49 protein-coding genes and 1 tRNA gene (1 of these 50 only partly in view) are annotated in these 57,671 nt (G+C 45.4%); 21 read left to right on the forward strand and 29 right to left on the reverse strand.

Annotation, left to right across the window (positions count from 1 at the left end; genetic code table 11):
- The first annotated feature begins 66 nt into the window (after positions 1-66).
- Positions 67-672 carry an alpha-ketoglutarate-dependent dioxygenase AlkB family protein gene (locus tag R7Q46_RS12450; RefSeq protein ID WP_005374161.1) on the forward strand — a complete coding sequence of 202 codons (606 nt, stop codon included), beginning with the start codon at positions 67-69 and terminating at the stop codon, positions 670-672.
- A gap of 69 nt (positions 673-741) precedes the next feature.
- A complete protein-coding gene (locus R7Q46_RS12455) occupies positions 742-1,830 on the forward strand; it encodes a DUF3541 domain-containing protein (RefSeq protein ID WP_005384167.1) in 1,089 nt (362 codons plus the stop codon).
- A 54-nt stretch (positions 1,831-1,884) separates the two neighbouring features.
- Here the strand turns inward: R7Q46_RS12455 and R7Q46_RS12460 are convergent, their stop codons facing one another.
- The gene (locus R7Q46_RS12460; RefSeq protein WP_017635515.1) at positions 1,885-3,093 is read right to left on the reverse strand and encodes a NupC/NupG family nucleoside CNT transporter; all 1,209 of its coding nucleotides are present in this window, start codon (positions 3,091-3,093) and stop codon (positions 1,885-1,887) included.
- 559 nt (positions 3,094-3,652) lie between these two features.
- Between R7Q46_RS12460 and R7Q46_RS12465 the strand changes: the two genes are divergently transcribed.
- A tRNA-Leu gene (locus R7Q46_RS12465) sits at positions 3,653-3,736 on the forward strand.
- Positions 3,737-3,768: 32 nt separating this feature from the next.
- Positions 3,769-4,380 carry a DUF2913 family protein gene (locus R7Q46_RS12470; protein WP_005384170.1) on the forward strand — a complete coding sequence of 204 codons (612 nt, stop codon included), beginning with the start codon at positions 3,769-3,771 and terminating at the stop codon, positions 4,378-4,380.
- Positions 4,381-4,458: 78 nt separating this feature from the next.
- On the opposite strand, the gene R7Q46_RS12475 is transcribed toward R7Q46_RS12470, so the two are convergent.
- Positions 4,459-5,859, reverse strand: a complete 1,401-nt coding sequence (locus tag R7Q46_RS12475) for a tryptophanase (protein WP_005384172.1) — start codon at positions 5,857-5,859, stop codon at positions 4,459-4,461.
- A gap of 298 nt (positions 5,860-6,157) precedes the next feature.
- Positions 6,158-7,402, reverse strand: coding sequence for an NADH:ubiquinone reductase (Na(+)-transporting) subunit B (locus R7Q46_RS12480; RefSeq protein WP_213871491.1), 1,245 nt, complete (start codon positions 7,400-7,402; stop codon positions 6,158-6,160).
- A gap of 159 nt (positions 7,403-7,561) precedes the next feature.
- Here R7Q46_RS12480 and R7Q46_RS12485 point away from each other — a divergent pair, with 159 nt between their 5' ends.
- From R7Q46_RS12485 to R7Q46_RS12495, 3 genes are all read left to right on the forward strand, one after another.
- Positions 7,562-8,950, forward strand: coding sequence for a cytochrome ubiquinol oxidase subunit I (locus tag R7Q46_RS12485; RefSeq protein WP_017635517.1), 1,389 nt, complete (start codon positions 7,562-7,564; stop codon positions 8,948-8,950).
- 10 nt (positions 8,951-8,960) lie between these two features.
- Positions 8,961-9,959, forward strand: a complete 999-nt coding sequence (gene cydB, locus R7Q46_RS12490; protein ID WP_054574502.1) for a cytochrome d ubiquinol oxidase subunit II — start codon at positions 8,961-8,963, stop codon at positions 9,957-9,959.
- Between the two features lie 174 nt (positions 9,960-10,133).
- Positions 10,134-10,538 carry a hypothetical protein gene (locus R7Q46_RS12495; protein WP_054574501.1) on the forward strand — a complete coding sequence of 135 codons (405 nt, stop codon included), beginning with the start codon at positions 10,134-10,136 and terminating at the stop codon, positions 10,536-10,538.
- Positions 10,539-10,585: 47 nt separating this feature from the next.
- Here the strand turns inward: R7Q46_RS12495 and lhgO are convergent, their stop codons facing one another.
- The 3 genes from lhgO to R7Q46_RS12510 all read right to left on the reverse strand — a co-directional run bounded on the left by lhgO (position 10,586) and on the right by R7Q46_RS12510 (position 15,043).
- A complete protein-coding gene (gene lhgO / locus R7Q46_RS12500) occupies positions 10,586-11,812 on the reverse strand; it encodes an L-2-hydroxyglutarate oxidase (RefSeq protein ID WP_213871493.1) in 1,227 nt (408 codons plus the stop codon).
- 8 nt (positions 11,813-11,820) lie between these two features.
- Complete coding sequence (locus R7Q46_RS12505) at positions 11,821-13,944, reverse strand: TRAP transporter permease (RefSeq protein ID WP_009705104.1); 2,124 nt, start codon at positions 13,942-13,944, stop codon at positions 11,821-11,823.
- 88 nt (positions 13,945-14,032) lie between these two features.
- Positions 14,033-15,043, reverse strand: coding sequence for a TAXI family TRAP transporter solute-binding subunit (locus tag R7Q46_RS12510; RefSeq protein WP_005374185.1), 1,011 nt, complete (start codon positions 15,041-15,043; stop codon positions 14,033-14,035).
- Between the two features lie 836 nt (positions 15,044-15,879).
- Between R7Q46_RS12510 and brnQ the strand changes: the two genes are divergently transcribed.
- Together brnQ and R7Q46_RS12520 are read left to right on the forward strand one after the other, a co-directional pair.
- Positions 15,880-17,187: a branched-chain amino acid transport system II carrier protein gene (gene brnQ / locus R7Q46_RS12515; protein WP_318077532.1), complete on the forward strand. Its 1,308-nt coding sequence runs from the start codon at positions 15,880-15,882 to the stop codon at positions 17,185-17,187.
- 164 nt (positions 17,188-17,351) lie between these two features.
- Entirely contained in the window at positions 17,352-18,557 is a 1,206-nt protein-coding gene (locus R7Q46_RS12520; protein WP_318077533.1) for a GGDEF domain-containing protein, read from the forward strand.
- A 23-nt stretch (positions 18,558-18,580) separates the two neighbouring features.
- Here the strand turns inward: R7Q46_RS12520 and R7Q46_RS12525 are convergent, their stop codons facing one another.
- On the reverse strand, positions 18,581-19,930 hold the full coding sequence (locus tag R7Q46_RS12525) for a sigma-54 dependent transcriptional regulator (RefSeq protein WP_318077534.1): 1,350 nt from the start codon (positions 19,928-19,930) through the stop codon (positions 18,581-18,583).
- Positions 19,931-20,108: 178 nt separating this feature from the next.
- On the opposite strand from R7Q46_RS12525, the gene R7Q46_RS12530 reads away from it, so the two are divergent.
- Together R7Q46_RS12530 and R7Q46_RS12535 are read left to right on the forward strand one after the other, a co-directional pair.
- A complete protein-coding gene (locus tag R7Q46_RS12530; protein ID WP_318077535.1) occupies positions 20,109-22,169 on the forward strand; it encodes a sensor histidine kinase in 2,061 nt (686 codons plus the stop codon).
- A 147-nt stretch (positions 22,170-22,316) separates the two neighbouring features.
- Positions 22,317-23,708, forward strand: coding sequence for a 6-phospho-beta-glucosidase (locus tag R7Q46_RS12535; protein ID WP_318077536.1), 1,392 nt, complete (start codon positions 22,317-22,319; stop codon positions 23,706-23,708).
- A gap of 99 nt (positions 23,709-23,807) precedes the next feature.
- Here the strand turns inward: R7Q46_RS12535 and R7Q46_RS12540 are convergent, their stop codons facing one another.
- Positions 23,808-25,844: a PhoX family protein gene (locus R7Q46_RS12540; RefSeq protein ID WP_213893597.1), complete on the reverse strand. Its 2,037-nt coding sequence runs from the start codon at positions 25,842-25,844 to the stop codon at positions 23,808-23,810.
- Between the two features lie 266 nt (positions 25,845-26,110).
- Here R7Q46_RS12540 and R7Q46_RS12545 point away from each other — a divergent pair, with 266 nt between their 5' ends.
- The gene (locus tag R7Q46_RS12545; RefSeq protein WP_005374208.1) at positions 26,111-26,449 is read left to right on the forward strand and encodes a YggL family protein; all 339 of its coding nucleotides are present in this window, start codon (positions 26,111-26,113) and stop codon (positions 26,447-26,449) included.
- Between the two features lie 1,336 nt (positions 26,450-27,785).
- Positions 27,786-28,685 (forward strand): LysR family transcriptional regulator, encoded by a 900-nt coding sequence (locus R7Q46_RS12550; protein WP_005384184.1) that lies wholly within the window; start codon positions 27,786-27,788, stop codon positions 28,683-28,685.
- Here the strand turns inward: R7Q46_RS12550 and R7Q46_RS12555 are convergent.
- Positions 28,653-28,997 (reverse strand): DUF5329 family protein, encoded by a 345-nt coding sequence (locus tag R7Q46_RS12555; RefSeq protein WP_318077537.1) that lies wholly within the window; start codon positions 28,995-28,997, stop codon positions 28,653-28,655. The genes R7Q46_RS12550 and R7Q46_RS12555 overlap by 33 nt on opposite strands.
- Before the next feature lie 82 nt (positions 28,998-29,079).
- Positions 29,080-30,093 carry an MBL fold metallo-hydrolase gene (locus R7Q46_RS12560; protein ID WP_031780877.1) on the reverse strand — a complete coding sequence of 338 codons (1,014 nt, stop codon included), beginning with the start codon at positions 30,091-30,093 and terminating at the stop codon, positions 29,080-29,082.
- 155 nt (positions 30,094-30,248) lie between these two features.
- Here R7Q46_RS12560 and R7Q46_RS12565 point away from each other — a divergent pair, with 155 nt between their 5' ends.
- From R7Q46_RS12565 to R7Q46_RS12575, 3 genes are all read left to right on the forward strand, one after another.
- Positions 30,249-30,863, forward strand: a complete 615-nt coding sequence (locus R7Q46_RS12565; protein ID WP_005374222.1) for a TetR/AcrR family transcriptional regulator — start codon at positions 30,249-30,251, stop codon at positions 30,861-30,863.
- 329 nt (positions 30,864-31,192) lie between these two features.
- The gene (rimK, locus tag R7Q46_RS12570; protein ID WP_318077538.1) at positions 31,193-32,098 is read left to right on the forward strand and encodes a 30S ribosomal protein S6--L-glutamate ligase; all 906 of its coding nucleotides are present in this window, start codon (positions 31,193-31,195) and stop codon (positions 32,096-32,098) included.
- A 65-nt stretch (positions 32,099-32,163) separates the two neighbouring features.
- Positions 32,164-32,592 (forward strand): ATP-dependent zinc protease, encoded by a 429-nt coding sequence (locus R7Q46_RS12575; RefSeq protein ID WP_005384193.1) that lies wholly within the window; start codon positions 32,164-32,166, stop codon positions 32,590-32,592.
- A gap of 66 nt (positions 32,593-32,658) precedes the next feature.
- Here the strand turns inward: R7Q46_RS12575 and R7Q46_RS12580 are convergent, their stop codons facing one another.
- Positions 32,659-33,384, reverse strand: a complete 726-nt coding sequence (locus R7Q46_RS12580) for an MBL fold metallo-hydrolase (RefSeq protein WP_318077542.1) — start codon at positions 33,382-33,384, stop codon at positions 32,659-32,661.
- A gap of 323 nt (positions 33,385-33,707) precedes the next feature.
- Here R7Q46_RS12580 and speA point away from each other — a divergent pair, with 323 nt between their 5' ends.
- From speA to R7Q46_RS12600, 4 genes are all read left to right on the forward strand, one after another.
- Entirely contained in the window at positions 33,708-35,618 is a 1,911-nt protein-coding gene (speA, locus tag R7Q46_RS12585; protein WP_033906546.1) for an arginine decarboxylase, read from the forward strand.
- A gap of 1 nt (position 35,619) precedes the next feature.
- Positions 35,620-36,540 (forward strand): agmatinase, encoded by a 921-nt coding sequence (speB, locus tag R7Q46_RS12590; RefSeq protein WP_017635531.1) that lies wholly within the window; start codon positions 35,620-35,622, stop codon positions 36,538-36,540.
- A 409-nt stretch (positions 36,541-36,949) separates the two neighbouring features.
- Positions 36,950-38,155, forward strand: coding sequence for a multidrug efflux MFS transporter EmrD (emrD, locus tag R7Q46_RS12595; RefSeq protein ID WP_005374234.1), 1,206 nt, complete (start codon positions 36,950-36,952; stop codon positions 38,153-38,155).
- Between the two features lie 311 nt (positions 38,156-38,466).
- Positions 38,467-40,632 carry a S9 family peptidase gene (locus R7Q46_RS12600; RefSeq protein ID WP_151515839.1) on the forward strand — a complete coding sequence of 722 codons (2,166 nt, stop codon included), beginning with the start codon at positions 38,467-38,469 and terminating at the stop codon, positions 40,630-40,632.
- Between the two features lie 218 nt (positions 40,633-40,850).
- On the opposite strand, the gene R7Q46_RS12605 is transcribed toward R7Q46_RS12600, so the two are convergent.
- The 10 genes from R7Q46_RS12605 to R7Q46_RS12650 all read right to left on the reverse strand — a co-directional run bounded on the left by R7Q46_RS12605 (position 40,851) and on the right by R7Q46_RS12650 (position 48,507).
- Positions 40,851-41,900 carry a porin gene (locus R7Q46_RS12605; protein ID WP_005374238.1) on the reverse strand — a complete coding sequence of 350 codons (1,050 nt, stop codon included), beginning with the start codon at positions 41,898-41,900 and terminating at the stop codon, positions 40,851-40,853.
- A 215-nt stretch (positions 41,901-42,115) separates the two neighbouring features.
- The gene (locus R7Q46_RS12610) at positions 42,116-42,985 is read right to left on the reverse strand and encodes a metal ABC transporter solute-binding protein, Zn/Mn family (RefSeq protein WP_318077539.1); all 870 of its coding nucleotides are present in this window, start codon (positions 42,983-42,985) and stop codon (positions 42,116-42,118) included.
- A gap of 22 nt (positions 42,986-43,007) precedes the next feature.
- Entirely contained in the window at positions 43,008-43,883 is an 876-nt protein-coding gene (locus tag R7Q46_RS12615; protein WP_258624727.1) for a metal ABC transporter permease, read from the reverse strand.
- Positions 43,883-44,611, reverse strand: a complete 729-nt coding sequence (locus tag R7Q46_RS12620; protein WP_151515841.1) for a metal ABC transporter ATP-binding protein — start codon at positions 44,609-44,611, stop codon at positions 43,883-43,885. The genes R7Q46_RS12615 and R7Q46_RS12620 overlap by 1 nt, the downstream gene beginning before the upstream one ends.
- Positions 44,611-45,537, reverse strand: a complete 927-nt coding sequence (locus R7Q46_RS12625; protein ID WP_005385991.1) for a metal ABC transporter solute-binding protein, Zn/Mn family — start codon at positions 45,535-45,537, stop codon at positions 44,611-44,613. The genes R7Q46_RS12620 and R7Q46_RS12625 overlap by 1 nt, the downstream gene beginning before the upstream one ends.
- Before the next feature lie 22 nt (positions 45,538-45,559).
- Positions 45,560-46,111: a DUF6162 family protein gene (locus R7Q46_RS12630; protein ID WP_151515842.1), complete on the reverse strand. Its 552-nt coding sequence runs from the start codon at positions 46,109-46,111 to the stop codon at positions 45,560-45,562.
- Positions 46,108-46,428, reverse strand: coding sequence for a hypothetical protein (locus tag R7Q46_RS12635; RefSeq protein ID WP_005374251.1), 321 nt, complete (start codon positions 46,426-46,428; stop codon positions 46,108-46,110). Before R7Q46_RS12635 ends, R7Q46_RS12630 begins: the two co-directional genes overlap by 4 nt.
- 42 nt (positions 46,429-46,470) lie before the next feature.
- Positions 46,471-47,301 (reverse strand): DUF4198 domain-containing protein, encoded by an 831-nt coding sequence (locus tag R7Q46_RS12640; protein WP_203345257.1) that lies wholly within the window; start codon positions 47,299-47,301, stop codon positions 46,471-46,473.
- Between the two features lie 15 nt (positions 47,302-47,316).
- A complete protein-coding gene (locus tag R7Q46_RS12645) occupies positions 47,317-47,856 on the reverse strand; it encodes a DUF2271 domain-containing protein (RefSeq protein WP_053349400.1) in 540 nt (179 codons plus the stop codon).
- 21 nt (positions 47,857-47,877) lie between these two features.
- Entirely contained in the window at positions 47,878-48,507 is a 630-nt protein-coding gene (locus tag R7Q46_RS12650) for a PepSY-associated TM helix domain-containing protein (RefSeq protein ID WP_005374254.1), read from the reverse strand.
- Positions 48,508-48,886: 379 nt separating this feature from the next.
- Between R7Q46_RS12650 and R7Q46_RS12655 the strand changes: the two genes are divergently transcribed.
- Entirely contained in the window at positions 48,887-49,375 is a 489-nt protein-coding gene (locus R7Q46_RS12655; RefSeq protein WP_042523421.1) for a hypothetical protein, read from the forward strand.
- A 67-nt stretch (positions 49,376-49,442) separates the two neighbouring features.
- Here the strand turns inward: R7Q46_RS12655 and R7Q46_RS12660 are convergent, their stop codons facing one another.
- The 8 genes from R7Q46_RS12660 to R7Q46_RS12695 all read right to left on the reverse strand — a co-directional run.
- Positions 49,443-50,615: a tetratricopeptide repeat protein gene (locus R7Q46_RS12660; protein WP_053304673.1), complete on the reverse strand. Its 1,173-nt coding sequence runs from the start codon at positions 50,613-50,615 to the stop codon at positions 49,443-49,445.
- On the reverse strand, positions 50,612-51,232 hold the full coding sequence (locus R7Q46_RS12665; protein WP_318077541.1) for an energy transducer TonB: 621 nt from the start codon (positions 51,230-51,232) through the stop codon (positions 50,612-50,614). Before R7Q46_RS12665 ends, R7Q46_RS12660 begins: the two co-directional genes overlap by 4 nt.
- On the reverse strand, positions 51,232-51,636 hold the full coding sequence (locus R7Q46_RS12670; protein ID WP_005374257.1) for an ExbD/TolR family protein: 405 nt from the start codon (positions 51,634-51,636) through the stop codon (positions 51,232-51,234). Before R7Q46_RS12670 ends, R7Q46_RS12665 begins: the two co-directional genes overlap by 1 nt.
- Positions 51,633-52,187, reverse strand: a complete 555-nt coding sequence (locus R7Q46_RS12675; protein WP_017635540.1) for a MotA/TolQ/ExbB proton channel family protein — start codon at positions 52,185-52,187, stop codon at positions 51,633-51,635. Before R7Q46_RS12675 ends, R7Q46_RS12670 begins: the two co-directional genes overlap by 4 nt.
- Positions 52,187-53,554, reverse strand: coding sequence for a MotA/TolQ/ExbB proton channel family protein (locus tag R7Q46_RS12680; protein ID WP_203345255.1), 1,368 nt, complete (start codon positions 53,552-53,554; stop codon positions 52,187-52,189). The genes R7Q46_RS12675 and R7Q46_RS12680 overlap by 1 nt, the downstream gene beginning before the upstream one ends.
- Positions 53,555-54,322, reverse strand: coding sequence for a DUF3450 domain-containing protein (locus tag R7Q46_RS12685; RefSeq protein ID WP_005374260.1), 768 nt, complete (start codon positions 54,320-54,322; stop codon positions 53,555-53,557).
- A 74-nt stretch (positions 54,323-54,396) separates the two neighbouring features.
- Positions 54,397-56,490: a TonB-dependent siderophore receptor gene (locus R7Q46_RS12690; protein WP_136976328.1), complete on the reverse strand. Its 2,094-nt coding sequence runs from the start codon at positions 56,488-56,490 to the stop codon at positions 54,397-54,399.
- A 207-nt stretch (positions 56,491-56,697) separates the two neighbouring features.
- A protein-coding gene (locus R7Q46_RS12695) for a sensor histidine kinase (RefSeq protein WP_136976329.1) crosses the window boundary here: on the reverse strand, positions 56,698-57,671 show its 3' portion. 400 nt of this gene lie beyond the right edge of the window; 974 of the gene's 1,374 nt are visible here — the last part of the coding sequence; its start codon lies beyond the right edge, outside the window — the gene reads right to left on this strand; its stop codon occupies positions 56,698-56,700.

Here is a 57,671-nt window from a genome sequence, read left to right on the forward strand (position 1 = left end):
AGAATAACCAATCATAATCAGAAAGGTAACAGTGATTGACAACTTTTATGTTTTAGGTGTGAGATGATGCATCAACAAGGCGATTTATTTGGCGGCGATCTATGGCAAGAAGTAGAAAGAGGAAAACTTTATTATGATCCTCATTTTCTTAGCCATCTTGAGGCGGATAATTACTTTGACCAACTTCGAAAAACACTGCCATGGCACCAAGAACACATTACTATGTTCGGCAAGTCAGTACTTCAACCTCGCTTACAAGCGTGGCACGGTGATGCAGCATATACTTACTCAGGCTTAACCATGCAGCCTCACCCTTGGACTCCTGAGTTAACTCAGCTCAAAGTGCGTTGTGAATCAGTTGCTGATGTCACTTTTAATTCTGTTCTCGCTAACTTATATCGACACGGCCAAGACTCAATGGGCTGGCACCAAGATAATGAACCAGAGTTAGGTAGAAACCCTGTTATCGCATCTTTGAACTTAGGTGAAACACGTCGATTTTTGCTTAGAAATTTACATTGTAAAACTGAGATTGAATACGAGCTTTCTCACGGCTCCTTACTGATTATGGCTGGCGAGCTACAGCATCACTGGAAGCACTGCGTACCAAAAACCGCGAAAACCAAAGATGAACGTATCAACCTGACTTTTAGGCAAATTTTTAACTATTGACTCAGCTTTTACATTCTCAATTAATATTGATGGTAGGTTTAGGTTCAGGACTTCATAGGGAATGGATTTATGCGTATTAAACCTCTTAGCTTAGCGGTCTTACTCTCTTGCTCACTTACCTTTGCAGCTCAGGCATCACAGGAAGAGGTACCGCTTCTCGATAATACTCAATCAGCGCAGTTGATTCGTAGTACCTACGAACAGGAACTGTTCACTTTCCCGGCGTTTAAAGAGGGCCATTTTGGCTTACGCATGTACCGCCAAACATTAGATGAGAAATATCACGCTGCCATTTGGACCGACATGGCACAAGTAGCCAGCCGGTTAAACCAATTTGCTAATGAAGTTGTTGAACCAGAAGACATCATTCTCTATTCATCTCAAAGGCTGACCACGTATCAAGAGAAAGAAACCGAACGAGGGCAGCGACGCTATACCGTGACTAAACACCATCCTGAGTACCTTTATCTTGGTGTGGATTTGCTTGGCGCAATGGCAAGAGCAAACGAATACGGCCTAAAGCATAAACAAGACAAAACGCTGAGAAAAATTATTAGGCGCTACGATTTCTCGCGTTACGTTACTGACAAAGAGATGATAGAAGCATGGGCAGCTCAGCTTGCAAACCAAGTCTACTGGCTTCGTCAGTTAGGAGAGCAAGATGTGGTCGAGGAATTCACTCAAACCTTCCGTGACACCTACCCCGACGATAAAGATAAGATGCTTTCAGCTCAGCAGTATTGGAACAAACTCTATGGTATGACGCACATCATCTTTGCCGATTCACAGTATTATCAGGAGCGAGTAAGCGAGAAGAAACACCAATGGATTTATGATTACTTTCGCAACAACATCGACACTATCCTACTGCGCGCCAAAGAAGACGTGATTGCGGAAGTCGGCATTTCGTTTTTGTTAGCAGGCTTGGACCATGATCCGGTCGTAAAGAAAACCCGCCAAGCCATTCGTCACGCAATCAACGCAGAAAAAGGGATGATTCCGTCGGTCGACGGTAACTTTGATCTCAAGTACGGCGAACACCGTAACGTACTAGCCATCATGCTGCTCGATTGGAAAGGGGTACATAAAGCGCCAACTTATCAAGAGCACCCAGAGGCTTTTAAATCGATACCTTACGGCTTAATGCCCAAGCCTTAGAAATAACAAAACCCGCCATTTAGGCGGGTTTTTAGTGTGTATCTTCAATCTAAATTAGAGCGAGATAAAAATGCCCGCTAAGCACGCACTCATCAGGTTAGCGAGTGTACCAGCAGCAACCGCTTTTAGGCCTAGACTTGCAACATCTTTGCGGCGCTCAGGTGCCATCACGCCGATAGAACCCAACTGAATCGCAATTGAGCCAATGTTCGCAAAACCACACAACGCAAAAGTGATAATAATTTGAGTATGCTCAGACAGTGTCGCTTTGTGCTGCACAAAATCGATAAACGCAACAAACTCATTCATCACCACTTTCTGACCAATGTATGAACCCGCAGCTAGAATTTCGTGGCTTGGCACACCAATCAACCATGCGAGAGGTGCAAACAAATAACCAAAAATCGCTTGTAGCGTTACGCCAGAGAAACCAAGTATCTCACCCAAGTTTTCTAGCCCCGTGTTCACCATCGCGATAACACTCACGAAAGCGATAAGCATGGTACCAACAGCAACGGCAACTTTCATACCGCCCATGGCACCGCTTGCTAGCGCATCAATTACGTTGCTTTCTTCTGATTTATCTAGCTCAATATTGTTGTAATCGCTTGGCGTTTGACGCTCAGGAACGATGATTTTTGCCATCATCAAACTACCTGGTGCTGCCATAAAGCTTGCCGCGATCAAGTATTTGAGGTCGACCCCCAAACCAGCATAACCACCAAGCACACTGCCCGCCACTGAAGCCATACCACCAGCCATCACAGCAAACAGTTCAGAGCGAGTCATGTTAGAAAGAAATGGACGAATAAGAAGTGGTGACTCGCCTTGAGATAAGAAAATATTCCCTGTTGCAACCAAAGACTCTGCTTTACTCGTACCCAAGAACTTCTGGATAGCGCCGCCAATAAATTGAATCACTTTTTGCATAATGCCCAAATAGTAAAGGGCGGAGATAAGAGCACTGAAGAAGATGATGATAGGAAGGACACGAATAGCGAAGATAAAGCCAGAAGAAGCGAGGTCACCAAAGAGGAATTTAATCCCTTCATCAGCAAAGCTGAGTAGCCCCGCGACACCATTACTTAAACTCGCCAGCGCCGCTTGACCCAACGGGAAATAGAGCACCAAAGCAGCAAACCCCATTTGTAGCATCAAGGCGCGAGATACAGTTTTCCAATTAATGGAAGAACGACCCTCAGAAAGTAGGAAAGCACAACCTAGCAGTGCAACAATACCAAATAGACTAAATAGAACACTCATGAGCTGGACCTACTAAACGTTGAAAAAGAAAAAAGAGCCAAAGGAATTGGCAGAAGAAAGGGACAACGCAGCGAGTGATAACTCACTTTTAGATCCAGAATGTAGACAGAACGAATAGTTCGACATCTTATTTTTACCTTATACAAGCAATTGAACGTAGCTGGTCCGGTCCGTGGGGTCATTCACTGCTGGCGAGCATGTTGCTTGGCCTGCTCCATGTGACGGCTTGTATGGGTAAGGGTCCTGAACAACTAAACCCTAATTCCCGCTTAAACGGGACGCAAGTATAGCCAACAAAAAGAGATATTCATCACATTTATTTACGCAAACGTTCAAGCGTTCAAAATTTAGGCAAAAGTACTCTTTTGTCGTCATACCATTAATAAAAGTAAGGGCATAAGGATAGGCGTTGATGGTAAAAAACATAAAAGTGACCAATAAATATGCAATCAAACTCGAAAGAGCCAAAATTCGTCATTTTGCTCTCGCCAACAGGTGGATTTTGGTTATAATTCGCGTTGCTTCTTTCGAGGCCTCTGAGTATTCAGAGCATCATGATGCCGAGATGGTGAAATTGGTAGACACGCTAGCATGAGGTGCTAGTGCCTTTGGTGTGAGGGTTCGAGTCCCTCTCTCGGCACCATTATCCTTCTTCCCTAATTTTGTTCGAGTGTAATGCAAAGTTCTAAGCAGGCAAGACAGTCTACAGATGCTAACCAACTTCTGAGTGAGCTTGCGGTTCACGCTTTATTACACCTGCACTTTAAAATTCACGCGTCCTCGCATGGCCTCTCCCTTAAAGAACGTAATGACTTACTTCAGAAATGGCTGAAACCAAAACTGAAGAGTAATCGCTATAAGCTGATTAAAAAGCCGTTAAAATCTTTGACTCAGCAGGCAAAAGGTGAGAACGGAAATCTGGAAGAATTACTCGAGCGCTGCGTCGGTGCAGACAAACCCAGAAATCCTCAACCCGATCTAGATAGCTACTTGCTGCTGATCAACGAGATTGAGAAGAAACTGGGGACTACCGTGTTATTATCGCGACCGGAAGACGTCGACTTATCTCACGACCAACACGGCTGTTTGCTGTGTGTGCTTTCTGAGAACTTAAATCAGCACTTCGATGATAATAACGCCCTAATCGCTCCTATTTCGATGCTGTTCCGCGGACCAATGAGTCAACGCTCACTTTTCCTTGGCAGCATTTACGCCAGTGGTACCTTCAATTATGAAGTGCAGTATCAAGACGACCAGTTCGTTCGCATCACATTAGAGTTAGCGTAACTGTAACGCTAAGAAATAAACGAATCGAAAAAGGCCGTGAAACTCGCGGCCTTTTGCTTATCTAGATTTAAACTTGAGTTAATCGATCTCTTTAAATCGAGCAGTAAAGTGGCGCAGCACTGGTGGCTCGTACTCGAAAGTGAGCCCTTTTAACTCATGTGCACGATTTTTCAGTTCGATAATCGCATCCGCAATGTAATCCATATGATCGTTTGTGTAGACACGACGTGGAATGGTCAAACGCATCAACTCAAGCTCTGACGCTTTTTGTTTACCCGTTTCCGGATCTCGACCAAGCAGCAACGATCCTATCTCTACTGCTCGAATACCCGCTTCCAAGTACAAAGCATTACACAATACCTGCGCAGGAAACTGATCCGCTGGAATATGTGGCAAAATCTTAGCGGCATCCACAAACACCGCATGACCACCCGTTGGGTATTGAATCGGAATACCGCCTTCACGTAAGCGCTCACCTAAGTATTGAACTTGGCTAATTCTATAGTGAAGAAAATCCTCATCCGCGGCTTCATACAAACCGCGAGCGAGCGCTTCCATATCACGCCCAGCCATGCCGCCGTATGTCACAAATCCTTCCATGGGTACGCAGCGCGTCTGCACCGCCTGGAACAACTCCTTATGATCACGAATACAACACATGCCACCAATGTTTACCATCGGGTCTTTCTTAGCTGACATGGTGAGCATATCACCGTACTGGTACATCTCACGGATGATTTCCAGAATCGATTTATTCTCGTAACCCGCTTCACGCTGCTTGATAAAGTAAGCGTTCTCACAGTAACGAGCCGAGTCAATCACCACTGGAATATCGTACTTGGTTGCAATCTCGTACACACTGCGCATGTTTTCCATCGACACAGGCTGACCACCGGAGCTATTACAAGTAATCGTGGTGATAATTGCACAGATGTTATGCGAACCGTGCGCTTCAATTGTTGCCACCAGCTTATCGATATCAAAATTGCCCTTCCAATCATAAGGCGTAGTGGTGTCGAATGCTTCTTCCGTTACCACGTTAATCGCTTTACCGCCATTGAGTTCAATGTGACCCGCTGTGGTATCAAAATGGTAGTTCGAGATAAATACTGGCGTTTCGCCACCACGCACCTGACGCATACGCTCAATCAAAGCGGGGAACAAAATTTGCTCGGCACCACGCCCTTGGTGTGCAGGCACGGTGAGCTTATAACCGAAGAAGTGCTCCACTGCATCACACAGGTTGTAGTAATTTCGACTCCCCGCATAGGATTCATCCCCCATCATGATGCCAGCCCACTGATTATCACTCATGGCACCAGTTCCTGAGTCAGTCAGCAAATCGATATAAACATCATCACTACGAAGAAGAAATGGATTATAGCCCGCTTCTTTTAACGCGACTTCACGGTCTGCCAAAGTCGTCATTTTGATTGGCTCAACCATTTTGATACGGAAAGGTTCTGGAATACGTTTCATTGTTAATTTCCTTATACGCATTGCCCTACGCAGTTTCACGTAAGACTAAAAAACAAATAGATAGAATGCTTTTCAATGCGATTGCATTGAGGAAATCAACGAGAAGAGATTTTACTAAGAAGAGACAAGCAGTAGTCTAGGTTATACCAGAACGACAGCACCAAACGGCTATCGAGAATATCCTTTATTCTCATCGTCTTCGTCCTCCTGATAAAAATAAAAAGTCAGAAACCCCATGTCTCTGACCTTTTCAATATAGTGCAGTTTTCAATCAATTTTCAGTGAGGTCACCCTCATTTTAAGAAGGTCTCGCCCTTTTCATTCTGCGTTTGATAATACTTTCTTTGACTAAGTAATCGAAAAGTGGCGCGAATAAGTTAGCAAATAGAATCGCTAACATGATGCCTTCTGGATAAGCCGGGTTCAGCACTCGGATAAAAATCGTCATCACGCCGATTAATAGTCCGTATGCCCATTTCCCGTTATTGGTAAAAGCTGCCGAGACAGGGTCTGTCGCCATAAAGAAGGTACCAAACGCAACCCCACCAATCACGAAGTGCCAGTAGAACGGCATGGAGAACATGGGGTTAGAGTCTGAACCGATCGCATTCAATAGTAGTGAAGCTCCGATTAAACCGACCAACACGCCCGCAACAATTCTCCACGATGCAATCTTCATAAAGATGAGAACCAAGCCTGTTAGTGCGATCAACAACGTGGAGACTTCACCCATCGAGCCTGGTAAATTACCAACAAAAGCATCTCCCCATGAAATTGTTTGTCCTGTCATATTATTTATCAAAGCACTTTGCCCGCCTTCATACCATTGACTAAGTGGAGTAGCGCCAGAGTAACCATCAGCCGCGACCCACACAGCACCACCGGACATGTTGGCAGGATAGGCAAAGTATAAGAACGCTCGCCCTGCTAAAGCTGGATTTAGGAAGTTTCGTCCAGTACCACCGAAAATCTCCTTCGCCACAACAATACCGAAAGTGATACCTAAAGCCGCTTGCCATAGTGGAATTGTCGGAGGAAGAATCAGCGCAAAGAGTATAGAGCTGACAAAAAAACCTTCATTTACCTCATGCTTTCGCACAATAGCAAACAGAACTTCCCAGAAACCACCAACGATAAACACCGTCGCATAAACCGGGAGAAAGTAAGTAGCACCAAGCCACATTTTACTTCCCCACCCCGCTTGTGAAACCGCATCTAACGAGCCCCATACCCAACTCAGTTGCCATGAAGAAACAAGCGCTTGCTGAGCTGAGGCTTGATCCATTCCATACAACAAGGCATCACTCGCTTGCTGGCCTACGTTGTACATACCCCAGAACATGGCAGGGAAGACCGCCAACCACACCATGATCATAATACGTTTTAAATCGATGCTATCTCGAACGTGAGTCATGCCCTGGTTTACCTTACCAGGCGTGTAAAAAATGGTTTCGACAGCTTCGAAAAGTGGGTAGAACTTGTGATACTTCCCACCTGGACCAAACTTAGGTGTCGCTTTCTCAAAGTAATGTTTAAGGCTCATAACGCTCCTCCTTTATCTAAAAGATGGTACGCACATGTGTAAAAAGCGATCGTTTTTTAATCTCTTCGTCTTCCTTCTTCGTACTTCACCTTGTTCGCCACTCTTCTGTCTCCTCTTTAAATCCGGCGAACAGTTTATCCAACGAAAAAGGGACCGCTCATGGACACACTCGCCATTGACCTAGCTAGATTCCAATTTGCCTTTACTGTCTCTTTCCACATTATTTTTCCAGCTTTTACGATTGGTTTGGCAAGTTATCTCGCTGTATTAGAGGGCTTGTACTTAAAAACGGGCAACAAACAGTACATGCAAATCTATAAGTACTGGCTCAAAATCTTTGCCATCAGTTTTGGTATGGGTGTGGTGAGTGGCATCGTGTTGAGCTATCAATTCGGTACTAACTGGAGCGTGTTTGCCGACAAAACAGGCCCAATCCTAGGCCCGCTAATGGGTTATGAAGTTTTTACTGCGTTTTTCCTCGAAGCTGGGTTTTTAGGCGTGATGCTTTTCGGTATGGATAAGGTAGGTAAGAAGCTTCACTTCGCCGCGACTTGTATTGTTGCATTCGGGACGTTTTTGTCTGCGTTTTGGATACTTTCGGTTAATAGTTGGATGCAAACACCAGCGGGCTATAGTATCAACGAAGCCGGACAGTTTATCCCAGAAGACTGGTGGGCGATTGTCTTCAACCCTTCCTTCCCTTACCGGCTCGTTCATATGTTGCTCGCCGCTTACCTTACTACTGCCTTTGTTGTAGCCGGCGTTGCCGCTTATCACTTGCTAAAAGCAAACCATAACCCTCTAGCCAGAATTATGTTCTCGATGGCAATGTGGATGGCTGCCATCGTGACACCAATTCAAATCGTTGCTGGAGACATGCATGGATTAAACACCCTTGAACATCAACCCGCCAAAGTCGCCGCGATGGAAGGGCACTATGAGTCTCACCAAGGCGCGCCATTGATCCTCTTCGGTATCCCTAACGATGAAGAAAAACGCATGGAATACGCACTGGAAATCCCCAAACTCGGTAGTTTGATTTTAACTCATGACCTCAACGGTGAAGTGAAGGGATTAGATGCTTTTCCAGAGGAGGAGCACCCTCCTGTCTCTATCGTTTTCTGGTCTTTCCGAGTAATGGTCGCGCTTGGTTTTGGCATGCTTGTTATTGGTTTGTGGAGCCTTTGGCTAAGAAAACGTCGCAAACTTTTTGATTCGAGGGCACTTCAACGTATTTGTGTGCTGTTTGCCCCAGCGGGGTTCATTGCAGTTTTAGCAGGCTGGATAACTACCGAAGTCGGTCGACAGCCTTACACCGTATACGGTCTTTTAACCACAGCCAATTCGGCATCGCCTATTGATGCCGCCGCGGTGAGCGTCTCCCTGACGGCGTTCATCGTGGTTTACTTTGTGGTTTTTGGAGCTGGCTTCTTCTATCTCCTACGTTTGATGCGCAAGTCTCCAACTCGATATGAAGAAGGTCTAGATAGCCGACTTCCTGATGGCACGAAAACCGATGCCATCACACATTCTAACCATCTAACCTAGGAGCTTACTCATGGATTACGCATTAATTTGGTACGCTTTGATTGGGCTCGCTGTTCTGATTTATGTCGTGTTAGATGGCTTTGATCTCGGTATTGGTATCCTATTTCTCAGCGCTAATGACGATGAAGAGCGCGACATGATGATGAACAGCATCGCTCCTGTTTGGGATGGGAATGAAACTTGGCTAGTTCTTGGCGGAGGTGGGCTTTTTGCCGTGTTCCCCCTCGCCTACGCGGTCATTATGCCAGCACTCTATGCTCCCCTGATTTTAATGCTGCTCGGGTTAATTCTGCGCGGGGTTTCTTTTGAGTATCGCTTCCGAACACAACGCGGAAAGTTTTTATGGGATAGCGCTTTTTTCATTGGTTCACTCACCGCGGCATTGATGCAAGGCATTATGCTCGGAACCCTGCTCCAAGGTATAGAGGTTAGTGAACGAGCATACGCAGGTGGATGGTTTGATTGGCTTTCGCCATTTAGCGTATTTTGTGGCCTGGCGCTTGTTTGTGCTTATATTCTGCTCGGTTCATGCTGGTTATTAATCAAGCTTCCAGAAGAGCTGATGGGGCGCTATTACGTGGTCGCGCGACGATGGGGACTAGCGATGGTAGCCTGTATATTCATCGCCAGTTTGTGGCTGCCATTGAGCCAAAATATCGTCTTTGAACGTTGGTTCTCATTACCAAACTCGCTACTGTTTTTCATTTTACCAATTATTACTGCGGCACTTATTTGGCAGTTATTCAAAGCCTTACTCGACCACAAAGCCGTCCGAGCCTACGTTCTTGCGATCGGCCTGTTTCTTGTGTCCGCGATGGGTTTCGGTGTCAGTACATTCCCTTACTTGGTCCCATTCGCACTCACTTATCAAGACGTCGCCGCGCCAGACAAAAGTTTGGCATTTTTACTTGCCGGTGCGGTGGTATTACTTCCTCTGATCATAGCCTACACGGCTTATTCGTACTGGGTTTTCCGCGGCAAGATGAAACGTGGAGAAGGATATCACTGATGAAACTAAAACCCATTTTGTGGTTCATTGGCATTTGGCTGGCAAGCGTGGTCGCCTTGTTTATCATCAGTTCGTTGATACGAACTGGGATATTGTAGGCCCAGAGTCTACTGCACCACATCTGAAGCCATTGAGGTCTATACTCAAGCAAGAGTAAAACAACGGAGTGTTTTTATGACCTTAAAGCGGTTTCTGGTAACTTTGATTCCTTTGACGGTTCCACTGTTTTCACCAAATGCATTGGCCGTAGACAAGCAGATGTCATCCGCCATGAAAAGTAAAATGCGGTCTATTTGCTCCGCAACAAACGAACAGAGCCATTGGCAACTTGCTGAGGCAACTCCTGACGCCAGACGCTCACTCAACATGGTGCTTTATCAAATGAATGCCGATGATAAATTGAAAGCAATTCATGAGGTGAGAACGAAAATGGTCGGCGGCACCCATTATGCGTTTGAGTTCGAGTTGCAAGATGGCCAAGTCTGGAATGCAATCGTTCTGCACAGTGCCCGAGGCGATTACATGATCGAAAGACACGCAAAGAAAGGCGAACTCTGCCCTAAAGATGGCAACTCCTAATTCCCAGATTCAAATACAATAAAGGCGACAGTTACGTCGCCTTTGTTTTATACCGTTTTCGCCTCTATCTTCTCATTTACTTTATCGCAAATGTACTCCCCAATCGGCATTGCAGATGTCGCTGCGGGAGAGGGGGCATTGCAAACGTGTAGGCTTCTTGCGCTTTCGGCAAACAAGAAGTCATGAACCAAGGTTCCGTCGGATAACACCGCTTGCGCACGAATACCCGCAGGATATGGTTTGAGATCTTCTACCTTGATGCTTGGGCAATATTTGTTGACCAACTTGAGGTAGCCCGGCTTCCACCACGAGTTCTTAAACTCACCCAGTCCGATTTTTAGATGCTTTTGTGTCACCTTCCAAAAGCCGGAGAAACTGAGCATTTGCATGGTATCTTGCAAGCTGAAGTTAACCTTGTCGTACCCTTCTCGCTTCCAGCCTTGCACCGCATTTGGACCAACGGTCACACTGCCATCAATCATGCGAGTCAGGTGGACACCTAAGAATGGCAAATCAGGGTCGGGAATTGGATAAATAAGATGATTCACCACTTGGTCGTGTTTGCTATCTAAGCGGTAGTATTCACCACGATAAGGGATGATCTGAAAGTCAGTTGGAATACCCATCATCTGAGTCATGCGATCCGCCATCAAGCCGCTGCAAGTAACCAAGAACTTGGTATTAAGCTGCATCGTTTGCCCGTCTGAAATGCAGGTCAGTTGGACTTCTTCGTCCTTCTCTTCGGCAGCCACCACTTTGGTTCTCAGACTGATTTGACCGCCGAGCTTTTTGAACTCTTCCGCCATCTGCTCAGTGACCAAACGATAATCGACAATACTGGTGGTTTTGACATAAATCGCGCCCAAGCCCGTGATGTTTGGCTCAGCCAGCTTGAGTTGAACTTCATCGAGTAGCTTTACGTCGATGCCGTTGACATGACAGCGCTCATAGAGGGCATTCATGCGTTCGACTTCTTGCTCATTAGTCGCAACCAACAACTTGCCACAGTTCTCCACCGGAATATCGTGCTCAGCACAGAACGAAATGGTTCGCTCTACCCCACGCTTACAAAAGTCGGCTTTTAAACTGCCCGGAGCGTAGTACACCCCGGCATGAATCACGCCACTATTGTGTCCGGTTTGGTGCTTGGCAAAACCGGACTCTTTCTCAACCAATAAAATGGATTTGTCTGGATGACGTTGCTGCAGTTGCCATGCTGTCGACACACCAACGATACCGCCACCAACAATGATGTAGTCATAGACTGATTTCATACGACCTCTTATAAAACCGATAGTTGAGATTGTTGCAATTTGAACTTGCGACCACTGTAAATGAACACCGCGACAAATACCGCACAGCTTGCCACACGAACCAACATTGGGATGTCGTGCCAAACCAGCAATGTACCCACCACTACCAACAAGAGACGCGTCAGAATGTTTAGAGGACCTTCCAAGTAACCTTCAATCGCACCAATCAATGCATAGGTTCCGATGATGGCGAAGAAGCCCACGGTAATTACCGACGTTACATCCCAACTTACTAAGCCTGTGTACGCAATCAACAACGGTACAAGATACAAACCTTTAGCGATTTTCCATGCCATCAAACCAGTGCGCATTGGGGGTGTTTTCGCGATAGTTGCCGCAGCGAATGCGGTCAAACACACTGGAGGCGTAACGTTACTGTCTTGCGATAACCAGAAAATGATGAGGTGAGCAGCCAGCAATGCCAAGCCTACCGCTTCCATACCTAGGCTTTGCTCCAGTAGAGTTTCCATAAAGTCCGCAGGTACTAGCGCCACCATTTCTTTCGCGGTTTCCAACGCCATTGGTGCGTTAAGCAGTTCCAACTTTTCTGGCGCCGCCAACATGAAGATGGCTTTTGCTTGTTCAGGCAATTGACCTGACACCATCAATTCAAGCAATTGGTTTTCGGCAATTAACTTGTAAAGCGCAGGGGCAGACAGTGTACCCAATACAATATACGCAGCTGTCACAGGTAAACCCATACCTAAAACAAGAGAAGCGAGCGCAATCAGAACGATCATGATGAACAAGTCGCCATTCGCCCAACCGTCGATCATCAGTGAGAACGTGTTGCCGATACCCGTTGTGCTGATCACATTGATCACCAGACCAATCCCCACCAGCAATACGGCAGTTGTCGCCATGTTTTTCGCGCCTTGCGAAAGTGCTTCGATGATCGCTTTTGGTCCCATCTTGTGATCTTTCGAGAACCAAGACGCCACCACCACTGAGATGATCGACAAGCCCGCAGCGTAAGTCGGTGTAAAACCTTGAACCAACAAAGTAACCAATACCGCCAGCGGGATAAGGTTGTGCCAACCGCTGATCAACACTTTTAATAGAGATTCATCGCTGGTCGTGATTTTTTGAACGCCGCTGCGTTTGGCTTCGATACGCACAAAGAACGCAACAGATAAGAAATAAATAAGAGCAGGAATAAAAGACACCGCGATGATATCAACATACGGAATTTGCGTGTAAGACGCCATGATGAAAGCACCCGCGCCCATTACTGGTGGCATCAACTGACCACCTGTCGACGCCGCAGCTTCAACCCCCGCCGCAAAGCGCGAAGGGAAACCCGCTTTTTGCATTAAAGGAATACTGATAACACCGGTGGAAACCGTATTTGCCACGCTTGAGCCCGATACTGAGCCCATCAAACCGGAGCCAATCACCGCAATAAAACCCGGACCGCCGATGATTTTGCCGGCCGCAGCACGTGCCACATTGATGATGTAATCACCAACACCAGAGCGAACAAGAAACGCACCAAACAGAATGAACATGAATACGAAAGTCCAACTGATGCGCGAGATAGAGCCAAACATGCCCTCAGAAGAATAAAAGCTGCGGTAGAGCAAGGTTTCCATGCTCAAACCCGGGAAGTGGAAAATGCCTGTCGCCCACTTACCCCAAAGCACAACGTAACTGAGACACACCACAATCAGCACTGGAATAAACCAGCCCATGGTGCGTCTAATCAATTCAATAACAATCAAAATTGCCATAATGGCGAAGACCCAGTCGCTGGTCACGAACTTAACACCGCGTTCGTACAGCGCATCTTCGGCATAGGGAATGTAAAGCAAACACGCGACCGCGCCCATAGCAATTAACACATCGATACCGAGTGCAATCTTACTCTGCTTGAGAGAGATATGAGCCGGATACCAAAGCGCACAAATCACCGCAAAGCCAGCAAAGTGGGTCGCGGAAATCCATAACTCTGGTAACGTCGATAAGGTATTAAACCAAATGTGCAAAGCAGACAACACCACGCCAAACACTGTGATTGTGGTGGTTACCCACGGAAAATCAGTGCGCGTGGGCAGCTCAAACTTCTGCAATTCCTTTTCTATTGAGTCGCTCATCTCATACTCCAAGCTCTGGCGGCTTTTTCCATCTTAGAAATCGGTAGGGATAAAATGCCCCGAGCCGAAACTCGGGGCCAAGTTAGCGTTATTTCGCCATTAGGTCTGATGGGATTTCGATGCCCATTTCTTTGTAGTAACGCGCCGCACCTGGGTGAAGAGGCACTGGCAAGCCAGCAATCGCTTTCTCAATCGCCATTGCTTTGGTTGCTTTGTGGATTCCTTGTAGGAAAGGCAGGTTCTCGTAGATCGCTTTGGTTAGCTGGTAAACGTCTTCTTCCGAGATATCTTCACGAACTGCCAAGAAGTTTGGCTGTGCAATGGTGGTGATCGGCTTATCTAGACCCGGGTACGTGTTCGCTGGGATCTCGTACTTCGTCCATAGGTTGTAATTGCCGTTCGCCTCTTTGATTTGTTCGTCAGTAAACGAAAGAATCGAAATGTCTTTACCCAACGCAGCAAAAGCTTGAGTAACCGCACCAACAGGTACACCTGCAGGCGTGTTCATGCCGTCAATGGTACCGTTTTGAAGTGCGCTCGCACTGCCGCCGTAGCCCATGTACGCAAGGTTGAATTTATCAGGGTCGACCTTCAGACCTTTCATGATTTGGCGACCAGAGTTCTCAGTACCTGAGTTCTTCTTACCGATAGAGAACTTCTTGCCATCTAGGTTGTTCAGGTCAGTCACTGTGCCAGTTTTTGCTAAGTCAGAGCGAACAATAAAGTGCTCAACGTTTTGCCACAGCATAGAGACTGAACGTAGTTGTTCTTGACGACCGCTCTTCTCATAAGGACCTTCACCAGACCAAGCCCACGCACCATAAAGACCTTGTAGAATCGCGAACTGTGCTTCGTTTTCGTTCAGCAGTTTGACGTTTTCACCAGAGCCCGCAGAGCTGATTGCAGAAAGGGAGAAGTGGTGCTTTGGTGCCAATTTCACTTTGCTTAACGTCGCCAACGCTACGCCCACAGGGTAGTAAGTACCACCTGTCGATGCCGTTGCAAGAATGTAACTACGATCTTCTGCCGCAGCGTTAGCAGCAATACCAAAAGAAGTCACAGCGACAGCCAAAGCTTTTACCAGCTTATTCATTTTCATTATTACTCTCCGTGTAGTCGTTTCACGATTGGGGATTTACATCATGTTAAATCTTTATTAACAACAAATTCCCTAGAGCAATTGAAATGCCAACTTTTAAGTCATTGTATTTATTGACATAAGTACAGAAAGACATCAAAAGTGAGCAAAATCATGCTGATTTGATAGCAAAGCGATGAGCAAGATCTTGCTTATTCAAGAGGAGAAGGTTGCACGCCTAGATCGCAAAAGGTTAATAAAATGTGATCAAGACAAAATAAATGCACGATTGGCTGATAAGCAATATTTTGCCGACGTGATTTTGGATTGGACTACAACTAATGAGCGTCTTAACAATAAGAATAAAAAGCGCATCATTCTAAACTGCTCACTTTACCAGCGGAGGCTTATAGCCTAAACGACTACAAATAGCACAAAAATACAGCAAAACAAGCCATGTTAATGAAATGAAAAGTCATTTATTCTAATTTTGAATTTAAAAACCAGTTCAATCCACCAGTTCAGAAACAAAAATTGACCGTATCAACTTATTTTCTACTTCGGGGTTGTGCCAATAGCCTCATGTTCGTTAGGGTAACTACACACCAAGGCAAACGTATTCCTTGGTGCTTTTTTGTCACTCAGGATCACTCATGTCAGCAACTGCGCAATCACAATTCGCTTTAAAACGCCCATCTGGCGTTGCTGCTGCGATCCTCCTGCTCTCTCTGGAACTGATTCAGAGCTGACAGGCTATATCTAAACTTTCTGTCAGCTTGAGAAGAAGCTGACGGGAACACCACATACTCCTCCCATTCCTTTCAGTTTCTTCCAAGCGAAACATAAGAGGAATAACAATGTTAAGCGCACGCAATATCGCCGCTTTGGGCTTCATGACTTTCGCCATGTACTTAGGCGCGGGTAACCTGATCTTCCCTCCATTTTTGGGTTACCAAGCAGGTGAAAACTTTCTGAGCGGGATGTCTGGCTTCCTCTTGACGGGTGTAGGTCTGCCTGCGATGGCACTGGTGATGGTGGCTATCGTAAACGGTTCAGACAAATTAACCGCTGCCCTACCTAAACCTTTGGCGACCAGTTTTTGGGTGATGGTGTTTATCGTGATTGGCCCTGCGTTCGTGATCCCACGTGCAATTACCGTGGCTTACCAATTTAGCTTTGCGCCAATGTTTGGTGATGCCGCTTTGGTGCCTTTCACTATTGCCTTCTGTGCCATCACCATTCTATTTGCCCTATATCCGGGTAAGTTGGTAGACAACCTAGGTAAGATCTTAACGCCTGCCTTGATGGGTATCTTGATCATCATGTCTGTGACGGCTTTGATTTCTCCTGCAGGTGAGCTAACTACCGCAACAGGACCATACGTATCTGGCGCATTTGCTGAAGGCTTAACCCAAGGCTACATGACCATGGACGCGCTAGGTTCTATCGGTTTTGGTTGGATCATCTTCCGAGCGATTCGCAGCATGGGTGTGGATTGTCCGAAAGCCACCGCAAAATACACGCTAATTGCAGCTTTGATGTACGCCGTTGCCATGGCATTTGTTTACATCTCATTGGCTTACATTGGTTCGACAAGCTCATACTTGGGTTCTGAGTTCAGTAATGGCGGCGACATCTTAACGGCATTCACCTTCAGCCACTTCGGCGCATTTGGTTCACTATTACTAGGTGCCGTGATGGTATTAGCGTGTTTGACTACTGCTATCGGCGTAACCACCGCAGGCAGTGAGTTTTACGACAACACTTTCAGCAAAGTGAACTACAAAGGCTGCGTTATCACGACCATGGTATTGGCAGGTTTGATCGCTAACGTAGGTCTAGAGCAACTATTGGCTATCACATTGCCAGCGGTTGTGGCGCTTCATCCAGTCGCGATTGCATTGATGATCATGGCACCAGTGCGCAACAAGATGTCGCAAATCATGGTGGTCGCGACCGCATTCACTGCTCTAACGTTTGGTTGTGTTGATGCGCTGCACATCCTAGGTTACATGCCAGAAGCCGCAAACCAATGGTTAGACAGCAACATGCCGCTATACCACTACTTTGCAAGCTGGATTGTTCCTACTATTGCGATGGTGATTGTTGGTGTAGTGGCAACCAAACCGAAAGCGCAATTGACGGTTGCAGAATCTACAAATTAAGACATATTTCAGACCGAAGCCCACCAAGTGTGGGCTTGTTCCATTAATCACCAAAAGTATCAGCTATCCAAGACATCTCGCATCAATTGTTCTAGTATAAGTCGTGTTTATATTTAATAAGCGTATGATTTATAAAATATAAGATGAGCGGCTAGGATGGCGACATGGACAACTTTTCTTTAGATATAAGAACTCTCAACTTCATCATTATTCTTTTCTCTTGTATCTACTCAGTTGGGCTGCTTTTTACCCAATACCAACAGCGCAAAATTCCTGGGTTAACCTGTTTTGCTATCTCATTGTTATTCATTGGGGGTGGGCCTTTACTCCTGAGCTTTCGGGACAGCGCTTCCGATTGGCTCACCGTTGTCGCTTCTAATACTACGTTGCTCATTGGCTTTCTGCTGACACTTTATGGTGTTTGTATCTTCCGCGCTTTTACACTTAGGATCGCTTACGGCTTCACTGCTGTGCTGCCCATTGTTGTCGCTCTCACTTACTACTTCACTTTCCACGAGCCCTCTATCCGTATCCGTATTCTGGTGATCAGTGTTTACTTATCAGCAGTAACGTTAGCAAGTGGTTGGGCGATGATGAAAGGCGACAATCAAGACGATAAATGGCCAATGATCGGCATGGCTGCTTCGCTAGTTGGATATGGCGCTTTTATGGCCGTGCGAGTCATCTGGTCTTATTTTGGTTCAGAATTATCGAGCTTTATGTCTGCAGGACTGATCCATCAGCTCACCTTCCTATTTAGCATCTGCCTTGTCGTCTCAATGAGCTTTTGCATGCTTTGGCTAATCAACGCTCGTTTATTAATTTCGATTGAAAACCTTTCGATTCAGGATGCGCTGACTGGATTACTTAATCGCAGAGCCATGGAAAAGGTTATACCGAAGATGGTACAGCGAGTAATCGACAAACACGAAAGCTTAAGCATCATCATGACGGACATTGATAACTTTAAACACATTAACGACGCATGTGGACACTTAGCTGGGGATGAGACGATTGTGAGAGTGGCAAACATTATGACCCGTTACCTTCCTCAACAAGCCCAAGCCATTCGCTTTGGAGGCGATGAGTTTATGGTTGTACTTCCAAAACACACAGCCCAACAAGCGGCAGAGTATGCTGAGAAAGTTCGCAGTTGGGTAAGAACAGAGCCATGCTGCGCCGCAAGCAACACACCTGTGACCATGAGTTTTGGTGTCGCTAAGATGAAACCGGACGAAACACTTCACGATGTAATTTCTCGCTCCGACCACGCGTTGTATCGCTCTAAAGAGAATGGTCGCGACCGCGTGACTGTTCTCTCCGAGCAAGGCAAAGAGCTGACGTTTTCTTCCTTCAAAGAGAGCGCATAAAGCAGAGCCCGTAGTTAATTCAGTTAGGTGTAATCAGAGCGATTCAAACCAAACTTCTGCATCTTTTGGTTGAGGGTTCGGCGTGGTAAATCCAGCTCAACCATCACATCCGTAATTCGTCCTTGGTGTCGAACTAAGGAATCATGCAGCACTTTACGCTCAAAATTATGTAGCTGAATCGCCAACGGAACGCCTGCTTGTGTCTCTTCGGTTGTAGAAGTTGGTCGACTGGAGAGAATTTCCATTACGGAGACGGTTTCATCCAGAGCAAAACGCATCGCTACATTCCTTAGCTCACGCACGTTACCGGGCCAAGCGTAAGCAAGAATGGCTTTTCTATCAGCTTCACTCAATGGACGACTCTCAGGGTTACTTTTCAGGGCAAAGTGTTCGAACAAGATCAACGCGTCTTCTTCTCGCTCACGTAGTGGTGGCAAATAGATCTGCGCGACATTGAGGCGATAGTACAAATCCTGACGAAACTCATCATGATCATTGAGATCTTCTTTCGCGGCGGCGATCACTCTCAAATCAACTGAGATCTGTTGATTGCCTCCAACGCGCTCAACTGTATGTTCCTGTAATGAACGCAACACTTTCACCTGCATGGACAGCGGCATACTCTCGATTTCATCAAAGAATAAGGTGCCTTTATCCGCGTATTCCAATTTACCAATGCGCTTTTTACCCGCTCCAGTAAATGCTCCAGCTTCGTGTCCAAACAGCTCACTTTCAAACAGGTTCTCGGGAATCGCGCCACAGTTGATTGGCACAAAATGATGGGTTCTACGTTGGCTTTCATTGTGCAAACTGGTCGCTACTAGCTCTTTACCACAACCTGTTTCACCGTAAATGATCACATTGGTATCAATGCGCGCTAACTTGGCAACTTGTTCTCTAAGCTGTTGCATCACCCGGCTTCGCCCAATCAACACTTCTTCTAAGCCGCTAACGCTAGATAGGTACTCTTGGCGATCTTGAGTAGAAGTTTGTGCGCGATAGCTCTCGACCGCTTCGGTCACACGTTGAGATAAGCGCTCAGGCTGGAAAGGTTTCTCGATAAAATCGAACGCACCGTTTTGTAACGCCCCGACAGCCATGTCAACGTCACCATGTCCGGTGATCAAGATAACCGGCGTTGGAATGTGATTGGCAATCAGACTTTCTAGTATCGACAAGCCGTCGATGTCTGGCAGGCGAACATCACTGACAATCGCATCAAATTCTTGGCTAAGAATGGCCGCTTTGCCCTCTTCGCCTAAACTGAATGCGGTCACGTCAAACCCCGCCAGTTGCAGCCATTGGCTGGTAGCCTGACGAACAATGTCATCGTCTTCGATAAGTGCAATTTTAGGGGGGTCGTCAAAAGCCATGAGTTACTGCCTGCTTTATGGGGTGGGAAAGAAATCGCTCTTTATTAACGGTAGCAAAAACCACTGAGGAGAAAAGGAGCTAGATCTCACTTCTTGCTTACAAGTCTTTAACATCCAACCAGTTAGGCGCACTCTTTAATGACTGTTGGTGAAAACGCACTAGCTGAATGGAGTCGGTATGCAGCGCAAAAGGAATGGCAAAACATGGCTTGTGGTCGCAATTGCGGCAGTGCTGATGTTGTCTTGCTATAGCGCCAGCAGAGAGGTCGCTCGTCAGTGGTTGAGCGTACAAACTCAAACCGAAGCTCAACAAAAGCTGCTCGACTATATTGGTGAAGTTCGCCGTGCACTTAAACGCTTCTACCATCTGCCTTACCTCGTCACCAATAACCCAGAAACCATCGCTTTTGTGAAAGGGAGTCTGACTTATTACGAACCGTTGCAAACCCTGCTGACTCAGCTAGATAAAGCCGCCAATACGGAAGGTTGGCTAATCCTGTCTAACTCTGGCGAAGTATTGGTCTCGAGTTTAATCGAAGAGCGCTTTAGCCTGTCTGACCGAAAAGCCATTGTGGAACAAATCCACAATCAAGGCGGCGGTGTTTCCTTAGTAAACAAAACCAAAGGTTCGAGCCCGTTGTATTATCTTGCAGCGCCTATTTACGATGGTTTGGATATCGCAGGCATTGTGGTGGTGCAAATCAACCTAAGCTTGCTGACCGAACAGACCATTACTAGCCAAGACATCATCACGTTGCAGAACCGTCAGCAACGCTTTTTCCTATCAAGCAGCTCGCTTTATAACGCTGACTGGTTTAACGAACCGAACAACACCGTTCAGTTAGAAACGCAGCGCTTATACGACAACACCAATATCAGTGTGTGGACGCTCAATCAGCAACGATATTTTGCGCACACCGTTAAATTGGATGATTTGAATTGGTACGTCAGCTACCTCACCCCTTCTAAGCCGATTCAACAAACCATTAACGTGATTGGTTGGAGTGTAGCGGCGCTGCTCTTGTTAGTTGTATTACTCGTCATCATTGGTCTACAACGTCGCCAAAAACACATCAACCAACAACGAATTCAAGCCTTGTTGGAAGAGTCTCAACGCCGCTTGAAACAGATGATCAATAAGACCCACGTAGGTCTGCTATTGATTGATGAACAAGGTCAACTGTTCGATCTCAACCCAATGGCGAAGCGTTTGTTCTGTTTACCAGAAAGCGTCAATCGACATGCTTTTGCTTGGGAGTTATTCGACGCAGGCAATCCCAACTCCACCACACTCAAGTTGCTTAAGGATTTACCTAAACATAAAGAGCTCGCAGAGATCAGCACGGTCGAAACCATTGCCAGACGCAGTGACGGTAGCGTCTTCCCTGTCTTGTTCTCACTGACCAGTTTCCTTTGGCATGGTGAGCAGTATTTCCTTGCGACTATCATCGACATCAGCAAGCGGAAAAAAGCCGAGCAATCACTGCAACAGGTCAACCAAGAACTGGCGCAGCGAGTAGAAGAGCGCACTCAAGCGCTAAAAGAAGCGCAAAGCCAGTTAATTGAATCGAGCAAAATGGCCGCCTTGGGTCGCATGTCGAGCGCGATCACTCATGAGCTCAATCAGCCACTGACAGGCTTGCGTACCCTGCTTACAACAAACGAACTGTTAGCAGAACGTGGCGAAACCGAAATGATGAAAGCCAACAATGTTTTGGTGCAGAAGCTGATTGATCGCATGGCAAGCATGACTAGCCAGTTAAAGACGTTCGCCTACAACAAGCCAGAAAGCCTACAAGCGATTTCTCTTACCTCCGCACTCGAAGAGACCTTACGCGTTTATCAATCCCAATTAGACAAAGTGGATGTGCGTGTGCGAGTTCCTCATGACTTACCTAACATCATGGGTGAAGAACAACGACTGCTTCAGGTGCTCGGTAATCTTGTCTCGAATGCGCTAGATGCAATGAACAACACCACCAACCCGCAGCTCAGCTTGATCGTCAACCCAACCGTTAATCAGGTCGAACTGCTCGTCAGTGATAATGGCTGCGGCGTGTCGGATGAGATGCTTGAATCCATGTTCGAGCCCTTCCAAACCTCAAAGAAAATTGGTGAAGGATTAGGGCTGGGTTTAGCGATTACGGCCAACAATATGCGTGATATGAACGGACAAATTAGCGTGCATAAGAATGAACAAAATGGGCTGACTTTTACTTTATTGTTCAAATCAGCCTAGGTTGATATTGATTACAAAATCATCATTAGAACTAGGCATCCCCGCTGTTTGAGAAAAACACGATCTCGATACAAGAATCCCTCCTTGACCTACACTATTCTCAAGCAAATAGAACGAATAACTTCCGAACGATAAAGAGTGAGAAACATGATTAAGTTTCCTGAACATTTTCTTTGGGGCGGTGCCATTGCTGCAAACCAAGTAGAAGGGTCGTACAACCTTGGGGGTAAAGGGTTATCGACATCAGACATGCTGCCAAACGGTATTTTGAGTCCGCATCAAACCCGTGAAGAACGTACGCCGGGTATAAAAGACGTGGCGATCGACTTCTACAATCGCTACCCAGAAGACATTGCGCTATTCAAAGAGATGGGCTTTAACTGTCTGCGCCTATCTTTGGCATGGAGCCGCATCTTCCCGAACGGTGACGAGCTAGAACCTAACGAAGAAGGTTTGGCGTTCTACGATAAAATTTTTGACGAACTTACCGAGCACGACATTCAACCTTTCGTGACCTTATCTCACTACGAAATGCCTTACGCACTGGTCGAGAACTACGGCGGTTGGGGCGATCGTCGCGTCATCGAATTCTTCGAACGTTATGCTCGAACTGTACTGGAGCGCTACAAAGACAAAGTAAAACTGTGGTTAACGTTCAACGAAATCAACATGTCACTGCACGCACCATTTACTGGTGTTGGTTTGCAAGAAGACGCCAGTGAACAAGAGATTTATCAAGCGATTCACCACCAACTAGTCGCCAACGCAAAAGCGGTAAAACTGTGTCAGCACATCGTACCAAACGGCAAGATTGGTAACATGCTGCTTGGCGCAATCAACTACCCATACACCTGTAACCCTGATGACGTGCTTGCTGCCATGCATGAAAACAACAAGTGGTTGTTCTTCGGTGATGTACAAACACGTGGTCAGTACCCTGGCTACATGAAGCGTTACTTCCGCGAAAACGGCATTGAAATTCAGATGGAAGCAGGCGACTTAGAAGAAATTGCGTCTGCGAGTGTCGATTTCATCTCATTCAGCTACTACGCAAGCGGCTGTGCAAGTGCGGATCCGAAACAGAAAGAAGTGGGTAACATCGTCGATAGCGTACCAAACCCATACCTTGAAAAGAGCCAATGGGGCTGGCTGATCGATCCAAAAGGCCTGCGTGTTCTGCTGAACTTCCTTCACGACCGCTACCAAAAGCCACTGTTCGTCGTAGAAAACGGCTTAGGTGCACGTGATGAAATCGATGAAAACGGTGAGATTCAAGATGATTACCGCATCGCTTACTTGAACGACCATCTTGTACAAGCACATGAAGCAATTTTGGATGGCGTTGAGCTGATGGGCTTCACCAGTTGGGGACCAATCGATTTGGTCGCGAACTCAACCGCTGAGATGAGCAAACGTTACGGCTTTATCTATGTCGATCGTCATGATGATGGGCAAGGAACGCTAGAACGTAAACGTAAGAAAAGCTTTTTCTGGTATCAAGACGTGATTCGTACTTCAGGCGGTTCATTGAAAAGCTAAGCCTGTTGTTTAGGTACAAAGTGCAACGAGGCATTCGCCTAAACCATCAAGCCCTGCAATTGCAGGGCTTGAATTTTAAGGTGTTTATTCATTTAGAGATTAAACTGCAATCTCTCCACCGTCTTCACGGCGAATAACCACTGTCGCCGCTCGTGGGCGCACAGAAACACCAGCAGGCGTTTCTTCGGCTGCATCTTCACTGTATGGCCAGTTGCCTGGGTGCTGAATATTCACAAACAATGATTTGTAATCAGGGCTGATGGTAAAGCCTGTTACTTCACAACCATTTGGTCCGACAAAGAAGCGTTTCAATTCAGCTTGATTATCCGCACCAATCACAGCTTGATCACCATTCTCATCTGTTAGCTTAGATGGCACAACAGCCAACATTTGATCATTGGTGTAAGATGTAACTTCATCTGCGCCGTTATCAGTCTGAATCCACAAAATACCACGGCCATCAAACGCTAATCCGTCTGGACTCGCAAACTGGTTTAACTCATTCAAGCCAGAACGGTTGGTATCTGCATCACCATTTGCTGGCGAACCAAACACAAAGATATCCCAATTAAAGTCAGTTGCTGAAGCACCTTCATCCCAACGAATAACATGACCAAACTTATTATTCAAACGTGGATTCGCAGGATTGGTTTCATCTGTACGGCGCGTATTGTTCGTCAATGTTAAATATACTGAACCCGTGAATGGATCAACCGTACACCACTCTGGTCGATCCATTGGTGTTGCCCCAACTAAATCCGCCGCACCCGCAGTATTGATGATAATTTCAGCCAGTGAATCAAAGTGATCCGCTAATGTACCACCAGCGGTTGTTACGCTATCAAGCGTTAATGGTAACCAAGTACCTGTGCTGTCTTCATTGAAGCGCGCCACATACAGTGTGCCTTCGTCCATGTACTTGTCACCCATCGCCAAGCGGTTATCAGGGTTAGCATCTGCTGGATCCCACGCTGCCGCAGATTCAAATTTGTATAGGTACTCAAAGCGAGAATCGTGACCAGAATAAAATACCACTGGTTTGCCTTCTTCAAGCTTACCGAAAGTACAGCCCTCGTGACGGAAACGACCTAGCGCAGTACGTTTCTTCGCACGTGAGTTTTGCGTGTAAGGGTCAATCTCGACAATGTAACCGTGACCATTGGCTTCATTACGGTAATCATCCATCGCACTTGCTCCTGTTGGAGCCACATTAAAGCGAGAGAACTCATCAAGACGCTCTTCTGCATTTCCTGCTAATGTCTCCCACAAGTAGCGTGTGCTTTGGTCATCAACACCAATGCGATCTTGCTCTTCTGTACGAGTCCCGGCGTTAACAAAGTAACCAGGCCAGTTCTCTTCACACGTTAAGTACGTGCCCCACGGCGTGTAGCCGTTGCCACAGTTGTTTAACGTACCACGCGCTTGGCTGCCATCTGGTGAGAAACGAGTGACAGTTAAAGATGTGTAGGCCACCGGGCCAGACAAATCCATGACTGTCGCACCAGTATAACGACGGTTTAGTGGGTCGGTATCAACCAACTTCCACATGTTGTCTTCCAGTTGAATGCGAACCACTGACACACCGTGCGCGTTAATCTCTTTACGCACTTCATCTACAATGGTACGTACGCCATTTTCAACCGTCGGACCATTTGGATGCAGTGCTGATGTGTCGATGTACTCGTGGTTAATACATAGCAAGCCATCTGTAGTACTATCGTTCAATGGGAAAAAATGCATGCCGTCATGGTGCATGCCTAGCGCATTTAACTGATCGGTACTGGTGTTGGTACCATCATTTTGCCATGCGCTGCCTTGCGCATTAAGTGGTGTTCCCCAAGGTACTAGTACTTGTGCGGTGTAGCCTTGTGGAATTGAAACTGCGTCAGTGAGTGAGCCAGGGATAGATTCAAAGTTAAGAACGGCTTTAGATGCGCCCGAACCACTGCTTACTGTACTCCCTGAGTCAGACGAGTTACAACCAGCCAATCCGAAAGCACCAAACGCTGTCATCGCACTGATACCTAAACCACCTTTCAGAATGCTGCGTCGAGATAGGCTCGCTTCTAATACTTCTTCAAATGGTTTGTTTTCACTTTGGTTATAACGCGTCGCGTCAAAGGTTTCCTTGCTCATTTTTACTTTCCCGATCTTATAGTTTAATTAATAAATAAGTGATTAGTTGAACGGCAAGAAGTTTGGATAAGAAAAATGACAAAAGTGCTTAAAACATATGAAACTTGTGTTTCAACAATACTGCAAACCAACCAACACAGCTAACGAAGCAATTAAATTCTGGTCACATAATCACCAACTGTATCGCTTCATTCTGATTTTACTTGGGCTAAAGTGTGATAGAAGGTATAAGGTGTACGAAATCAAATCATCTACGAGAGATAATCATGAAATTAGACAAGATCGATAACAAGAGCCGTCGTATCCGTAAAAAGCTGTTCTTAGGTGAGTTCGCAATCCTAGGTTTCGAGATCAGCTGTGAAACAGACATTAACGACTTCGACCGTTACGATGCATTCGTTGATGACTTTATCGACTACATTGACGAGCTTGGTCTTTGCTTCGGTGGCGGTGGTCTAGAACTGTTTGAAGGCTTCCTATGTTCTACTGACCGTTACGGCAGTGCGACTGAAGAACAGAAAGCGCAAGTTATTAAATGGTTAGAAGCACGTCCAGAAGTGAAAAGCGCGCAAGCGGGCGAACTAGTTGACGCCAACTACCTGTAACTAAAGGGCAACCTGTAATACGCAGAGCTCAGTAAATGGTAGAGAAAGCTGGTCTTAAGACTGGCTTTTTTATTTTTTGAAGAATGCGATAGTAAAAATAGGGGTTTGGGAAGTTGCGCGGAGTGAATGTGATTGTGGTGTTTTTGAGCTGGCAATCAACGGGAAACTGTGTTCCACAGCCAGCTCGTGCCTTTAGGTATAATTAACTATGATTTTTTAGCTGGGGCGTCTTTCGTGTCTTTCCAGTATTGAATACGCACACGATGTAGCTGAGCTCTTCTAGTCTTTTTCATAGTAAAGTCCCTCATCTTATATAAGTAACGCTCCTCATGGAGCTTATTGTCTAAGGTCGTATCCCCTTCAATCTATAAGGGAATCAATCATTTAACCGTGACATATTTCACAACATAATGATAAATACCGGTTTCTTGCAGCCTGTTTTTACTGGCAAACGGCATATTATCTATCTGACACGGTTAACTTACTCACCAGATATGACAGAAAAATGGCAATCAAGTTCCCTACTTATACTGTCATTGAATCTTAATAAGGATTAACAAGGTGGGCATTTCAGATTTACCATACTGTTTATAAAAACCGCAAGAATTTTTATTTCTTTTCAAACAAATCTCTACTCAAGATCAATTCACTTTCATCTTTATCGTCTCCCTTTTAACGCATTGTGATCCAGTTCAATCCACAGAACTCGGAACAAAAAGCGCACATTAATACATTCACCACCAAACTTGTGCGAGATCTCTTACAAGAGTTGTAAGCAAATAGATTAATCACCTCTAAGAGCAATGCCAGAAAAAACATTAAATATATGATTTAAAAGTAATATTTAAATTCACTTAAAATAATAAGTAAAAATAATTTAGAAAAGTTAATTGAGTCAAATCAGCAAAACATCAATACTCAATTTGTCGACAGGATGTTGGCGGGAACAGGAAAAAAGCCTAAAGGATTGGGTATCTTCAGGATGAAGATTTGATAGCTTAGGATGAGTTGTCAGCAAGGATGTAGTTAAGCTCTAGGATAGAGTTCGCCCGTCAGGATGATAGGCAAGAATGGACACCGCTAGGAAGGCGATGAACAAGGAACTCGGTTAAAGGACTTAGCCACAATCAAGGATAGATGCAGGGAGCACCTATTAGTAGCTGGATTGCTGCGAAAAAGAATAAGCCCCGTCTGGGAAACCAGGCGGGGTTTTATTTTGTCTGTAATGTATTGATAGCGATTCATCTTTATCGTTTAAGTCTTCTCTGTTTTCATAAAACACCGTGCTATCATTTTCTTTACGTCTCCCAACAAAGCTCTCAGAAAATCACACACTATGCTTAATCCTGTTTGGTTACATACATTTAAGACATTGATTGAAGTCGGTCATTTTACGCAAACGGCAGAAAAACTTTTTATGACTCAGCCTGGCGTCAGCCAACACATCAAAAAATTAGAGCAAAGTTGTCAGCATGCCTTGATCAAGCGCGAAAACAAAAGCTTCGAATTAACCGAGCAAGGCAGGATTGTCTACGCATATGCGCTCGAGTTAGAAGATAGAGAGAAGAAGCTGCTCGAAGAGCTCAGTTTTGATGATGCGTTTTCAGGCCACTGTAAACTGGCTTGTTCTGGTGCAATGGCGTTAATGTTGTATGGGCCCATTTTGGAGAAGCAAAAACAGCACCCGAGCTTATCGTTACATTTAGAAGCCGCGCCAAATCAATCTATTCTCAACGCCATAACGCAAGGGCACATCGATATTGGTATCGTGACTGATGTTCCCAACAAAGGTCTGTTTCACAGTGAGCGAATTGGTAAAGAGAGGTTGTGCTTGGTTCTGCCAAAGCATTATCAAAATAAGCAGATAACGCCACAACTCTTGCATGACTGTGGTGTCATTAGCCACCCTGATGCCGAGCATTACATGACGCTGTTTTTTGACCAATGTGAAGAACCACAGCTCCAAGAAATTAAGATGAGCGATTTACCATTATCCGGCTACGTAAATCAATTGAGCCAAATTTTGCTGCCTGTCAGCAAAGGACTTGGCTTCACCGTGCTGCCTCAAAGTGCGGTCGACAATTTTCCGCTAAAAGACACGTTACACATTGCTCAATTGAAAAACACTGTATGTGAAGAGCTATTTCTAGTTCGTAAGCGCAGTCGTGCTCTACCTCTGCGCTATCAGACCATCAAAGAAGTGTTATTGGATGTGATCGGTGGCGCGCATCAATGATGTTAGCCACTCTTCGCTGGTAATGCGTTCCTCTTGGCAATCCACCCAATATGGTTTGCCAGATAACCAGCTCTTTGACGCGACCTCTTTTATAAACACATCCACGGAATCAACGTCATCTTTGGCGTAATCCCATTTATTGCGCGTGTGTTCTGCCGCTTCTTGATTAGTGTACGCCTTGCCGTTGCGGATAAAGGTGCAAGAGGATTGCTCAAATCGTTTTATCAACGTCGAGATATCTTGCTCTACCCCTGCTAGTGCAAAGGTAGGCAGAATGCTTAATGTAAGTAACAACGTCCACTTTGCTTTCATCGCACCTTTATCCTTATCCCTGACCAAGTAACTACTAATAAGTGACTTAACTATTCTGATGTTTGGCTGTTTAGCTCAGCCATTATTGCCACCATGCCTTCGCAGGCTGAGGCTCCGCAATCGCCAAGCGTTGACCAATCTCAGGGCTCACTAACGTTACACCGCGCTCTTCACTGATATCTAACGCGCGTTGCATCGGCTCATTCCAATCATGCATCGATAAATCAAACGTACTGTTGTGAATTGGCATCATCACTTTGCCCTGCACATCAATGTGTGCTTGAACGCTTTGCTCTGGGAACATGTGAATGTCTGACCAAAGTTCATTGTATGCGCCGGTTTCGATCATAGTGAAGTCAAACGGACCGTACTTTTCACCAATCTCTTTAAAGCCATTGAAGTAACCAGAGTCACCACTGAAGAACACTTTGTGTTGTTGTGCATTAATAACCCAACTGCCCCACAGTGTCGTATCGCGGTCTGTCAAACCTCGACCGGAGAAATGCTGAGTCGGAGTCAATGTATATTCAATGCCGTCGACAGAATGTGACTCCCACCAATCTAGCTCGATCACTTTCTCCTTCGGCACACCCCAATTCACCAGTAATTGGCCAACTTTTAACGGCACCAAGAAAGTGCCCACCTTGTCGCCTAGCACTTTAATAGAAGCTTTATCTAGGTGATCGTAATGGTCATGACTGATCACCACCACATCGATAGTTGGCAAATCTTCTATCGTGATGGGGGTTTGGTGAAAGCGTTTTGGCCCTGCCCATTGTACAGGAGACGCGCGATCACTGAATACAGGGTCGGTCATCACCAGTTTTCCATCGAGCTTCATTAATACGCTTGAGTGACCCAGACGATAGATGACGTCATCTTGCTCTTCTAACAGTTGCCGCGCTGTGATCGCATGCACTGGAATTTCAATCGTTGGTGTTGGGTTAAGGCGCTCAGTCGTAAAATACGCTTTCATGATTTCGAACATGTCGCCCAAACCGCTTTTGTATTCCAACTCTGTATTTGCAAATTTGTCCGGGTATGTTGGCGCTTTTTCAGTATCAACATTAGAACAAGAAATCATTGATGTACCCATCGCGAACGCTCCTACTGTGGCTAGCAAAGTTTTTTTCATAAAAAGTTAACCCGAACAAATGTAAACTACACGGTGCAGTTTACATTCTAATTATCAAAAGTAAACTACTTAGTGTAAAATAGATCAAGAAATGATCTTCTTAACTTAGCAAGCTTATGAATGTAAAAAGAAAAAGTCGTAGCGAAACCAAAAGAGAAGCCATCCTGTGCGCAGCAAAGCAAGCGTTCCAAGAGTTTGGGGTGCAAAACACCAGCATGGATAAGCTCTCTGCTATCGCGCAAGTCTCTAAGCGCACGGTCTACAACCATTTCCCTTCTAAAGAAGCGATCGTGACAGAGTTACTAACCGAACTATGGCGTTCTTCAATGATGGATAGCGACATTGAACGTTTACCAACACTCCCGCTAAAAGATCAATTGATTGAATTACTCTACAGCGAGATCATTGTGGTGACGGAACCAAACTATATTGAGCTGGCAAAAGTGGCATTTGGGCACTTCTTATTTAAGCCGGAAGATCTCAAAGAACAAGCAGAACAAATGTCGAAACAGGAAACCGCCCTGTACCGCTGGCTTACTGAGAAATCGAACAGTGGCGCTTTGCAAATTGATGATGTACATATAGCAAGCACTCAATTGCACAACTTACTTAAAGGCAGTGCATTCTGGCCGCAGTTAATGGGAATTCGCCCCTCTTTGTCGAATGAAGAATCTAGGCTGTTAGCTACCCAAACGGCGGAACTTTTTTTAAGTCACTATCAAAACAGCTAAAAACAGCGGTCAAATTGGCCGCTTTTTTAAGCGATAATTCGTGACAAAGCGATGAAATTTTTGCTCAATTTTATTTATCTCACCCTTGACAGTCTCATACCGCAAGGCGTGAGCGTTCGATAAAATATTTTTGTCGTGTCGACGATGCTTTTTCGTTTTCATCTCACAAAAAAACGCCCTAAGGTGCGCACCTCTGACGACGTGGTTGTTCAACCACAATTCTAAATCGTTGAAGTAAGTAGGTTATGTCATAACATGATCACCTGCCTACTGCATTCTATGCTCTATACTTATATTTTAATTTGGTACTGACTTACTAAGGAATTGCCATGCGTATTGCTATTCTCTCTCGTAATGAGAATTTATATTCAACCATGCGCCTAAAACAGGCGGGTGAAGAACGTGGGCATCAAATCGATGTGATCGACACGCTTCACTGTTATATGGACATTACGAGCAACAACCCTAAGATCCGCTACAAGGGTGAAGAATTACCGCAATACGATGCTGTTATTCCGCGTATTGGGGCATCTATTACGTTTTACGGCACTGCTGTTGTACGTCAGTTTGAAATGATGGGCACATTTTGTGTCAACGAATCTGTAGCGATCAGCCGCTCTCGTGACAAATTGCGTTCATTGCAATTGCTATCACGTAAAGGCATCGGTTTGCCGCGCACGGGCTTTGCTCACCACCCTGACAACATTCAGGACGTGATCAAAAACGTTGGTGGCGCACCTCTAGTCATTAAATTGCTAGAAGGTACTCAAGGCATCGGTGTTGTACTTGCTGAAACAAATAAAGCGGCAGAAAGTGTGATCGAAGCATTCATGGGTTTGAAAGCAAACATCATGGTGCAAGAGTTTATCGAAGAAGCAAAAGGCGCGGACATCCGCTGTTTTGTTGTCGGTAACAAAGTTATTGCTGCAATGAAGCGCCAAGCAAAAGAAGGCGAATTCCGTTCGAACCTTCACCGTGGTGGTTCTGCGCAACTCGTACGCTTAAGCAAAGAAGAACGCGCAACCGCTGTAAATGCAGCGAAAGTGATGGGCTTGAACCTTTGTGGTGTGGATATCCTTCAATCTAAAAATGGTCCTGTGGTGATGGAAGTGAACTCTTCACCTGGCCTAGAAGGCATCGAACTAGCAACAGGTAAAGACGTTGCTGGTATGATCTTCGATTTTATCGAGAAAAACGCTAAGCCAAATTCAAACCGTACTCGCGGTAAAGGTTGATTTTTGTTTAACGCACAAGAGAGCCAAAAGCCGGCTCTCTTGTTACTCGTCGCTAGGATGACACTATGAATCAGAAAATGATCATTGGGAATGCCGAAGCTATTTGCTTGCCAGAGTTAGGGATTACTCACCTTGAAGCGCGTATTGATACAGGCGCTCAAACCTCTTCATTACATGTAGACAATATTGATTGCTTTGAAAAAGATGGTCAGTCTTATGTTGCATTCGATCTGCACCCAGATGTATACCATTTAGAACAAGTGGTTCGCTGCACAGCGAAACTAAAAGCAAACCGTAAGGTTAAATCTTCTAACGGTACTTTTGAGCACCGCTGCGTGATCACAACGATGCTGCGTATGGGCGACCAACAATGGCCAATCGACATTACGTTGACTAACCGTGAAAAAATGACTTACATGATGTTGTTAGGTCGTCAGGGCATGGCAGACAAAGTGCTCGTTGATCCTAGCCAATCTCACTTATTGGCATCTTAACCCCGTAGCTTCAGATGAGTGATCGAACGTTTTTGTTGAGCATCACTCGTCTGGCTTTATCTTAGCCTACTTCCTACGAAATAACGCAAACAACAATCCCTTCGCTTTAACTTTTGTCACTCGCCAGTGCGTCATTGGCTTAGTCGGCGCTGTATTCAAAATGTGCTGATACGCTTTTTCATCCAAAGTCACCTCTCCCCCATGTGCCAAAAGCAAACATTGCGGATTCATCTCAAACACACGCTTTAATGATTGGCGATATTGGTTTGGATGAAATATGGGAAACGGCGCAATAAGATGTTTCTTAACCTGCACCATTAAATCCGCCACATACAATACATCTTGTTCAGAATGATAAACCGACAGATCTCTATCGGTATGTCCTTGCGTTTCTAGTACCTGCCAATCATCAAACCCCGGAATACACTCACCATCGATGAGTTCGATATCGGGCTTTAGCTTGCGCGAATACCACAGGTTTCGCTTTGGTTTACGCATCCGGTTCGCCATCCAGCGCGCTAACATCAAATCGGTTAAATGCATTAACCAACCATCTACACCGTCATACCACTGGCTTTCTCGCTTTGCTGCTAACACTTTGCATCCGGTCAAATCACGCAACTTGTGCGCGCCACCAGCGTGGTCTGGATGCATATGAGTCACAACGACCAACTTTAGGTCAGAAAAAGGGCGATGGAGTTGATGCTCAATAAAATCTTTAAGGTGAGGAATGTCTGCTCGACTTGCACCATCAAGCAACATTAATTTATCGGGATATTCGGCGAGATACATGGTCTGAATGTATCCCTGAATTCTGTGCAGCTGCAAAATATGTCCTTATTTGAGTGAGATTTTTCATGACCGCTTCCTTGCTGGTCAGACCAACTATAACAGCAGAATCGACGCTCCGGTAAACAAATGTTCACACCCAACGACGACAACAAATCATAATCGAGATGATAGATTTTAATCATTAGACTCAAGGGCCCTTTTATCCGTTAATGCGCGCACACGGAGTTCGTGTCAGGGTATGAGGTAAATACCTCATGATTTGCTTTTTTGTACTTTTCCTTCTAATTAATTAAGGAGTTAAGTACATTTTTGTGAGAATCGAGTTGGAAAAAGCAACTAAATTAGACCGCATCCGCGCGGACTACAACGTTCACTACTGGAGCCAAGGTTTCTACGGCATTGATGACCAAGGCGAAGTATATGTATCACCACGTAGTGATCGTGCACATCAAATCCCTTTCAGCGCTATTGTAAATGAGCTAGAAGCGAAGCAGTTAAATCTGCCTGTATTAGTACGCTTCCCGCAAATCGTGCACCAACGTGTGCATGGTATTTGCCACGCATTCAACCAAGCAATTGAAGAATACCAATATCCAAACAAATACTTGTTGGTGTACCCAATTAAAGTAAACCAACAACGTGAAGTGGTGGATGAAATTCTAGCGAGCCAAGCTCAACTAGAAACCAAGCAGCTTGGTCTTGAAGCGGGTAGCAAGCCAGAGTTGTTGGCGGTACTTGCATTGGCTCAACAAGGTAGCTCCGTGATCGTGTGTAATGGCTACAAAGACCGTGAGTATGTGCGTCTTGCACTGATCGGTGAAAAGCTGGGTCACAAGGTATTCATCGTACTAGAGAAGCTTTCTGAGCTGGATCTGGTACTAGAAGAAGCGAAAAGTTTGGGTGTAAAACCGCGCCTTGGTTTACGCATTCGCCTCGCCTCTCAAGGCGCAGGGAAATGGCAAGCAAGTGGCGGTGAAAAATCGAAGTTTGGTTTATCAGCATCGCAAGTGCTTAGCGTTATTGAACGTCTTAAACGCGAAGGCAACCTAGACGCGATGCAACTGGTTCACTTCCACCTTGGTTCACAGATGGCAAACATCCGTGATGTACGCAATGGTGTGAACGAGTCTGCACGTTTCTACTGCGAACTACGCGCACTCGGTGCAAACATCGAGTACTTCGATGTGGGCGGCGGCTTGGCAGTGGATTATGACGGCACACGCAGCCAATCATCGAATTCGATGAACTACGGCCTTGCAGAATACGCACGTAATATCGTGAACACAGTGGGCGATGTGTGTCTGCAATACGAACAACCAATGCCAGTGATCATTTCGGAATCGGGTCGCTCGCTAACAGCGCACCACGCTGTATTGATTTCTAACGTAATTGGTACCGAGTCGTACCTACCGGAAGAAGTACATGAGCTTGATGATGACGCTCCGCTTTTGCTACAAAACATGTGGCGAAACTGGGAAAACTTACAAGATGGTACAGACGCTCGTGCGTTAATTGAGATTTACAATGATACCCAAAGTGATTTGGCAGAAGTGCACTCTCAATTTGCTACAGGCGTGCTTAACTTGGAACAACGTGCGTGGGCAGAACAATTGTCACTGCGCATTTACTTCGAATTAAGCCGCAAGATGAGCACTAAGAATCGCTTCCACCGTCCGATTCTGGACGAGTTGAGCGAACGTCTTGCGGATAAGTTCTTCGTGAACTTCTCTCTCTTCCAATCTCTACCAGATGCTTGGGGTATTGATCAGGTGTTCCCTGTTCTGCCACTTTCTGGTCTGGGCGAGGCGGAAGAGCGTCGTGCAGTGATGTTGGACATCACATGTGACTCTGATGGCGCGATCGATCACTACGTTGATGGTCAAGGCATCGAGAGCACGCTACCTGTACCAGCTTGGAGCAAAGACAAACCGTACTTAATGGGCTTTTTCCTAGTAGGCGCATACCAAGAAATCCTTGGTGACATGCACAACCTATTTGGTGATACCCACAGTGCTGTAGTCAATGTTGATGAACACGGTCAATTTGAGATCAGTTACATCAACGAAGGTGATAGTGTAGAAGACATGATGCGCTACGTTCATATCGACGTGGATGCGATTCGTGACAATTATAAACAATTGGTTTCACAGCGAGTTGAAGCCAATGAACAAGCACAAATCCTAGCAGAACTAGAACAAGGTCTAGCAGGATACACCTATTTAGAGGACTTCTGATATGAATGATTTGTTTACTAAAACTGATTATTCGCTTTACTCCAACTCTATGTCGTTTTTACGTCTGCCGTACATTCGTAACCCGGTATCGGCAGACGCAGACGTTGTGGTGTTGGGAGTCCCTCTGGACATGGCAACATCTGGGCGTCCAGGTGCGCGTATGGGTCCAGATGCAATTCGCCGTGCCTCAGTCAACTTGGCATGGGAAGGTAAGAAGTTCCCGTGGAGCTTCAACGTATTGGATAAACTGAAAGTGATCGACGCAGGTGATCTCGTGTTCGATTGCGGTGATGCGGAAGATTTTACTTACCGCCTTGAAGCGGCAACCAGTGAAATTCTAAAAAGTGGTAAAACCATGTTGGGATTGGGCGGTGACCACTTCATCACGCTACCTATCCTACGTGCCTATGCGAAGCATCATGGCCAAATGGCTTTGATTCACTTTGATGCTCATACGGACACCTATGCAAATGGCAGTTCATACGACCACGGTACGATGTTCTACCATGCGCCGAAAGAAGGTTTGATCTCAGCGAAGAACTCAATACAAATCGGCATTCGTACGGAGTACAAACAGCAAGATCACGGCTTCAATGTGATTAATGCGATGCAAGCGAATGACATGCCGGTGAACGAGATCCTAGAAGAAATTCGTCGCACCGTCGCAGACAAGCCAGTGTATGTCACTTTTGACATCGACTGCTTAGACCCGGCCTTCGCACCGGGAACTGGTACACCAGTTTGTGGTGGCTTGAACTCAGACAAAGCGCTGAAAATTATTCGTGGTTTAGCCGGCATGAATATCGTGGGTATGGATGTTGTCGAAGTATCGCCTCCATACGACCACAGTGATGTTACCGCACTAGCGGGAGCAACCATCGCACTAGAAATGCTTTACGCATACGCATCTGAGCGCGAATAGACATAATCATTTCTAAGGGAGCTTCGGCTCCCTTTTCTTTCTGATGCCTTCCTCTACCTTTTATTCACTCGTTTCATCTTGAACTCAGATCAACCGAGCAGACGCTTTATTTTTGCACTTTAACCATTAAAACCAGTTACCTATAAGGCTCATACTATTCACGAAAAGCAAAAGATTTAACGTAAATAGACAAAGAAATGCACCTCTTTTTGAAAACAAAATCGGATTAGTTTTTCTAATTGAAATCATAGATTTTTATCTTGCTCGACTTCACAGTTTTCGATTGCTAATTATACAAGCAAGCACTATTATCTCGCGCAAATACCCCCGCAACACAAGAAGTCAGTTGGCACTCTGTAAAAGAGCGCTAAGGGTTTTTACGTCTTAAATTTTTTGGAGAGATACGCAAATGTCTGCTTCGTTTCCATTAGCGAAACTTACCTTTTTAATCGCTATATTGACTGCCGTGGGTCAAATGACCCAGACAATGTACGTGCCTTCAATCGGTCATATGGCGGGCGAGTTTTTGGTATCTGCGTCATCACTTCAAGCTGTGATGGCTTGTTACCTAATCCCATATGGCTTGTCGCAATTTGCGTATGGCACACTATCGGACCGCTTGGGACGCAAACCGATCATCATCGTCGGGCTGCTTATCTACATCGCGGGTACACTGGTAGCATTATTTGCACATCAATTTGAATGGTTCTTGATTGGTAGCTTTATCCAAGGCTTAGGTATTGGCTGCGGCGGTGCGATGTCACGCACTCTGACTCGCGATTGCTTTGAAGGCTCTGATCTACACAGAGCAAACAGCTTAATTAGCATGTGTGTGATTTTCTCACCATTAATGGCACCAGTATTAGGCGGTTACCTAACAGAAGCTTTCGGATGGCGGTCGAGCTACTTGTTCTTAGCGCTATTTGCTATCGCGGTTGTGATCACCATGATGACAAGCATGATGGAGACGCTACCAAAAGAGAAACGCAAATTCGAACCAGTAGCCAAAAGCTACAAACACGTTTTGTCTGACCGTCGCTTTCAAGGCTTTTTGATTTGCCTGGTTGCAACATTCGCTGGTGTGGGTGTATTCGAAGCAGCGGCTGGGGTGTTATTGGGTGGGGTATTAGAATTACCTGCAACAACGGTAAGTTTGCTGTTTATATTGCCGATCCCAGGTTACTTGGTGGGCGCAGGCTTATCTAGCTACATCGCAAGACGTCGCTCTGAGCGTCGTGCTTTAAACGTAGGCTTGGTCTCTATTTTTGTGGGCTCTGCTATTGTGCTCATCCCAGGCTTGTTTGGTTTGACCACGGCGTTAACGCTGGTTGGAGGCGCAACCGTGTACTTTTTGGGTGCGGGTATTCTCTTCCCAGCAGCAACAACTGGAGCGATTGCGCCATTCCCATACCATGCAGGAACAGCAGGCGCGACATTGGGTGGCATGCAAAACTTGGGGGCAGGTGTCGCAACTTTGCTCGCGTCACTATTTCCAGCGCATAACCAGATGCCTTTGGGCATTTTGATGATGGCAATGTCGGTAATTGCAATGCTTGGGTTAATGTGGGTGAATCGAGCACACAATCACTCAAACGAAGTACCGCAAGTTATCTGATCATTATCAGCTTACTTTCAAAATCCAAAAGGGACACACTCAACAAGTGTGTCCCTTTTTTCATATCACACTATATCGATTTCCCGATGAGAATGATTTAACTTTCGAATTGATATTTGTTAAAAATAACAGCTGCTTACACAATGTGTTTTCAGCTCTCTTCAAATTGAGTATCCAACTCGGAAATATTGAGGATTCTCACTTTTTCGGTATACCCCATAACAAAGAATGGACAACTGAAAACCACTAACAAAATGAAAGCCCAGCCCTCAGGATGAGGCCACTTGGGTGTACAATAAGGATAAAATCAGATGCGTTTCACTTTAACTACGTTGGCCGTCTCGGTCGCGCTTGTCGCCGGATGCAGCAATCAAGGAATTCCTAGCATGACTCAATACTCCCAAACACAGATCGTTGCTCAACAAACTCAAGCTCCGGTTGCGAAAAAAGTCCCTCACGCGATGACTATTCATGGCGATACCCGCGTTGATAACTACTACTGGATGCGTGACGACGAACGTAAAGACCCTGAAATTTTACAGCACCTAGAGAAAGAAAATCAGTACGCAGAAACCGTTCTAAAGCACACTGAAACACTTCAAGATACGCTATTTGAAGAAATTAAAGGGCGTATCGCAAAAGACGACAACTCAGTACCTGTTCGTAAAGGCAACTACTTCTACTCCAGTGAAGTGACCGGAGATAACGAGTACGAAGTCCATTTGCGAGCTAAAGACTTTGCAGGCAAAGACAAACAAATCATTTTAGATGTCAATGAACTAGCAAAAGAACATGAATTTTTCAGTATCGGCGGCCTATACGTTAGTCCGAATGAAAACTTATTGGCGTATGGCGAAGACACATTAAGCCGCCGCGTGTACACCCTTAAGATCAAAGACCTGACAACAGGCAATTACCTACAAGATGAAATCGAAGGGGCCTCAAGCGCTGTCGCATGGCAGAACGATAACAACGCCTTTTACTACATCAAAAAAGATCCACAGACCTTATTGGGCTACCAAGTTTATCGTCATGTATTGGGCACACCACAAAGCAGCGATGAGCTGATTTTTGAGGAAACCGACAGCGCCTATTACACCTCACTAAGCAAAAGCAAAGATGGCGAAGATATTTATATCTGGCATTCGAGTACAGAAACCAGTGGGGTCTCTATTATTGATGCGAACAACCCTAAAGCAAAGGCGAAACCGTTCTATCCTCGTGAAGATGGCATTGAATACAGTATTTCTAAGCTAGGCGATTGGTACTACATTTATACTAACTATCAAGCCGTCAACTTCCGTTTGATGAAAGTTCATCAAAATGACATGCATGACCGCTCTAAATGGCAAGATGTGATTGCGGCAGACAACAACACTCAACTTGTCGACTTCGAGTTATTCGATGATCACATCGTCTATGAGCAGCGCTCTAACGGCCTAGCAAGCGTCACTGTACGTCAGCTTTCAACAGGAAAAGAATTCCCCCTCACATTTAATGACGATGCGTTTGCTGCCTATTTGACAGGTAACCTAGAGCTGGATAACGAGAAAGTTCGTATTTATTACAGCAGTTTAACCACTCCAGGAACCTACTACGATTTCGATCTAAAAACGGGCGGGTCAGAAGTCATGAAGCAAACACCTGTACTTGGTGATTTTAATCCTAACAATTACCAATCAGAACGCATCATGGTCACAGCCCGTGACGGTAAAGAAGTACCCGTTTCTTTGGTGTATCGTAAAGACTTATTTAAGAAAGATGGTACGAATCCACTCTACCAATATGGTTATGGATCTTATGGCGCAACCATTGAGCCAACTTTCCGCTCGACACGTTTGAGTCTGTTGGATCGCGGCTTTGTTTACGCCATTGCTCATATTCGTGGATCTGAAATGCTTGGCCGCCCTTGGTATGAAGACGGTAAAAAACTAACCAAGCAAAACACATTCAACGACTTTATTGATGTGACTAAAGGTTTGGTTGAACAAGGCTACGGCGCGAAAGATAAAGTCTTCGCTGTTGGTGGCTCTGCAGGAGGTCTCTTAATGGGGGCTATCATCAACCAAGCACCAGAACTGTACCGCGGTATCGGTGCACATGTTCCGTTTGTGGACGTGGTAACCACTATGCTCGATGAATCAATTCCATTGACCACCAATGAGTATGATGAATGGGGTAACCCAAATAACAAAACATACTATGACTATATGTTGAGTTACTCGCCTTACGACAACATCAAGGCGCAAAACTACCCGAACATGTTGGTAACGACTGGCTTGCACGACTCTCAAGTACAGTACTTTGAACCAATGAAGTGGGTCGCCAAACTTCGTGAAATGAAGACAGACGATAACGTCTTGTTGTTCAAAACCGATATGGAAGCCGGACACGGCGGCGCATCTGGTCGATTTAAGCGCTTAAAAGAAGATGCGCTAGAGTATGCCTTCTTCCTCGATTTACTCGATAAAAAATAAGCGTATTAATAGAACTGCATCTCTTCTAACAACAAAAATGCCCGCAAGTTGCGGGCATTTTTTATAGACGCACTCTCTAAACAAGGAGTGGGGTTACCTAAGCACAGAACGACCAGCGTCTCTTATAGCCAAAGGAAAGCAGAAAGAAAAACGCCTACTCACAACGAGTAGGCGTTAACACAATAAATGTGTTTAGGCAGTAGAAACTGGCCTATTTATTAGAAGTAGTAACGAGCACCTAGAGTCCAGTAGTCGTTCTCTTCATTGTTGTAGTCGTTACCTAGGTCAAACTGGTAACCAGCGAAAGTAACGAATGCAGGAGTTACTGCGTACTCTGCTTGTAGCGCAGTTTCGCTTGAAACTGTCTTGTTGTCTTTGTCGTCTTCTACACCTTCGTAGTTAACGCTGAACGTCCAATTGTTGACTCCGTACGCTAGTAGGCCCTCAATCTGAGTAGTTTCTTCACGCATCTCGTAGAAGTATTCGTTCATGCCGTATACAACAGCTGCGTACAGACCAGAGCCATACTCACCGTAATTTACAGAAACAAGGTGTGATTCAGCAGTTTTAGTACCTAGACCAGAATTCTCAACATCACCGCCGCTGTATACGTAGCCTAGACCAAAGCCCGCAACAGAGCCGCTCAGTGCGATTTGACCACGTTGGTCATACTTGCTGCCTTTAGAAACGTATTCTGGAAGACCTGTGTTAGGGTTTTGTTGTAATGATAGGCCTCTATCATCATTTTCACCTTGCCAACCAAGACCTAGGTTGAAAGCAAAACCTTCGCCAAACTCAAAGCTTTTACGGTAGCTGATCATTTTTTCAGCACGACCAGTACCTAGATTGTTGTGATTGTCGTACAAAAAGTCGTTCGCGAACGCGATTGGTAGATCCGCAACGCCAGCGACATCGTAGTACGGAGACCACTGTGTACCTCCCACTAAACGGCCAAACTGCTGGTGGGTCGCGCCGATGTAGCCCAAACGAGTTGAAAACGACTGGCTACCACCATTTAGGTAGTTAAGTGCCCATTCGCCTTTAGCGTCGATAGTGATACCGTTGCCAATGTCTTTCTTGCCCGCAACATTGATACGTGGAGACACTTGGTGAACTTTTACTTCTTCTTCGAAATACTCACCCACGCCAACTGAAACGTGACCGCCGATCGATAAAGATGTACCATCGCTGTTGTAAACTTCTGCTGCGAAGGCCTGTGAACCACATGCTAGTGCCGCCACTGCAACGGCTAGAGTTTTCATTTTCATTGTTAACATCCGTATAGTTGTTTGTACCGGTTCGCTTAGAAACAGATTAAATCCGAATCAATCGCAACGAACACATAACAAAGTAGTAATGAAATAGAAATGAAACAAACACTTTCTTATGCAACCAGTGGTATCAATGCTCACATTTTGAACTTAATCACAAAAAAATAGGGAACTTTTCATTCCCCATCATAAAATCTGTGGCTTTTTACGTGTCACATCTCCCAACGTGCGAGTGGCTTCTCAGTTTTGATACCGTTACTGCCCCAGCGGTCAATAACATCAATTTGCAGTATGCGGCTCGGTTTAATAAGCGATGTCAAGGTTTTCGACGGTCGTTTATCCGTCACTAACCATAGCGTTTTATCTTGTTCAAACTGAGCTTTTAAAGATAATTTGTCTTCTTCTGTCCACTCAAGTTCCGGCTTAAATTCGCGCCCAACCACAAACAATTGGTTGCCAGAGGCAAAGTCCTCTAATGACTCACTCATCAGTACCACTGAATCGATGCCTTTATCGAAGATCTCTGCCTGTTGTTGGTTGATCAGTTCACGCACATTGAGCATAAGAGCCTGTTGATTCGTTTGAATCGCCTTTTGGTGTTCAGGATATACACGTTGTAGATCCTCTCCAACAATGCCCGCCATTCGGATTAAGTTTGTAGGGTTCAGCCATGCGTACTTCGATGTTGACCCGTTTTCCAATGTCAGTACTGCAACTCCTTGAGCTCTAGGAGAAATGGCCTGCGATGCATCGATTTCAATCAAGTTAATGTTGCCCTGTCGAGCGTAAACATAAGTCGGGTCTTGTTTCCAAATCGCACCAAGAGTAATAGCAACCGTCGCGACTTGACCCGCTTGCTTAACTTGCTCTGTACCTTTATTTGCGAACCAGTTTTCAAGACGCTCAACGCCGTAACGCTTTGGAGGCAGATACTGAGTCTCTATCCCTGTACCTTTCATGAGTTGCTCAGACAACATGTACGTGACGGGAGTGCTGGTTAAAATGTCTTTGGCGCCTGCCAACGATGGAAGTTTCGTCGCTATAACCAAACCAAAAGTTATCGCTAATTTTTTTATCTTCATGTTCATTACTTTATAAAAAGGGTTACGCTTTTTGGATAATTCGGTAAACCGTTGCTATTAGGAAAAATGCCGCAGAAACAATGATGATGGATGCGCCTGATGGCACTGGTAGCTCAAGCTCCATCGGCAGTATGGTTCCTACTAGACACGCAATGGTTGCCAATAAAGAAGAAAGGAGAACAAAACTGCCCATGCGTTTAGTCAATAACCTAGCCGTTGCACCAGGAATCAGTAGCAATGCACCAACCAATACCGCGCCAATAATCTTTACCGCGGCGATGGTGACCAAGGTGATCATCATGACAAATAAGTAATCATAAAAGCTGGTATTAAAGCCGCGTACACGTGCAATATCCGGGCTGATACAAGTTAGCAAAATGCGGTTAAACGTTGGAATAAGAAGCAGTAATATGATCAAACAACTGATCGCTAAAATAAGGATATCGTTGTCCGTCACAGTCAAGATCGAGCCAAACAACACGTTCTCCAACATGTGAATGTTGATCTTGCGAGCAACGTACATTAACAGCGCAGCACCAACCGCTAACGCTAGTGCAAGAAAAACCCCAACCAGTGTGTCGTAAGGTACATTCGTACGATTACGAACAAAGTGAAGCAACAGCGCAAAAATCATACAAAAGCTAAACAATCCGATGATCGGATTCTCTGGCGGCTCACCGAGCAACACACCAATCGCGATTCCGGTAAGCGCAGCGTGCCCAACCGCTTCAGAGAAAAAAGCCAGTCGCTTGGCGATGACTAATGTACCAAGACCACCAAGTAATGGTCCTAATATCAGCGCTGCCACAATTGCGTTCACCATGAAGGCATAAGAAAAGCTATCGCTTAACCACCCAGCTTCAACGCCGCTAACCGCTAACTCTCGCAACCAATCCATTATGCAGCCTCCACTTTTGCTGTGTAGTGCTTGAATAATGTTTCTATACGATCAGGACTTAACACATCTGAGTGGTGCCCTGACGCCACAATTTGACGATTTACGACATGGACCTGCGCGTCTAAACGGCGCACTGCGGTCACGTCATGGTGTACTGCCAGTACCGTTTTGCCTTCTCCAACGACTTCATGAATCAAACCTTCAAGGTACCGAACACCTTGCTCGTCCATCCCAGTTGTAGGTTCGTCTAAAACCAATAAATTGGGCTCATCCAGTAAAGCTTGCGCAAACAAAACACGCTGTTGCTCACCGCCAGAGAGTTGCCCCATACGACGGTCGCTACGCGTTGCCATACCCACGCGATCCAGCTGGGCCAGGGCATGTTGAGTTTGTTTCGTTTTACGTCGCCAAAATAGAGGGATACGAGTTTGGTTAAGCAGTACAAAATCCATCACGGTTAACGGGAGGCTTGCTTCAAACATCGCTTTTTGTGGCACATACCCTATCTTCCCCGATACAGCTGATGGTTCTGGCCAATTGAGCGCTATGTTTCCCGAAAATGGCGTGAGTCCAAGTACCGAACGAAGCAAAGAGGTTTTACCACCGCCGTTCGGTCCCATAATCACGTGACATTTCGCGTTCTCGAATTCGGCGCTGATGTTCTGCAAAATGATATTGTCGGCGTATTTTAGGCCCACGTTACTTAAGGAAACGGAAGGTCCAGTCATTACACCTTTTCCCCTGCTCGCTTACTCGCCACAAATTTCATGGCTTCGATTAGTGTTTCCACATTATCTCGCATCTCAACCTCGACTTTATCAGCCTCATACTCACCGTGAGTCATGTGAGAAAAGCGATAAAGCTGCACCCCAGTCGCCTCTTCGATGGTATCAACAAAGCGATTCGGCATATTGAGCTCATAAAACAGCACATCAATGCCCGATTCACGAATTTTCTCTATCGTTTCCTGTAGCTGACTTGCACTTGGTTCTACACCATGAGCAGGCTCAATGACAGCGGCAACGTCAACACCAAACTCCTGAAGGATATATCCGTAAGCATTGTGGGTTGTCGCCACCTTCATACCAGCCGTGTCCAACTCACCAAGAGACAACATTGCATCACGCTTCATCAGGCGAAATGTTTTCGCGTATTTACGAGCATTTTGGCGATAGAACGTAGCATTGTCTGGGTCCAATTGGCTTAGCTCACTCGCGATGGTGTAAACCTTTTGAATGGTTGTTGATAAACCGACAAAGGTGTGAGGGTTCACTGCTCCTTGACCAACAGACTGCCCCATAGCAGGCAATAAAGGCACTTCTTTGTTCGCCTCGATAACCACGAGATCATCACGCTGAGAAGCCTTGATCACTTTCAGTGCAAAATCGTCATGACCAATACCATTGATCACTATTACGTCCATTTCATTTAAGCGCTTAAGATCATTAGGTTGTGGCAAATAGTTGTGAGGATTAAAACCAGCATCAACCAAAGGAACGATGTCCGCCTTCTCACCAACAACGGCTTTAACATAGCTGTAATAAGGTTGAAGCGTAATACCAATACTGAGTTTATCGGCAGCAAAGCCAGTAGAAGACACCGTCAATAACGCGGTGGCTGTAAGAATACGACGTAAAAGAGAGCGTTTGATCATAGTACTTATCAATTATGTTGTCTTAATGGGCGTGAGAGTGAGAGGAAGAGTCTGACAGAACGATTTGTTTCCAACCGAAATCGTGGCGTTTTGCTAGCTCGCTTAGTCCTTCCACATTTAACGAACGGCTAGAATCATTAAACCAAATATCAGCTTGAGAACTGCGGCTATCCAACAGCATGGAAGCAGAGCCTTGGGCACTGGTCTTCACGCCAATGTAGACACCGTCATCAATTCGTTGCCACTGATGAGAACCTTTACGCTTCCAGTTTTGGTCTTTCACGAATGGAGCAATCCAAAGCGCCTCCATATCAGAGATCTCAGGCCAAGTTCCGGTATCTAACTGCAAATCACGAATCTCTTCATGAGCGAGCTTAAGTTCAGCGATCAACCCCAACTCATTTTGATGTAAATCCGTGATTAACACTTGATGAGACCGCATTTCTGGCTTTTCAGTCGCGACCTGATGGTAGGGCATAAGTATGGCTGCTGAACTTAGAATTGCTGCGATTGTCAGTGCGACCCACTTTCCTTCTCGGTTACCATCATCAGGGCGAACTTTCTGAACGCTCATTTCTCTTTCAGCTCAACGATATCCACTTCCACCGGGCTTTCATGTCCGGCATCAAATACCAAATAGAAATCTGTTTCAGGGTGAGTAAATTCTGCGATGGAACGCTTATCTGTTTTTTCTTTGGCGATCAGATTGTCGTCGTAATCGTACATTTCGACATCGTAGTCGACCGCTGTCGATCCATCCGAGTAGCCCGCTTCACAAATCACTTTATCTTGCGCCAAGTGACAGCTCATCAGAGGAAAATGTGCAGCAGCGTGAAAGGACGCAAATCCAGAAAAAAGCAAAACCGCTTTTAGAAGAGAAGTGTTATTCATGATAATTCCAAAATGGCCCAGCAATTGCTGAGCCTAATTCGATTAGTTAAGTTGAGTTTCAAACGTAAGGTGAACATTGGCACTCGCTTTATCCGCCAATGGATTATCTTTTAATTCACCTTTGTAGTTCGCTTTCATTAAGTAGCGCCCGGCGACTTCTGGCGTGAAGATCACTTTGCCATCTTTATCGCTCACCACATCGATTTGTTCTTGATGGTTTCGGTACATGGTACCTTCACGTGTAATCTCAGCAGTAACGCCCTCTTGTGGCTCTCCGTTAAAGAAAAACTGGAAAGTCACAGGCTCACCTTCAATGATGTCCGATGGATGCGTGATCGGTTTCATCTCCAGCATTTTGCCTTCAATCTCCAACGCTTTGTCCGTTGGCATACCAACCGTAATGTAGCTTTCTGCTCGGGTGTAACTTAGTTGAGTAACCACATCACGCGCTTGCTCGGGAAGCACATCACCACGCTCAGCTTTGCTTGCTCGCGCCCATTTCACCGTATCACGACGGCCCGCTTTGTATTGTGTGTAGTAGCTCGGCTGATTATTAATCGCAACTTTGTGCGTGCCTTCTTCTGTAAAAAAGAAATCAAACATAGAGCGACGCTTGCCACGAACAACAAAGTTAGGACGCTCAGAGCGGCCATCCGGCATCACCACAAATGCCTGGTCACTACCCGCAGGCTTATCAAAAACAAACGTTCCGTGAGAGGCAGTAACATCAAATGTCAGCCAGTCACCGCCTTCTTTAGAAACCGTAAAGTGAGAGGGCAGAACCCAACGTGGATGTGCTTGTGCGGTGGTGGTTACAGCCAATCCCATTGCCATTACACTCGCCAATGCCACTGTTTTCATTTTGGTTTTCATTGTTGTGTCCTTTAATCACTTAACTTGATAATTGACGGTGATGACACCCGTCTCTTGTGTTGGTTTAAGCTCATAGCGCACGTCACTGTCCGCTAGCGTTATTTTTTGACGTAAGTAGTTTCGCCCACCGTGTTCACGAACGACCTCGACGTACAACGTGTAATTTCCTTGTTCCAAACGCTTCCCTGCGTCATTGGTTCCATCCCAGACAAAGCGGTATTGACCAGCAGGACGTGTTGCAGAAGTCACCGCATCAACAAGTTCACGATCATAACGACCCGCTTTTCTCCACCAGCTGCGTAGATCTTTTAACCATTCGTCTTTCCCTACCCATAACTGAATGGTTTTAACCGGTTTACGCTGATCGTTTTCAACCCAAACCGCCACATAAGGGCGTGCATACATTGAGGTATCTATCTTTGGAAGTTCGAGTTCGAAGTCGACCTTCGCGTTATCTGGTATAGGCGCCGCGGAAAGAGAGAAAGGAGCAAAAGCCGCGATCAAAGCGGCTTTACAAAAGTGATTACGGCGGAAAAATCTTCCTGTGTTCAACATAAGTGTTCTCTAAAAAAGCTGTTATGGAACAGCAACAAAATAAATTACGAGCGACAGTAACGTACCAAAGCTCATCCATTGCATTGACGTTCTGAGCGTCTTCTTCTTAGGCAGTAATAAGCACACGCCTGTAAGAACAAAAAACACCATCAAAAGCGCAGTGACGTCGATAAACCACTTCCAAATCCCACCACTGTTGCGTCCTTTATGTAGATCGTTCAGCAGCGCAACAATACCGTAGTGCGTCGTTTCGACGTCTGCTGCACCAGTAGTCATATCAATAAAGACCGTAGCGTTATAACCCGGGCCTTTAAAATCCATAGAAAGCTCTCCGAGTAACAACTCACCTTGCTCAACTTCGGTATACACATCTAGTGCGGAGGGAGTGCCGCGAAGCTCGGTTTCTTTAGTCAAGAAAGCCACCAGCCCTTCACGATTAGGTTGAAAGGTATCTGAATGTGAGAATAGAACTGAGTGCGGAACCGTCAGAGTATGTTGTTGAATGATAGGTTCACTGCGTTCAAACAATTCGGGGCGATTGAGGGTAATACCAGTTACTGCAAAAAACAGCGTAACTAAGAGAAGAGCCATCGAAATATAGATATGTAGGCGGCGAGCCCAAGTTTGAACACCTTTGCTTTTAAGCAACATAGAAACAATCATCACCAATAAATGTGGGGCATAATTTAGGTGATAATCATTCGTATTGGCATTTAATTTACATTGTTTACTTTTTCAATTCAGCTTGGCTTGCACATGTTTTAGCTATTTGGGCCAATGCGAGTTACCGATTGCCTACCCTCTAGATAATAACCCTATCAATTTTAATGACTCAAAATTTAATGATATTTCCAATACTAAAAAGTGGGATAGACTCCACCAAAATGCGCCTTTATGTATATTTAATGAAAAGCTTAAAAGCTATCCATAAACTAGATAAAAAAGGTAAGCTAAGAAGTTAGTGTAGGGTTAGATAGAGAAGATTTTCTGATGCTAGCCAAACGTTATGGTGTAGTTCAGAAGGAAAAATATGAACAAGAATGTTGGAATAATTCTCTTATCACTTTTCTCAAGTGTCACTTTCGCAAGTGAAAAGTTTGAAGCCAGTTTGTTTAACAACGTAAGCCAATCTATCGATAATTATGGTGCTAAGATAAAGCTGTGCGAATCTATGGCAGACCAGAATACACCTGACAAACAAACCCTAGAGTATTCAAAGAAGCATATAGAAGCATTAACTCCTGTTCTGCCGTTTTTAAGCGAGAAAGCTTTTGAGGCTTGTGTATTAAAAGAGAAGCAAGAGCTAGCATATTATCTATTAATAGCAAAAAATAACGCTTCAAGAACCTCAACATTAAAGCTTGTAGAATCGACTGAAAGCCTAACTTTTCATATCGAACCTACATCGAGAGAAAAGTTTGAAACACTGAGCAAGGTACATCAAGAATATATAGAGAAAAGCCCTTTTTTCTCCCGACCATTTGATGCATTAGCTTTTTATGAAAAGCTCATACAATAAATAGCCTTTATGACTTTAGACAAAAAAATACCCGAGACTGAGCTCGGGTATTTAATAAAAATGTTCGCTATGAGTTCTGCGTCGATTCTACTTTGCGTAGCTGTGATAGATACTTAACCCAACTCTTTGCCTGATTCGATGGCTTAATCTCATTCGCTCTTTTGGCATTAGCGAGCGCATCGTCAAACCGCTTAAGTTTGTAGTAAGCGCGAGTTTTGATAAGTGCAACATCCGCTTTACGACCTCTGACCTTATCGAGCGCGGCAATGGCATCTTTATAATGGCCTTCTTGCACCAACAGTTGAGAATAGTTCCAGTAATACTGCCTATCTAGCTGAGCTGCAATACGCCAGCTATCGATAGACTCTTCCCACTCTTTTGCCATTTGCCAATACGTTGCTTGCTGAGCTTTTAGCTTACTATTCGAGTTTACATCCTCTAGCTCGTTCATCACCAACGCAGCTCTCTCAGGAATACCTCGTTTCGCGTACAATTGTGCCAGCAGCTTTAAGTCATCTTGGCTAAGTTGTAACCCTTTCAGTTTTGCCAAAGCCAAAGAGTCTAGGGCACGTTTGTTGTCATCAACCCGTAGGTATAGAGCAACAAGCTGACGCCACCATTCAATTCGCTCAGGTTCAATCACTATTAAGCGTTTGATGGTCGAGATTGCCGGCTTCCACTTTTTCAGTTCTAGCTCAGCAGAAAGCTTTATCGACAATGCGCCAAGCTTGTCTGGCTGACCAAATTTCTCATAACGAGCCATTGCTGAAAGCACTTTTTGCCACTGACTCAGTTGATAATGAGATTGGGAAATACGCAGCCATAGCTCATGCGCTTGTTGACCTTTAGGAATGTTTTGGCTCAAGGCATAGTAATGAGGTAACGCCTTAGAAAAACGTTGCTCGTTCAGCAGTATATCAGCCAACATTTTTCGGGTTTGCCATGCTTGCTCATCTTGTAGCAAACCACTATTGACTGCCAACTCAAGTTGCTTAATCGCCGCTTGAGTTTGCTCATTCTGCCAGTAAAAAATACCCAACATTCGAGCGACATAAGCTTGGTCATATCCACGAGAAAGCTCCATAGCTTCAAGAGATGAAATCGCTTCTTTCAGTTTCTCTTCTTGAGCCAAGTTGTGTGCTCGTTGAACTCTCGCTGCGGTGTATTGGCTTAACTCACTGGCAATGGTTGAGAGTGCACTCAGGCTTAATACCGTACCGATTAAGAATTTTTTCATCATTTGGCTAACTTGAACTCCACTTTAGCGGTTTGTCCGAACTGCTCAATTGACACACCATCCTCAACTTTTGGCTGATACTTCCATTTTTTAAGCGCACGGATTGCTTCTCTTTCAAACATGCGCTCGGGCTCAGCCTCGATCACTTCAATATCTTTTGGTCGTCCAGTTGCATCGATCGTGAAACGCAGAATGACATAACCTTCCACTCTACGTTTCAGCGCCTTACTTGGATAGCGAGGATCAACACGATACAACGGCAGTGCTTGCTGGTTGCCCATTGTTCCCTTCAAGTTTGGTGCACTAATCGCGATGCCTTCAAGGGCAGTGTTTAAACCTAAAGCACTGACTGGCGTCATCTGACTCATTGGTTCCATTTGAGTGTCAGCTTGAGACAGATCCATTGGCTCCGGAGCTTGAGGTGGTTCGGGTTGCTCCGGCACTGAACGTTGACGACGCTGCACGTCTGCTTCATTCTCTACCATCACCATATCAAAGCGAACGGCTTCTGAAGTTTCTGGCGCACGCTGGTTGCCTTTATCAACCATCCACGCCATAAAGCTAAACAAGCTCACAGAAATTAACAGTGATGCTGGTAGTGCAAGTAACAGCCTGCCCATTAAGGTTTCTCCGCCGCCAATGCAATGTTCTTCACACCTGCTGCCTTTGCAGCGTCCATCACTTTCACGACAGTGCCATTGTAAGCATGCTCGTCAGCTTGGATAACTAACGAGGCATCAGGCTGATCAAGTAACAGGTGCTCAATAGAGGCCTCAACACGCTCAATATCAACCACTCGTTTGTCGATGTACACATCATTCGCTGCCGTTACTGCGATAAAAATGCCCGCATCTTTTTGGCTTACTACATTAGAAGCCTGAGGGCGATTCACTTCTACACCGGATTCACGTACAAACGAACTGGTCACAATGAAGAAGATCAACATGATGAAGACGATATCAAGCATCGAGGTTAAATCGACTTGAGCTTCATCTTGTTGGTTAGGTCTGCGTCCGAGTCTCACTTTTGACTCCTTAAAGATTGTTCTAACTGGATAGCTTTTCGTTCACACACTTTGCTAAGGCGAGCATGAATAAACATGCCCGCAAGCGCTGCTACCATACCTGCCATGGTTGGCAGCGTAGCAAGTGAGATACCAGAAGCCATCAATTTCGGATTGCTGCTGCCTTGCGATGCCATTACGTCAAACACCGTAATCATGCCTGTCACCGTCCCTAACAACCCTAGCATTGGGCAAACCGCCACAAGTAGCTTAATAGTCGATAGGTTTTGGCGCAGTTCAATTTGCGCTTTTGCAATCCATCCTTCACGGATTTGATGCGCGTACCAAGAGTGGTGCTCTGATCTTGCTTGCCACTGCTCACAAAGCTGTTTTTTTACCCCAGGGAAAACCGTTGTGAGATAAATAACTCGCTCCATAACCAACAGCCAGCACACCGCCACGACGGCGGCCAGCCACCATAGGATTTGACCACCTTGCTGCATAAAGCTCATCAAGGTTGTGGCCCAATCCTCACTGATCAAACCCAATGTGCTGAGTAGGATCTGCTCCATTACGCTGCGTTCTCCGCTAAGGTGTTAGAGTGACTTTTGTTACTCGGCATATCACGCTCAGCTTGTTCTGCAACTAAACCGATGCCTTGTTTTTCTAAGATACTGCGAATATTTTCTGCTTGAGAGCTCAATACGTTGTGCGCTAATAGCAAAGGCATGGCTGAAACAAGGCCAAGTACGGTAGTCACAAGTGCCATTGAAATACCACCCGCCATTACTTTCGGATCACCATTACCAAATTGAGTGATGACTTGGAAGGTTTCGATCATACCCGTTACCGTGCCTAGTAGGCCAAGCATAGGAGCTAGAGCTGCAAGAAGCTTAAGCATCGACAACCCTTTTTCTAGGTGGGTTTGCTCATCAACAACAGCTTCCAAAAGACGTAGTTCTAACGCTTCTACGCTGCGATGCTTGTCTTTCTGGTATACCGCAAGCACGCGACCCAAAGGGTTGTTTCCTGGCTGCGCTGGGGTTTTTAGTTGCTTCATGATTTTCTGGCGCGAAATCATCAGTGATGCACCACGTACGAGCGCAATCAATAGGCCGATAGCCAATAAACCAAGGATGATTTTACCGACAACGCCACCCGCATTTAGGCGATCAGCCAAAGTCGGTGAGTTTGCAAGCTGTTCAAGAAGAATGCCACGTGACGGATCAATGACAAGCGCATCAATGTCACCAGAGGAAATAGTATTCGCTGTTGGACCGTTCTCAGGCTGACGAAGATAGTTTACCGCGTCTCCGCGTTGACCATTCCACTTAACGTAGCCAGTCTTATCCAGCAGCGCCATAGAACCAAGACGAACACCATTAACCGTTTGTTCACGACCTTCGCCATTTAGCAGTGTGAAAGAGACGTTTGCCATTTCACCGCTTGCTTTGATTTGTTCTTCCATGCTGTGCCACATCGCCTGAAGTTGGGTCAACGTTGGCAGTGATTTAGCCGCAACAATAGCATCGATATCTTTCTGATATGAGTTTGCATCTACACCCGTTACTGAGCTCTTGAGCTCTGACTCTAGCTCTTTTGCGTTCTGGCGAACGACGCCAAATAGCTCACCTAAGCTCCCGGTTTCTAGACGTAGCTTTTCTTCTAGCTGCGCCAGTTCCGCTTCGTTTTCACCGAAAGTAACACTTAATGAATCCGCTTCTGCTTGAAGAGCAGCTCGCTCTGCGGCCAATTTATTCTTTATAGCCTGTAGCTCTTGCTCTGTTTTCTTAAAACCTGATTCACGCGTGACATTGTGCGATTGCTGTTGACGATTTTCTTGCTGCGCCTTTTGCAACAACGCATCACTAGCAACAGTTGTATGAGGCATTAATGCGGCTGTCGAGATTAGTGCAACCGATAACCATTTTTTCATCATTTATTTGCCCTCCGCAGCGGTTAACGACACTGGTAGAGTTAACATGCTCGGCGCGATCTGTTTATTCGCCATAGCGAACGCTTTGTCTAGCTCTGATTTTTGCTCAGAACCCACTTGTTGCCATGCTTGTTGTTGCTGTGACCAGCTCCAAAATGTGTCACCAGATAAGCTACGCGCTACCAAAGACAAACGCCCTAAATAGAGAATGTCCGCCTCCACAGCTTCATTGTCACCTAGGTTAATCTTGCCTTGGTAAACGCCAAGCTTGGTGCCGTAATCCATTTCAATTTGGTACGCTTCTAAAATACGACGAAACTTCTCTGCATCCGCAACGTCTGCACGCGTCATCATGGAATCCAGCTTTGCAATTCGCTCCTCACGTTGCGCTTTGCGTATAGGCTTGTCGTTAGCGACGAGCACTTTTAAGCCCTCAAGCATGTGATACATCAAAGGCACGACACCTTGACGAGTTTGAGCAATCTGCTCAATTTGCTCGTTCAAGCTATCAACTTCTTGATTTTGACTTTCAACAAGGCTTGCAAGATGATCGCGATAAATCTTCAAGTTACCGACTTCCTCTTGCAGCTGCTCAATTTCAGCTTCTAGAGTAAGTGATTTTTCTGCGCTTGCATCAATACGTTTTTGGCTTACCGCCGACGACTGGTTTGTTTTACTCTGCACAGCTTGTGCATCGTTTAAGTTCGCCGCGTGAGCGGGAATCAAAACCGATGATATCAACAGAGCGATACTTGATTTCATTAGATTCATACGAGTTATATTTCTGTGTTCCAAAAACGACCAAAGGGGAAGACTACCCTTCCCCTTTAATAATCAAATTGTTATCAGTACTTGAACTGGATTGTTGCCATGTAGTTGCGGCTTTCTCCAACCACAACCCCACTCGCACCTTTTTGCTCGCCATTCGTGCTACCACCACCTGCGAAGTAGTCGGTATCGAATAAATTCTCGACATTGAATCGAGCAATGATATCCAAGTTTTCATCGTACTTATGTTTGTATGACACGCCCATATCAACGCGAGCGTAGCCATCTTTCTTGAAGGTGTTCTTTGCATCACCGTAGCGATCACCTTCATAAATCAAACCAAGGTTTAAGTTAGTGTTGTCTTGAACCTTGTAGCTAGACCATAGACTTGCCGAGAACTCTGGCACGTCTACAGGGCGGTTACCTTCATATCTTTCTGCCTTCTTAAGCTCTGCATCTAAATACATTGCAGAAGCGGTTAGCGACAACTCTGGGGTCACAAAACCTTGAGCCATTAACTCAGCGCCTTTGTGAACTTGCTCACCACCTTGCGTTTTCTTGTGTAGGAGATTGCCGCCCGCGTCTTTGCCGCTTTCAACATCCAGCGAGATGTTCTCTAACGTGATATCAAACACAGCACCAGATACAAATAAACGCTGATCAAACAGTTCCCACTTCGTACCGATTTCATAAGAGATACCACGCTCAGCGTCGAGTTTCTCACCTTCATTGATGTAGGTACGACTACCGTTGCTGACTTCACCTTGAGGCATGAAGCTTTCAGAATACTGAACGTAAACCGAGCCATTCGTCGATGGGTGGAAAATGACACCAAATTTTGGAGAAACCTGGTTTTCGGTCAGTTCATCATCACGCTTTTCGTCATAACGAACACCTGCAAGCACTTGCCAGTAATCATTAATCGTCATCATATTTTGCGCGTAGATACCCCAAGTATCGTACTCAGCAGTTGGTGATTTCTTCGAACTACGATAGCTAGGCTTAGGCACCGTTTCTCCTGGCGCAATACTCGCCTCATTATGAAATGCCATAAAGCGATCATAACTGTAATCTAAGTAGTTAGCGCCCACTAACAACGTGTTTTCCGTACCGAACAAAGTAAAGTCCGTCGTCACATCTATATATGCAGTATCAAATACCCAATTATCGGAGCGATCGTTGCCTCGATGCTTAATCGTATTTAACTCTTCATACTGATCAAACTTAGGGTAAGACTCTACATCAAAACGCTTAAAGTCTTGGCGGTTGTAACCTGCTTTTACGTTCACGTTATCCGTGACTTGCGCATTAATATCGACACCGTAGTTTTCTACTTCGTTATCAATTTCAGACCACTGCGCATCCCAAATGTACTTATCACCGCGAACCGCTTTGCCATCAACAATGTATGCGCCAGAGTCCACGCTACCATCGTCTTTCGTGCGATCGTAATGAGCCGATACCATAAAGTTGTCTGTGATATCGTACTCAACCACTAGGCCCGCAACCGTACGATCCGTTTCTGGCTCGGTGCCATCACCGTACCTGCGCCAAGAGCCGTAGCTTTCTTTGGCAAAAATTGCGCGCGCTCGCAGTGTCTCTGCATCATTTAGCGCGCCACTCACATCAAGCACAGTGCGTGAGTGATCATTCGAACCTAGATCTTGACTCAAACTTGCTTGTGTTTGAGTTGTTGGTTTTTTCGAAACCATGTTTACCAAGCCACCCGGCTCAGATTTACCGTATAGCAGACCTGATGGACCTTTAAGCACTTCAACACGCTCTAAAAGCTCAATTGGCTGACGGTAGTGTGACCAGTGTTGACGACCATCACGAAGAAAACCGTCTGAACTGCTAAGTTCAAAACCACGTAGAGAGAAACGTTCGCGGTTACGGCTTGTACCACCCGCGCTAACACTTGCATCGTTACGTAGCACTTCACCAAGTGTACTTGCACGCTGCTCATCAATTACCGTTTCATCGATAACCGCTACTTGTCCCGGCGTTTCCAGCTGCGTCATTTCCATGCGCATTGCTGTACTGTTTGTATCTGCCTTGTAGCCGAACTCTCGACCTTCTACAACTACATGTTCGTCTGTTTGAACTTCCGCCACTGCAGGTGTTGCTAACACTGCACCGATCACTAACGCCAAATGGCTCTTAGTAAACATATCCTTTCACTCCGATTATTATTTTTCGGGTCACATACTTGTTGAATGCGATTCCCTCTTAATTATTTCGCGGGTGAATATAAGTGATAAGTATTACCATTTGCATTAAATTTACATTCTTTGCATTTGCAAACTTTTGTAAAGTACTCTCTGATGATGCGCCATGATAATGTGATATCAATCACAAAAATTACGACTTAGTCATACTTATTGCTTGAACACTAAAGTAACCCTCAGACCACCTTGCTCACGGTTTTTCGCCGTAACTGCTCCACCCATAATACGCATGGATTCTTTGACAATCGCAAGACCTAAACCGTAGCCACCAAGCTTTTTATCTCTAGAAGCATCTAAGCGTGTAAACGGATCAAAAATATCGACCAGCTTGTTATCTGGAATACCAGGCCCATCATCAGATACTGACATTATGGTGAACTGCTGCCCTTCTTTGACATAATTTTCCAGAGAAACTTCTATCTGAGATGCTTGTCCTGAATATTTAATGGCATTACCAATAAGATTGTTCAAACAACGAATGACCAGCGTTTCTTCACAAATGGCTTTAGCACATACAGCTTCTGAGCGGAAAGACAACGTCTGTTCTGACTTCAAATCTATTTTGCAACGTTCTACTTGCGGGGAGAGCAAAACTTCTAAATCACAGCGTTTCGTGGCTTTGTCGAAGCGCGCATTTTCCAAGCGACTGAACTCCAATATATCGCTGATCAAATGGTTTAGCTCTTTTGCTTCATCTTCTAGCCTTGTCACTAGGCTTTGCTCACTTTCTCCAACACGCTTTCGCAAAAGATGCAGAACCAAGTTCTGCCTCGCTAACGGCGTTCTCAATTCGTGAGAGACATCTCTTATAAGCAGTCGCTGCTTTTCAGCGAGAGAATGAATCTGTTGCGTCATGTGATCGAAATCTTGCGCTAACTCGTTAAACTCACGCGTGCTCGACTTCAGCTCTTTCACGACACTGACATTAAAATCGCCATTAGATAGCTTTTTGCTTGCTTCTCTCAATCGATCCAATGGTTGCTGTAAGTTACGTGCCATTAGCAGCGAAAAGAGCGCCAAAATAACCACTGCAATCACGACTTTGAGAATAGAGAAATACAGAATGAAGTCATTTGCAGGGTGCAGTCGATGTGGCAATTGAATCACTAAAGTATTGCCATGAA

This window comes from Vibrio sp. 811, assembly GCF_033339195.1.

Bases quoted from the DNA above. Each gene is read 5' to 3' on its own strand.
- R7Q46_RS12450 (WP_005374161.1), top strand. From the start codon at position 67: ATGCATCAACAAGGCGATTTATTTGGCGGCGATCTATGGCAAGAAGTA.
- R7Q46_RS12505 (WP_009705104.1), bottom strand. From the start codon at position 13,944: ATGAGCGACTCAATAGAAAAGGAATTGCAGAAGTTTGAGCTGCCCACG.
- R7Q46_RS12455 (WP_005384167.1), top strand. From the start codon at position 742: ATGCGTATTAAACCTCTTAGCTTAGCGGTCTTACTCTCTTGCTCACTT.
- R7Q46_RS12675 (WP_017635540.1), bottom strand. From the start codon at position 52,187: ATGGAGCAGATCCTACTCAGCACATTGGGTTTGATCAGTGAGGATTGG.
- R7Q46_RS12660 (WP_053304673.1), bottom strand. From the start codon at position 50,615: ATGATGAAAAAATTCTTAATCGGTACGGTATTAAGCCTGAGTGCACTC.
- R7Q46_RS12510 (WP_005374185.1), bottom strand. From the start codon at position 15,043: ATGAAAATGAATAAGCTGGTAAAAGCTTTGGCTGTCGCTGTGACTTCT.
- R7Q46_RS12495 (WP_054574501.1), top strand. From the start codon at position 10,134: ATGACCTTAAAGCGGTTTCTGGTAACTTTGATTCCTTTGACGGTTCCA.
- R7Q46_RS12690 (WP_136976328.1), bottom strand. From the start codon at position 56,490: ATGTTTACTAAGAGCCATTTGGCGTTAGTGATCGGTGCAGTGTTAGCA.
- R7Q46_RS12540 (WP_213893597.1), bottom strand. From the start codon at position 25,844: ATGAGCAAGGAAACCTTTGACGCGACGCGTTATAACCAAAGTGAAAAC.
- R7Q46_RS12545 (WP_005374208.1), top strand. From the start codon at position 26,111: ATGAAATTAGACAAGATCGATAACAAGAGCCGTCGTATCCGTAAAAAG.
- R7Q46_RS12630 (WP_151515842.1), bottom strand. From the start codon at position 46,111: ATGAGCGTTCAGAAAGTTCGCCCTGATGATGGTAACCGAGAAGGAAAG.
- R7Q46_RS12620 (WP_151515841.1), bottom strand. From the start codon at position 44,611: ATGACTGGACCTTCCGTTTCCTTAAGTAACGTGGGCCTAAAATACGCC.
- R7Q46_RS12535 (WP_318077536.1), top strand. From the start codon at position 22,317: ATGATTAAGTTTCCTGAACATTTTCTTTGGGGCGGTGCCATTGCTGCA.
- R7Q46_RS12685 (WP_005374260.1), bottom strand. From the start codon at position 54,322: ATGAATCTAATGAAATCAAGTATCGCTCTGTTGATATCATCGGTTTTG.
- R7Q46_RS12625 (WP_005385991.1), bottom strand. From the start codon at position 45,537: ATGATCAAACGCTCTCTTTTACGTCGTATTCTTACAGCCACCGCGTTA.
- R7Q46_RS12550 (WP_005384184.1), top strand. From the start codon at position 27,786: ATGCTTAATCCTGTTTGGTTACATACATTTAAGACATTGATTGAAGTC.
- R7Q46_RS12530 (WP_318077535.1), top strand. From the start codon at position 20,109: ATGCAGCGCAAAAGGAATGGCAAAACATGGCTTGTGGTCGCAATTGCG.
- R7Q46_RS12520 (WP_318077533.1), top strand. From the start codon at position 17,352: ATGGACAACTTTTCTTTAGATATAAGAACTCTCAACTTCATCATTATT.
- R7Q46_RS12680 (WP_203345255.1), bottom strand. From the start codon at position 53,554: ATGATGAAAAAATGGTTATCGGTTGCACTAATCTCGACAGCCGCATTA.
- R7Q46_RS12605 (WP_005374238.1), bottom strand. From the start codon at position 41,900: ATGAAAATGAAAACTCTAGCCGTTGCAGTGGCGGCACTAGCATGTGGT.
- R7Q46_RS12610 (WP_318077539.1), bottom strand. From the start codon at position 42,985: ATGAAGATAAAAAAATTAGCGATAACTTTTGGTTTGGTTATAGCGACG.
- R7Q46_RS12555 (WP_318077537.1), bottom strand. From the start codon at position 28,997: ATGAAAGCAAAGTGGACGTTGTTACTTACATTAAGCATTCTGCCTACC.
- lhgO (WP_213871493.1), bottom strand. From the start codon at position 11,812: ATGAAATCAGTCTATGACTACATCATTGTTGGTGGCGGTATCGTTGGT.
- R7Q46_RS12640 (WP_203345257.1), bottom strand. From the start codon at position 47,301: ATGAAAACCAAAATGAAAACAGTGGCATTGGCGAGTGTAATGGCAATG.
- rimK (WP_318077538.1), top strand. From the start codon at position 31,193: ATGCGTATTGCTATTCTCTCTCGTAATGAGAATTTATATTCAACCATG.
- R7Q46_RS12580 (WP_318077542.1), bottom strand. From the start codon at position 33,384: ATGTATCTCGCCGAATATCCCGATAAATTAATGTTGCTTGATGGTGCA.
- R7Q46_RS12485 (WP_017635517.1), top strand. From the start codon at position 7,562: ATGGACACACTCGCCATTGACCTAGCTAGATTCCAATTTGCCTTTACT.
- R7Q46_RS12635 (WP_005374251.1), bottom strand. From the start codon at position 46,428: ATGAATAACACTTCTCTTCTAAAAGCGGTTTTGCTTTTTTCTGGATTT.
- R7Q46_RS12560 (WP_031780877.1), bottom strand. From the start codon at position 30,093: ATGGGTACATCAATGATTTCTTGTTCTAATGTTGATACTGAAAAAGCG.
- R7Q46_RS12645 (WP_053349400.1), bottom strand. From the start codon at position 47,856: ATGTTGAACACAGGAAGATTTTTCCGCCGTAATCACTTTTGTAAAGCC.
- R7Q46_RS12475 (WP_005384172.1), bottom strand. From the start codon at position 5,859: ATGAAACGTATTCCAGAACCTTTCCGTATCAAAATGGTTGAGCCAATC.
- R7Q46_RS12470 (WP_005384170.1), top strand. From the start codon at position 3,769: ATGCAAAGTTCTAAGCAGGCAAGACAGTCTACAGATGCTAACCAACTT.
- R7Q46_RS12650 (WP_005374254.1), bottom strand. From the start codon at position 48,507: ATGTTGCTTAAAAGCAAAGGTGTTCAAACTTGGGCTCGCCGCCTACAT.
- speB (WP_017635531.1), top strand. From the start codon at position 35,620: ATGAATGATTTGTTTACTAAAACTGATTATTCGCTTTACTCCAACTCT.
- R7Q46_RS12615 (WP_258624727.1), bottom strand. From the start codon at position 43,883: ATGGATTGGTTGCGAGAGTTAGCGGTTAGCGGCGTTGAAGCTGGGTGG.
- brnQ (WP_318077532.1), top strand. From the start codon at position 15,880: ATGTTAAGCGCACGCAATATCGCCGCTTTGGGCTTCATGACTTTCGCC.
- cydB (WP_054574502.1), top strand. From the start codon at position 8,961: ATGGATTACGCATTAATTTGGTACGCTTTGATTGGGCTCGCTGTTCTG.
- R7Q46_RS12480 (WP_213871491.1), bottom strand. From the start codon at position 7,402: ATGAGCCTTAAACATTACTTTGAGAAAGCGACACCTAAGTTTGGTCCA.
- emrD (WP_005374234.1), top strand. From the start codon at position 36,950: ATGTCTGCTTCGTTTCCATTAGCGAAACTTACCTTTTTAATCGCTATA.
- R7Q46_RS12600 (WP_151515839.1), top strand. From the start codon at position 38,467: ATGCGTTTCACTTTAACTACGTTGGCCGTCTCGGTCGCGCTTGTCGCC.
- R7Q46_RS12460 (WP_017635515.1), bottom strand. From the start codon at position 3,093: ATGAGTGTTCTATTTAGTCTATTTGGTATTGTTGCACTGCTAGGTTGT.
- R7Q46_RS12565 (WP_005374222.1), top strand. From the start codon at position 30,249: ATGAATGTAAAAAGAAAAAGTCGTAGCGAAACCAAAAGAGAAGCCATC.
- R7Q46_RS12525 (WP_318077534.1), bottom strand. From the start codon at position 19,930: ATGGCTTTTGACGACCCCCCTAAAATTGCACTTATCGAAGACGATGAC.
- R7Q46_RS12655 (WP_042523421.1), top strand. From the start codon at position 48,887: ATGAACAAGAATGTTGGAATAATTCTCTTATCACTTTTCTCAAGTGTC.
- R7Q46_RS12665 (WP_318077541.1), bottom strand. From the start codon at position 51,232: ATGGGCAGGCTGTTACTTGCACTACCAGCATCACTGTTAATTTCTGTG.
- R7Q46_RS12575 (WP_005384193.1), top strand. From the start codon at position 32,164: ATGAATCAGAAAATGATCATTGGGAATGCCGAAGCTATTTGCTTGCCA.